The sequence below is a fragment of the Agrobacterium sp. GD03872 genome (genome assembly GCF_029840625.1).
GTDB lineage: Bacteria > Pseudomonadota > Alphaproteobacteria > Rhizobiales > Rhizobiaceae > Agrobacterium > Agrobacterium fabrum_A.
On record NZ_JAOCCY010000020.1, the window covers coordinates 1 to 56,091 of the forward strand.

The following is a 56,091-nucleotide window of genomic DNA, read 5'->3' on the forward strand; positions in this document are numbered from 1 at the left end:
TATAGGTGAAGTCGGCCACCCATTTCTGGTTCGGCCGCTCTGCCATGAACTGACGGTCCAGCACGTTCGGCATGATGACGGCACGGTCACCGGCATCTTTCGGCAAGCCACGCCGTCTCGGCCTCGCCCTGAGCGCATTCAAGCGCATCAGCCGCTCGATACGATGGAGACCACAGGATAATCCTTCTTCCGGCACGTCATGCCATACACGGCGAGCACCATAAGTGCGGTCGCTGGCTTTGAAGCTCTGCCTGATCTTGTCCAGCAGAACCTCATCATAGCGAGCGCGTTCACTCGCAGAACGATTGAACCAGGCATGGAAACCTGAACGAGAAACCCCTAGCGCTTCGCAGAGCCATGCCACCGGCCAGATCGAACGGTGCTTTGCAATGAACGCGAACCTCATATCGCGTCCCTGGCAAAGTAGGCTGCGGCCTTCCTAAGAAACACTCTCAGCATCGGGAATGGGATCAAGTTGATATCCCAAAGAGCGAGCACGGCGCTGCAGGTTTGCCAAGACTCGACCGCGATGGCGCTCGTCATATGCCGCCGCACCGGGATCACGATAAGCCATGCCGAACCGAAGGGCATTGAAGAAGAGAACCGCGATCTTACGTGCCGTCGCCGTCACGGCTTTCTGCTTTCCGATGCGCCTTGCCAAACGTCGATAAAATGCACCCAGTGCCGTGTCGCTTCGGCCAATCGTGGTGGCTGCCAACCGCAAGAGTGCGGCTGCCCGGTTCGATGATCGGCGCGTTCTCGAGGAGAGAAGTCTTCCGCCAGATATTTTGTTGCCGGGAGCCAGGCAGAGCCATGATGTGAAGTGCTTGGCGGTGGGCCATGCTCGTAGGTCAGTTCCGCATTCGCCGATGAGCTTGAGGGCGAGCGAGGAGCCGAGGCCGTGAATCTGTGTTAAGTCGGTGCCCGTAAGGCCGTATAGAGCGGCCCGGACATCAAAGGACGGTGCATTCGTCTGCTTGGTCTTTGTCCGGATTTTTGGCAGCGGCGCGAGCGGCACTTCGACTTCCACAGTCATCATGGCGATCGCCGTTTCCAGCTTGCGGTCGCATTCGAGCATCTTCAATTGATAGAAGTCGTAAAGCTCCAGTGATTGGGAAAGAGCAAACACGTGTTCATCACGATCGTTGCCGACCAGCGATGCTTTGATCGTTTCGATAGAAGAGTGGCAGCGAACGTCACGCAAAGAGGCCAGGGCGTCAGGATCGCGCTCGCCGGAAACGATTGCCCGGATAATCTTCATACCGGTCACGCCGGTGATGTCGGAGACAACATGATGGAGCTGCAGGTTCATTTCCATCAGAGCCTTCTGCATGTGCTGGATATGAGCTGCCGCATACTCGACCAGACGTTCTCGCTGGCGCAGATAAGCACGCAAAGTGGCAACCTGCGCATTGGGACGAAAGCTGCCGCGTAACAGACCATAGGAATGCAACTGGCGAAGCCATGCCGCATCATTGACGTCGGTCTTCCGCCCTGGGACGTTCTTCGCGTAACGCGCATTGACCAGGATTACCTCAAAGCCATGCTCCTCCAGAATCTCGAAAGACGGTATCCAGTAGACGCCGGTCGACTCCATAGCCACGCTCGTGACGCCGCAAGATCGGAACCAGGCAGCGAGATCATGCAGATCATGGGTGAAGGTGCCGAAAGCGCGGATTGGCATGTCATCGCTGTCCGGATTGACCGCCGCCATATGCATTGTGGACCCGATGTCGATCGCGGCTGCGCTCGGGTTCAGGCGGGTGAGGTTCTGCGGGGCAGATAATCTTGTCTTGGGCATGGCTTCTCCTCCTTCGGTTCGGGAGGGGCTGGGCCGCACAAGTTCGTCATTTTCCTAATCGGGATCGCTGCTGAAGCCGCGTCACCACTCTCAAGTTCGCAACAGCCCATGTGCCACGTTTTTTAACGGGGTCGAACGCCTCCAATAAGCAGTCGGCAACTCCCCTCCGGAGTGCAGCGTAGCACAGCCTGTTTCTACCGCGCACAGGCGGACCAAAGCCCGTGATCGTTTTTTAGGATGTCGCGCTCCGCCTTCAACTTGGCGACTTCACGACGGAGCCGATCAATCTCAAGCTGCTCTGGCTTCATCTGGCCTTTTCCAGGAAAGGACTGGCTGGGATCGTCGCCGTATTCGCGAACCCATTTGCGCAACACATTCTCGTGGACATCAAGGTCACGGGCCGCCTGGGCAACAGAGACCCCACGCTCCTTGACCAACTTCACCGCCTCAAGCTTGTACTCGCGGCTGAACTTCCTTCGTTGCATTCATGCTCTCCGGTTTCAGGAGGAACACCTTAACTCGGTGTCCATGAAACCGGCAGCAGGCCAGATCTCACATCACGTTCACACGATCCCCCTTTTCTCGAAGGCTAGTTCGCGCGGGCGCATGAGGGCGGGAACAATTTCAAGGGTGGAACATTCCCTGACAGCCGTGCGAGATTGTTCGCCGGACATAGGATATGTCCATGCTTCCACGAATTGCGATCATCGGCACGGGTCCAACCGGCCTCTACACGTTCAAACAACTGATCGGCTCGACCGTTCCCCTGTCGATCACCCTTTATGAAGCAGAGGGAGAGCCGGGCAAGGGTACGCCCTATCACCCCGATATGAATGACCCGGCGATGCTCTCCAACATTCCGAGCATCGAGCTTCCGGCTTTCACCGAGACCCTGGTCGAATGGCTGCGGCGGCAGGATGAGGACACGCTGATGCGCCACGGCATCCGCCGCGAGGCGATTGATGAGCGGGAATTCTATCCCCGCCTCGTGCTCGGCGACTACATGCAGGCGCAGTTTGCCCGGATGCAAAATCTGGCCGGCGAACGCGGCCACGAAATCCACGTGCTGGCCCGCCATAAGGTCACCGATATCGAGATACAGGCGGCCGCAGTGCGGCTGAGGGTATCCCGTCCCGACGCAGAGGAGGACGCAGTCTTCGACCACGTCGTGATGGCGACCGGCCACAATTGGCCCGACAGCACCGAAATACGACCCGGCTACTTCGTTTCGCCCTGGCCGGCCACTGTTTTGAAGTCGATCCGCAATGAACCCGTCGGCATTCTCGGCACCTCGCTGAGCGGGATCGACGCCCTGATGACCGTGGCGACGGCCCACGGCATGTTCTACAGCGATGCGGCGGGTGATCTGCAATATCAGCCGGCTGCCGGGACTGAGGATTTTCGCGCGACGCTGATGTCCCGCAAGGGCATCCTGCCGGAGGCCGACTTCTACTGCCCGCTGCCCTATGTGACGCCGCTCGTCTGCACGGAAGAGGCCATAGACGCGCTGATCGCGACAGGTCGTCACGACCTGCTCGATGAGGTCTTCGAGCTGTTCCGCGGAGAAATCGTCGCCCGCGACCCGGATTATGCCACCCGCATCGGCCTTTCGCAGCTGACCGTCGAGACCTTCGCAGCCGCCTACTATGCCGACCGAGCCGAAAGCGATCCGTTCGTCTGGGCCGCGAAGAACCTGGCCGAGGCCGAGGACAATAGGGTGAAGCGCTATACCGTGCCGTGGCGCTATGCGATCCTGATCACCCACGAGATTGTCGCGCGCGTCATTCCGCATCTGGACGAGAAAGACCTCAAGCGCTTCCACCGCCACTTCAAGGGCATCTTCATCGACGACTATGCAACCGTGCCGCTGATGTCGATCCGCCGTCTGCTCGCGCTGTCGCGTGTCGGCAAACTGTCCATCCTGCGGCTCGGCGAAGACTATACGATCCGCACGGCCGAGGTCGGTCTGGAGCGGGGCGCAGAGGTCGAGGTGTCAGGCACGGTGCATCGCTTCGGCGCCTTCATCGATGCGACCGGTCAGGAAACCCTCTCGGCGACGGATCTCCCCTTTCCGACGCTTGTCGATCAGGGAGGCGTGCGCGAAGCCGCGACGCCCAAGGTCGAGGCGATCATGTCGCTCGATCGCGATCCCGATATGGTGCGCACCGGCGGCATCGATGTCGATGAATTCTATCGCCCGCGTCTCGGCCTGATGTCGGAAGGCCGGCTCTATTGCGCGGCAATCGCCTTCCTCCTGCACAAGGAGCCCTTCGTTCAGGGCATCACCAGTGCCCGGGATATCGGCGAGACTGTCGGCCGGGCAATCCTCAAGGATATCTCGCAGGCGGAAACGCCGCTCTTTCAGATCTCGGCATAGACGGCATCGCCGACACTGATGGTCACGCCCTCGATGGGCGTGGCATAGACGCCGAGATTGCGCTTGTTGTGGCGCATGATCCCGCGCAGCACATCGGGCTCTTCCGCCATGCCGGGCTGTGCGACAAGCGTCATGCCACAGCGGCGCGACGCCTCGGTGACGCGGATATCCGTGTCTCCGATGCGTAACGTATGGTCAACCCACTCGTTTTCGATGAAACCTTCGCCTTCTTCCGTTTCGATCAGCACGGAGGGGCGGAACCGTCTTGCGTCGAGTGGCGGAAGGCCTGTTACCGCGGCAAGCGCCTCCGTCGAAGCGGTCGTCACAAGGTGAAGCGGCGCTGGCTTGTAACGATTGGAGACGACGGGGAAGCGGTAATCGCCAGACCCGACGAGCCCGACCGCGACCGGGAAGCCGAAATGCTCTGCCAGGCGGTCCGGCAATGCACCGTCGTCGAGCGCATGTTCGGCGCCGTCGGCAAAGCGCAGCACCGGCAGTCCGGAGGCCGGTTGCCAGGCGGTGATGAAGAGGGCAGGACGCCAGCGCGTTTCCTTCTCGGGGGCGGCGGCGAGGCCGGTTTCCGGATCGAACAGCGCGAACCGTCGGTCGCCTGCGATGCCCTCGGGCGACACGGTGATCGAGGCGAGCGTCTCCCCGCCAAGAGAACTCACCGGATAGCGCCAGACTTCCCGCACTCGACCGATTTTTCGCATAGTTGTTCCTTCATTCACCAATATTCAATATCCACCGAACACGGCTTGATGTTCCAGAAAACTGGGACCCGGGACTAGTTTGCAATCTTTTTGCGAAGATTGATGCAGCAACCTAACGCCTTTCTACAGATCTTGATTCGGACTGCCCAAACGGGGATTTTTGAAGGTTGGCTGACGCCAACTTGTTTGCCAGCGTTCCAAGCCGGTCCACGCGGTTTGGTAGGGCCGATTGTGAGATACCCATTTCAATTCTCGTCTAGCCACGATTGGCCAGAGAGAGTTCGCAGAGTTCCTAGCTGCGAAGCAGGCGCAGGCGCAGGCAGACAGTCTGCTCTTATTGGGCGAACTATTGAAGCGCGCGAAGCCTTCAGTGAGGACCTACATCCGGTCCCTGAACTCTTTCACACTCATTCCAACCCATGATTTGAAAGTCCTTTGGAAATACGCGCTATCCTGAAAGCCCAGCCTGCTGGCGATTTCGTCGATGGGCATTTCTCCTGCGGCCAAGAGCAATCGTGCCCTTTCCATTCGACGTCGGAGCACGTGCTGGTATGGGGTCTCTCCGGTGGACGCCTTGAAGGCCCTGCTGAAATGGAACCGACTTAGGCCCGCGAGTGCAGCAAGGCTCGATAGGCTGAGATCTGAGCCAAGGTTCTCCTCGATAAACTCGTCGATCAGAGCCAGAGGCGCTCTGCCAAGGGGCGGCGGCTGTCTCAATGCCGGCATTGTTGCTTTGTGGATCGCCAAGATCGTGATCAGGCCCAATGCTTCTTCGTATAGAGCATCAGAATGATCTCGCTTTAGCAGGCCGGCCCATTGGCGCAGGTATCCCGCGACTTCGTCGCTTCGGTAATAAACCTTTTCATCGACATGTTCGGCGAAGCGAGTGTCCAGCTCCTGCCGGATAGCTGCCGGATCTAAATAGATAGCTGCGAACGAGTTGTTCCGCCTTTGGAGTTCGGACCAGCCAGTGACGCGTGCACCCCGCGGGACATAAGTCAGCGTGTGGCGGAGGTCACGGCGGTTGTCCTCCAATCCATCCCCTGCACGTATGCCCCCATCTTCCAGGACAATGTCATGGTAATGGAGGTCGCTCGTCCAGTCGTAACTGAAAGCAGCACCCAACTCTGGTTGAAGGTACTCCACCGTGAAGCCGCTGAGCTTCCTTGCGTGACGTTGCGGCGAATGGGCCAACCCCTGAAGGGCAAGCAACTCATTTCGTTCCATTTTTAGCGTAATCTTGCTTTCCTCATAAAATTATTGCTACCTAGGACTCTATTCAAGTTGACGTGATCGGCGGGAGTGGATGGGACACAGCAACCACACGCTTTGCGACCCCGCTAGCCATTTCCCGCATCCGATGCCGTCACTCTTACGTGATAATATCATCTGACCGAGTTTTTAGAGACCTTCTGATGCACAGAAAAACATCCGCACTTACAGGCAACAGAATGCTCGGTCTGGAGCGAAATGCCCTCATCGGCGCAGCGACCGCGATCTTCTTTTTCGTCATCAGCACCGCGCTAACCGTTTACACAGTCCAGAACGTCAGAGACAGCAATGCGAGAGTGACGCAAACGCATGGTCTTGTGGTGGCGCTCGACCTGCTTTTGATCGACATACAAGATGCAGAAACGGGATTACGTGGCTTTCTCCTGACCTCTGAGGAGGCCTATCTTGCGCCATATCACCGTGCCCTCCCACAGGTTCAGAGCCGAATGGACACAATCAGCTCGGCTGCCACAGCCGAGATGCGCGAACGTGGGAGTGTCGAGGAACTCCGAGCGTTTGTCTCGTCCAAACTTGAAGTGATGGCGCTAACACTGGAGGTCTTCCAGACACGAGGGTCCGTCGAAGCGTTGACCCTTGTAAAATCAGACCGCGGCCGCAGCGACATGGACGGCATCCGCAACGTCATCTCCCAACTGCGTAACGAGGCTGGTGAAGAGCGGAGCCAGCGCCTTGAGGAGATGAATGCGTCATACATTATTGCCTGGGCGAGCGCGCTAGCTTCGGGGCTGCTTGGCATCGTCCTGACCCTCGCGATCTCCGCACTGGTGAGAAAATCCACTCTGGCGCAGAAGCGCGAACAGTGGTTGCGGGATGCACAATTGGGCTTGGCTGCATCCGTCAGCGGTGAGCAGCAAATCGCGAAACTTGGCGAAAACATCCTGGGCTTCCTCACCAACTATCTCGGTGCCGTTGCAGGTGCCATTTATGTCGAAAATGCCGGCCGCTTTCATCGCATGGCCGTCCACGGCGTACCTGCAGACGTGATCCTGCCTACGAGCTTTGGCCAAAACGACAGCTTGTTCGGCCATGTGTTGCGGGATCACCGTCCGATCGCGGTTGGCGAGGTTCCGGATGGCTATATCAACTTCGGCTCGGCTCTTGGACAGCAGAAGCCACGTTATCTCGCCTTGGCGCCTGCGATCGTTGAAGGGGACATAAGAGGCGTTTTCGAACTCGGCTTCCTGTCTCCCATCAGCGATCAGACGTTAGTTCTTCTTGAACAGGTCTCAGAGCTGATTGCTGTCGCCATCCGATCAGCGGAATTCAGAACCCGCCTCCAGGCTCTTTTGGAAGAGACCCAGCGGCAATCGGAAGAGCTGCAGGTGCAGGGCGAGGAGCTGCGCGTTTCCAACGAAGAGCTCGAAGAACAGGGGCGCGCGCTTCGCGAACAGCAAACCCGCCTGGAACAGCAGCAGGCGGAACTCGAACAGACCAACTCCCAGCTTGAAGAACAGGCGGAGGAACTGGAACGGCAGCGCGACAATCTGGAACGGTCAAAGGACGCAATCGAAGCCAAGGCAAAGGAAGTGGAACTTGCCAGCCGCTACAAATCGGACTTCCTGGCGAACATGTCGCATGAGCTGCGCACACCACTCAACTCTTCGCTCATCCTTGCCAAACTTCTGGCCGACAATTCCGAAGGCAATCTAACGGCACAGCAGATCCAGTTCGCCCAGACGATCCAGTCTTCGGGCAATGACCTCCTGAATCTGATCAATGACATTCTCGACCTCTCCAAGATCGAGGCGGGCCATGTCGAGATAAATCCGGAAGCGGTGTCCATCGAACGGACCGTCAACGGACTGCGCCACATGTTCGAACCGCTCGCAACCAACAAGGGCCTCCAGCTCAACGTCTCCGTGGAGGCCGGCGTGCCGGCCGTCATCCAGACCGATCCGCAGCGCCTGGAGCAGGTGTTGAAGAACCTTTTGGCGAATGCCCTGAAGTTTACGGAGAAGGGCAGTGTGTCGCTCGCGGTCAGCCGTCACGGCGACAATCAACTGGCCTTTGCGATCAAGGACAGCGGCATCGGGATTGCCGAAGAACAGCAGAAGCGGATCTTCGAGGCCTTCCATCAGGCAGACAGCACCATCAGCCGCAAGTTCGGTGGCACCGGGCTCGGGCTTTCGATCTCCCGCGAACTAGTGCGCCTGCTCGGCGGCCGCTTCCGGCTGGAGAGCAAGCTCGGCCAAGGCAGCACGTTTACCATCGTCATTCCGGCCGAGTTCGACAGTGCGCTGGTCCAGGCTCCGAAACAGGATTTTGCCCCGCCCGTCGCGTCCGCTGCAGAACCCGTCTTGCGCGCTGAAGCAGAGACCATTGCACAAAAGCCGAAGGCAGTCGCAATCGTCGATGACGACCGTGCAGCATCCGAGCCGACGGCCCGCAAGCTGCTGATTGTCGAGGACGATCAATCCTTTGCACTCATCCTGCGCGATCTCGCCCGTGAGCTGAAGTTCCAGGCGCTCGTAGCCGGAACCGCTCAAGAAGCCCTGGAACTCGCCCATCAGTATCTGCCGAACGCCATCCTGCTCGATGTCGGTCTTCCGGATCAATCCGGCCTCTCGGTGCTTGACCGCCTGAAGCGTGACGTGCGGACGCGCCATATTCCGATCCACATCCTCTCCGCCGAAGATTATTCCGACCGGGCTCTCTCATTGGGCGCCGTCGGCTACGCGCTGAAGCCCGTACAACGCGATCACCTGGTGTCGATGATCGAGTCCCTAGGCGCGAAAGCCGAACAAACGCTGCGGCGCGTGTTGATCGTTGAAGATAACGCCGTTCAACGGGACGCTCTGTCGAAACTCCTGTGGTCGCATGACGTCGAAACGGTGGGGGCCGGGACTGCGGCAGAGTGCATCTCGTTGCTGGCTGAACAGACCTTCGACTGCATGGTGCTGGATCTGTCGTTACCAGATACATCCGGCTTTGCGCTTCTGGAAACGTTGAGCGAAGCGGGCATGCATTCCTTCCCGCCTGTCATCGTCTACACCGGACGCGTTCTCTCGTCCGAAGAAGAACAGAGACTTCGCCGTTACTCGAAATCTATCATCATCAAGGGTGCAAAATCGCCGGAGCGTCTTCTCGACGAAGTTACCCTCTTCCTGCACCAGGTGGTCTCCGAGCTGCCGGACGAGCAGCAGCAAATGATCCGCAAAGCGCGCAATCGCGATGAACTGCTGGAAGGGCGCCGCATTCTGATCGTCGAGGACGACGTGCGCAACGTCTACGCCCTGACCAACATCCTCGAACCACGCGGGGTGATCGTCGATATCGCCAGAAACGGCGAGGAGGCGCTGGAAAAACTGGAGCAATCGATAACAAACCCAGACGGGCGGATCGATCTGGTTTTGATGGATGTAATGATGCCGGTCATGGATGGCCTCACCGCTACCCGCCACATCCGCAAGAACTCAGCATGGCAGAAGTTGCCGATCATCACCTTGACGGCAAAGGCCATGCCGGACGACCAGAAGCGCTGCATCGAAGCCGGCGCCAATGACTACATGGCAAAGCCGCTTGACGTCGAAAAGCTTCTGTCTCTCGTGCGCGTCTGGATGCCGCAATGACGGAGACGTTCGAAAAGGTGGAGGATATAGAGATCCGGCTGCTGCTGGAGGCGCTTTATCATCGCTACCACTATGACTTTCGCAGCTACGCCATGTCGTCGATCCGGCGGCGGTTGCGCCAGGCACGCGAACAGTTGGGCTTTGCGACCATCTCAGCCATGCAGGAGCGCGTCCTTCATCATCCCGAGATGCTTGACGACATGCTCCGCTTCCTTACGGTCCAGGTCAGCGAGATGTTTCGCGACCCGTCCTACTTCGCGGCGATCCGGGAGAAGGTCGTTCCGCATCTTCGCACTTACCCCTCCTTGAAGATCTGGATTGCCGGATGCAGTTCGGGCGAAGAGCTCTATTCCTTTGTCATCCTTTTTCGCGAGGAAGGGCTTGAGGAGCGAACCCTCTTTTATGCGACGGATATCAATCCAGAGGCCCTCGCCCAGGCGGAAGCCGGAATTTATGACATCGAACGGGTCAGATTGTTCACCGAGAACCATCGTGACTCCGGCGGCAAGGGATCTTTGTCTGACTATTACACGACGGGCTACAACCGGTGCATCCTGGACAAAAGCCTGCGGCGCAATGTCGTGTTCTCAGATCATAGTCTTGTGACGGACCAGGTCTTTGGTGAGATGCATCTGGTCTCCTGCCGGAACGTCATGATCTATTTCGACCGGGATCTCCAGGACAGGGCTGTCGGTCTTTTCCGGGATGCGCTGCCACGCAACGGCTTTCTCGGGCTGGGCTCGAAGGAAACACTGCGGTTTTCGGCACACGCCGATGGCTTCCGGGAGTTCGTCCGAGATGAGAAGATCTATCAGAGGATCGGCTCGTGAAGGACAATCCGAACGGTGCGATCATCATCGGCGCCTCCGCTGGGGCGCTGGAAGCGCTGTCCATGATATTGCCGCCACTGCCTGCGACTTATCCGTATCCTATCTTCGTCGTGGTGCACTTACCGCCAAACAAACGCAGTGTGCTGGCCGCGATTTTTGACCTCAAATGTCAGCTTCGCGCGATCGAGGCGGAAGACAAGGAGCCCGTGGAAGCCGGGTTCATCTACTTCGCGCCCCCTAATTATCATTTGTCGCTCGAGGGGCGAACGCATGTCGCTTTATCCAGCGAGGAAGAGGTTCTCTTCTCGCGGCCATCGATCGACGTGGCATTCGAGAGCGCGGCAGACGCCTGGGGCAGCCAACTGACAGCTATTGTCCTGACGGGCGCCAATCATGACGGTTCCCAAGGCCTTTCGGCCGTCGTTCGTTCTGGCGGAACGGCAATCGTTCAGGATCCGTCCGAGGCTTTCGCTCGGGCCATGCCCGAAGCTGCCATCCGCGCATGCCCAAGCGCTCAAGTTTTGACCTTGTCGAAGATTTCAACCTATTTGCAGAACATCGAAAATGAACACTGACGTCAAATTCCTCTTGGTTGACGACCTTCCAGAGAACCTGCTTTCTCTGGAAGCTCTGCTACAACGCGACGAGCTGATGCTATTGAAGGCGCGGTCCGGCGATGAGGCTCTCGAGCTTCTGCTCCAACATGATGTGGCACTGGCGCTGATTGACGTTCAGATGCCAGGACTGAACGGCTTCGAACTTGCCGAACTTATGCGAGGCAATGAGCGGACACGGCGGGTTCCGATCATTTTCGTGACTGCCGGTACCCATACAGCCGAGCGGCGGTTCCAGGGATATGAAGCGGGCGCCGTCGACTTTATTCAAAAACCGATCGAGCCGGATATTCTGCGCAGCAAGGCAGAGATTTTTGCAGAGCTCTATCGTCAGCGTAAAATGATTTCCGAACAGCGCGACCTTCTCGAGGCACAGACTCGCGCGCTTCAGCTCGCCGACAAGCGTAAGAACGAGTTCATCGGCGTTCTCGTCCATGAACTGCGCAACCCACTTGCCGCTCTCAATGGCGGGCTGAAGCTTCTTTCGAGAAAGCCGGATGCTGGCAAGGTGGAGCAGATCCATGGCCTCATGCACCAACAGATGGACCACATCATCAGGCTCGTTGACGACCTGCTCGATGTGTCACGGATAACGCAGGGCAAAATCAATCTCGTAAAGTCTGACTTTGACTTGAGAGATGCCATTCACTCCGCGCTGGATATGACAAAAGAGGCAATCGAGGAGCGAAACCATGCTTTGTCCATCAACGTTCCGGATCAGCCGTGCATGATGTTCGCTGACAAGGTTCGGCTGACGCAGTGCGTTTCAAACCTCGTGAACAATGCCGCAAAATACACGCCGATGGGCGGTCAGATTGAGGTAGCGCTGGAATTACTTCCGCGCACCTATCGCATCAGCGTCACTGACAATGGTCTCGGCCTCAGTGCCGAGGCCGCTGGCGCAATTTTCAGGATGTTCGAGCAAGTCGAAGAGCATCGGAATCATGCTCATGGGGGACTTGGGATCGGCCTCGCCCTCGTCAAACAACTCATGGAGTTACACGGCGGCGATGTTTCGGTATGGAGTGATGGTCCGGGGTTGGGCAGCGTTTTCACGCTTGAGCTACCGATACAGGCAGCGATAGCTCCATAGTGGAGAATGACTGCTTCCAGGATGTGTTCTGGCGCCCTCGAATGACGGAAATGACGGCGCGTAGCCGCCTGGCAGCTATCTGTGCCGGAATATATCCTTCGGGCCGGAAGGCGAATTTATTCAGCGCACTGAGAGGGGAGAAAGGCGCTCTGCCCTCTCTCCCCCACAAGCACTAAACCCGTCTCCCCATGCTTCGGCCTGCGGCCTGCAGCACCGGCCGCATTTCCATGAAATACGTCTCGGCCCTCCGGGTGGGTGATCCCCCTCCGGTTTAGCGCTTGTCCGGCATCACCGGAATACGCAGTCAGGGTACCGGGCTCAGCTTGAACGAGCGCTAACGCCGAGGTCAGGAAATCGGCGACATCGCTCTCCTTTCCGGGCCTGGCCTTCAATGGCACGTACAGCGCAAGTTTGGGCATGATCAACTCCTCAATGTAAACCAACAGATCCAGTCCTGCGTTTCGGCGAAGGCATATGCCGCAGAGCCAGCCAGTACCGGGATCGACAGCAATCCGGTTCCAACGATGCCGAGGCTGAACAGGACAAAGGCAAAATTGCCGGCGATCGGCTTCAGCGCTTCGGCGACATCAGCCGCCGACTTGATATCCGTCTTGCCATTAGCGTGCAGTGTCGCAGCCGCACACATCATGATCGCGACAGCGACGATGGTGGAAACGGCCATACCCGCGAGGGTATCAAGCTCGATCCGGTTGAGCTCTTTGGGAGCTTGACGCGGCGCCTCCTCAAGCGGCTTGGCTTCGTCCTGCGAACGATCTCTTCCACCTCCTGGCTCGACTGCCAGAAGAACAAGTACGGACTGATTGTCGTGCCGAGGATCGCAACGACCACGGTGAAACTGTCGGTGTTCAAGGGAAAGGTTGGCCAGACAAATCCTTTCAACGTCGCCATCCAGTCGATCTTTACCACAAACAGGACGGCGATGTAGGCGAACAGGACCAGCGTCAGCCACTTCAGGATGTTGGCATATCGCTCATAGGGAATGAACATCTGCAGCCCTAGTGACAAGAGGGCGAAGAAGATGGTGATCGGCAGGCTCGGCATTCCCGTCGCGAGCTCGACCGACGCACCCATCGCCGCGAGGTTCGCGCCAATATTGATGCAGTTGGCAACGAATAGCAGACAGACCAACCCGGTGACGAGCCATTTCGGCCAGATGGCACCCATGTTGACCGCCAGCCCCGATCCGGTCCCGCGGCCAATTCTGGCACTGACAAGCTGGATTGCCGACATCAGCGGATAAGACAGTAACATGGTCCAGACCATGTTGAAGCCGAACTAGGCGCCGGCCTGGGAGTAGGTTGCGATCCCACTTGGATCGTCGTCGGCGGCTCCAGTGATTAGGCCAGGGCCAAGCTTCTTCAGAACCGAGCCTGATGTCGGACGCGACGTGGCATGCCCGGAAGGGGGCGCGGGTAGCGGGCCGTCAATTGAGGTCTTCACATCAGTCGTCCCGATTAGCGGGTCGCGCCAAAGATCCAGGCGACCGCAGTTGTGAGGGCTACAGCAGTGAGCGGGTTTTCCTTGATTCAGCCGCGAACGCTACTTGTGAAATCCTCGCTTTGCTGGTTCTCAGGAGCGCTGGCTTTGACGCGCTCAGCCTCTTTCGGGTCGGTGCGGCCTGCCGGTACGGACGTTATCGTGTGAGAAACAGGATCCGACGCGGGAAAGGTATCTTCGAGGCCTTTATCGAGATCGCCCTTGTCCTCCTCTTGCCGCTGTCGTGCCTTCTCCAACTCCTAAGCCTGAACTGCGGAGATTTGGGATCGTCGGCATCAGCACCGTACCCTGTCGTACATTCTTCTTGTTGACGTCCCCCTCTACTTGTCGCTGTTTTGCTGAGCATTAGTTCATCGTGATGGAAAGATGACGACATTCCACAAAAACGAAACCGCGAGAAGAGCTCCTTGGCGGACAGGAAGCAACGCTTCGACGCAACGCATGCCAGCGCCATGGCGTCAATCAAGGCGGAGGCGGAGGAGCGGCGGCTGAAGACCGAGCGCTTGCGCAAGATGCGGCTTCAGTCGGGAAGTTGACGGAATTTACCCGCCTACACACTCTCGCTTGAGCGGCGAAACGTATCGTTGGGGGCAAGGCCTGACCTGACGCATCCGGAAACGCGCCTGAGAATGCAAATCTGACTTTGAGCGGACCAGACGCGTTCTGACATCGCGCTGTCATCTCCCTTCGCTATCTCATCTTCGAATGGAGAAGGTGATGGCAAGAGAACTGGCATCAGACATTGAGGATATCGCGCGGACGATCGCCGAACTCGCTCTCCCGGCAATGCGACCGAAGGATCTCGTAGACGCGGTCAGAAAGAAACACGCTGCTGCGTCTAAAAAAAGAAATATGTCGGGCCGCCTTCTACGCGGTTATTCTGGCCGCTGTCGAGGAGCCAGGCCGCGCCGAGGGGCTCCACGAGTTGGCGAGCGTCACACGAAACGAGCTCGACGAATAGAAGGGTCTCGCCGAGTAGTCGTCGTCAATGAAACGCAATAAACCGCTTAGGAGCGATACAGTCCCGCCCGGCGTGATGATCCGTTGCGAACTGGATCGTCTCGACCAATTCAAGGTCCATCACCGGCTTTGAGATCACCCCGAGGGCGCCATCGACGCCTGAGCCAAGCTGTTCCGGGTTGCCGGTCATGAAGACGACGGTGACGCCGTCTGCCGCCAGGCGTCGGCCGATTTCCGGTCCGGTCGCACCATCGATTAGATTGACGTCGACAAAGGCAACCTCTGCCTTGTCGGCAAGCTCATACGCTTCCTTTGCCGTGGTTAACGTCCCGATGGCCTCATGCCCGAGCGACAATACCGCCTCTTCGACCGCGCCAGGTAGCAGCCACTGGTCTTCGACGATCAGGATATTCATCATGCTTATCCAACCTTTCCTCGTGAGCCACAAAATCACTGCGTAACACTTTGTTCCGGCCTTGGGCGATTTTCGCTCAGCTGGTGACGTTTGACCTTTTTCAAGGAACCAAGGTGGACTCCGCTCGTTCAATGCTTGTCGCAACAATCTGGAATGCGGATGACCAAGCCTGACGAGAAACTCTCGCTGATCGAAGAACAGCTTGTCATCGACAAGCGCGCCGTGCGCGACGGCAGCGTCCGCGTCAGCACCAAAACCGAGTTTGTTACAGAAGCAGCGGAGGCACGCCTCGACAGCGAGAATGTCGAGGTCACGCGTGTGGCAATCGGACGTGAAGTGTCAGAAGCGCCGGCCGTTCGCACGGACGGTGACGTGACCATCGTGCCTGTGATGGAGGAGGTTCTCGTTGTCGAGAAGCGTCTGATGCTGGTCGAAGAGATCCACATCCGCCGCGTCGCCACCACCGAGGACGTTTCCATTCCGGTCGAACTGCGCAAGCAACGTGCCAGCATCGAGCGCGACGACCCCTGAGCTAATTATCAATCCGAGAAAAGGAGAAACTCATGACCTACAGCGAAACCACATCGTCATACGGCGCCTCTTCGTCTAACACCGTGACGGCCTTCTTCGAAAACCGCAGCGATGCGGATGCCGCCGTCGAACGCCTTGTCGAAGCCGGGATTGCCCGCGACGGCATTCGCGTCGTCGCCGGCAAGGAGTCTACAACCTCGACTGAAGTTGCCTCCGAGCACAAGGGCTTTTGGGAGAAGCTGGAAGACTTCTTCTTTCCCGACGAGGACCGCGCCGTCTATTCCGAAGGTCTTCGCCGCGGTGGCTATCTTGTGACGGTCAGCAACGTCACCGCCGCCTCTTATGACAAGGTGATCGATATCCTCGATGACGAGGGCAGCATCGATCTCGATCAGCGCGCAGAGAGCTGGCGCTCGGAAGGGTGGAACCAGCAGGAGACCGTGAGTTCGTATGGCGCCTCCGCCAATCGTGCCAGCGCAACCGGAACGGCAGCTCTGGAGGCCGGCCGTGAAGAGGTTATCCCGGTGGTCGAGGAAGAGCTTCGCGTCGGCAAGCGTGACCTCAATCATGGCCGCGTGCGTGTCCGTTCTTACGTGGTCGAAAATCCTGTCAGCGAACAGGTATCGCTGCGCGACGAAAACGTCAGCATCGAGCGCCGCGCCGTCGATCGCCCGGTGACTGGAACGGAAAACGCCTTCGTCGACCGCACGATTGAGGCAGAAGAGCACCATGAAGAGGCTGTCGTCTCGAAGGATGCGCGCGTTGTCGAAGAGATCGCGCTGCGCAAGACCGCCGAGCAGCGCGAGGAGACCATCAACGATAGCGTCCGCCATACCGAGGTGGAAGTCGAAGACGAGCGGTCCGATCGTATTGTCCGCAAGGACTAATCAAGGCTCTTCGTTTGATGTAACTGCAGCAGAGACCGGCGATCCCATCGCCGGTCTTTTTTGTATCCTGCTGGACGGGAACCGAACGGCGATTGCGGCGTTAGTATGGCACTCACATTCCCGTGATGAAGAGGATGCACCATGACCGAACCTGTCTCCGTCCACGTGTCGCGCGAAGCGGCCTATGTCGACCCCTCCCTTACGGCCACTTTGCATAAGGTGTCATGGGGTGCGATCTTCGCCGGCGTCGTTCTGGCACTTGCCGTCCAGTTTCTCCTCAATCTTCTAGGCGTGGGCATTGGCGCCGCCGTGATCGATCCGGCAACCTACGACAACCCGAATGCGAGCACCTTCTCCATTGCCGGTGGCGCGTGGTTCGTTGTGGCCGGTATCATTGCTTCCTTCGTCGGCGGTTATGCCGCCAGCCGCCTTTCCGGACGTCCGAGCCGCTCGACCGGCGGGTATCAGGGCGTAACCACCTGGGCTGTCACCACTCTTGTCATCCTCTACCTGCTGACCACGTCGGTCGGTGCCCTCATCGGCGGCGCGTTCAGCGGTCTGTCGAGCATTGTCGGCGGTGTCGGCCAAACGGCCGCGACCGCTGCCACGTCGGCAGCCCCTGCCCTTGCGACTTCTGCAAACCCGATGGCCGGGATCGAGCAACAGATCCGTGACGCGTCTGGCGGCAACGATCCGGCAGCCCTGCGTGATGCAGCCGTTTCGGCGGTCCAGGCCGCGGTGACCGGTGACCAGGCAAAGGCCGCAGATGCCCGCAATCGCGCCGCTGATGCGATCGCCAAGGCGCAGAACATCCCGGTAGATCAGGCCCGCACCCAGGTCGAGCAGTACGAGAAGACCTACCGCGATAACATCGCTGCCGCAAAGCAGCAGGCGCTCGATGCCGCCCAGACGGCCACCAAGGCAGTGTCGGCCGGCGCGATCCTTGGCTTCTTCGCCCTCCTGCTCGGGGCTGTGGCGGCCTGGTTCGGCGGTTCCTACGGCACGAAGAAGGCGTTGCTTCTGGCCGAAACCACCACTCGCCGCACGATTTGACAAGATGAAGGCCGCCGGAAACGGCGGCCTTCTTCCTTGCTTGACCTTTCTCCAATGAAGCCTCTCCATCCACCGGGTGGAGAGTCTCTCCCTAATTTATCGGTAGCCTCCATGCAGAATGCCTTTCGGTACTTTTCACTGACCGCCGCTCTAACGCTCTGTTCCCCAGCCTTTGCAGCGCCGATCGACGCACAAGCCGTCAATACCGCGGCGATCGCGTCCCTTCCGATCGAGGCGCCGGCGGAAAAACAGACCGAGCCCAATCCCGCCATCGTGCATCTGCAGGTCCTGCTCGACCGGGCTGGTTCATCGCCGGGCGTCATCGACGGGTATTTCGGCGACAACCTGACGAAAGCGATCGCCGGCTTCGAGGCGCTTCAACGTCTGCCAGTGGATGGGAAGCTCGATCCCGACGTATTGGGCCGCTTGACCGATGATGCCCCGGCCATCCAGGCCTATGCCATCATTCAGGAAGACAGCAAGGATATCGTCGAGAGCATTCCGAAAGACTATGCCGAACAGGCCAGGATGGAGCATCTCGGCTACACCAGCATTGCGGAGAAGCTGGCCGAGCGGTTCCACATGCATATCGCGCTGATCAAGGCCCTCAATCCGACGGCGGCCTTCAAGCCGGGCGAAACGATCGCTGTCGCCATTCCCGGCGCTGCCAGGACCGGATCGGTCAAGCGGATCGAGGTTCATCGCAAACTGGCGCAGGTTTTCGCTTTTGCCGACGACAGCTCGCTGCTCGCGGTCTATCCAGCGACGATCGGCAGCGAGGATTCACCCTCTCCAACCGGGACACACAAGGTCAAGGGCGTGTCGCGAATGCCGACGTACACCTACAATCCGAAGATCAATTTTCAGCAGGGCAACAACAAGAAAATCCTTGAGCTGCCGAGCGGGCCGAACGGTCCTGTGGGTACCGTGTGGATCGACCTGACGGAGCCGACCTACGGCATACACGGCACGCCTGAACCGGAACTGATAGGCAAGGTTGGATCGCATGGATGTGTTCGGCTGGCCAACTGGGACGTCGAGGAACTGGCCGGCATGGTCAAGCCGGGCGTCATGGTCGAATTTGTCGAGTAGGTCCAGCTCACCGCCATTAGAAGAGCGGAGCCCATTATCGATGGCCCGGCTGGTTAACCCGTATCAGCGAAGCAAGACTGGTTCGCTCGATGTCCCGAAAGGGTTGCTTCGCGCCTTCGGCGCGGCGAACCGCCAGGCTTGACCACATCGTCCATCATCTCGGACTTGCACTGGGTGGCAGGCCAGCGGCCACCTTTGCCAAAAGGCTGATGTTGCCGGTCAGCAACGATACGCTGCTGCGCGTCGTGCGGCGACGCGGCAGTCCGCGCTTTGTCCCACCCACCGTGATCGGTATCGACGACTGGGCGTGGCGACGAAATCAACGCTATGGGACCATCATCTGCGATCTGGAACGGCGCAAAACCATTGCTCTCCTGCCGGATCGGGAGCCGTCGACGGCCCAGGCCTGGCTCTCGGACCAACCTCAGATCAGCATCGTCGCTCGCGACCGCGGCGGCGGTTACGCGACGGCTGCAGCCAAGGCGTTGCCACACGCCACCCAGGTCGCTGACCGCTGGCACTTAATGGAGAACGCCAGCCGGGCATTCCTCGATGCGGTGCGCAAATCGATGCGCCAGATCCGAACTGCGATCGGAGCGGCCACGATCAACCCCGAACTGCTGACGGCCGCCGAGAGGATCCAGTACGAGGGATATCTTCGACGGGAAGACACCAACGCCGCAATTCTCGACATGGCCAAGTCCGGAGCAACAATCAAGGAGATCGTGCGCCGGACCGGATACAGTCGCGGCCTTGTCCGACGCGTACTGCGTGGTCAACGTTCGGATGTCTTCCGCGTCCGTGAGAACTCGCTTGAACTCTACCTGCCCTGGCTTGACGCTCAATGGATGGCCGGACACCGGAATGGAACGGAGCTATGGCGGCAACTCAAGAGCCAAGGGTTCCGCGGCTGTCTTCGAGTTGTCACCGAGTGGGCCACACGCCGTCGAAAAGCAGAGAAGGTCGATGCGGGCGCGTTGAGCCGAGCGCCTTCAGCCAGGACCATTGCACGTCTCATGACCATCGGCCGCGACGACCTTTCCAAATCTGAGACCGTGACGGTTGCGGCGATTGAGGGTGGCGTGCCGCTGCTGGTTGAGGCGCGGGAAGTCATCGCCGCCTTCCAGGCCATGATCCGCAAGAAATCTCTCGCTGATCTCGATCCGTGGTTGGAACGCGCTCGATCGGGCTTGGTCGCCTCCTTCGCCAACGGTGTCGTTAGAGACCGAGCAGCCGTCAGCGCAGCGATCTCTTCACCATGGTCCAACGGCCAGAGGAGGGGCAGATCACCAAGCTCAAACTTGTGAAACGCCAGATGTACGGCCGCGGAAAAATTGATCTCCTCCAAGCCCGCGTCATCGGCGCGGGATAAAATCCATCACCACCAAAACTGATGGTGTGGAACGGCCCTTCGCACCGGCATCAAGGATGCCTATCGTGGTGACGCCAATCGCCACAAGAGAGAAGGAACCGCTCCGTGAAGAAGATTATCACAATCGGACTGGATTTGGCCAAGTCGGTCTTCCAGGCCCACGCCATCGCCGAAGACGGGCACGTCGTCGTTCGACGTGCCCTGCGACGCTCCCAGGTGTTGGAGTTCTTTCGTCAGATCGAACCGTGCCTCGTCGGTATCGAGGCTTGCGGAAGTGCCCACTACTGGGCCAACGCCATCGGCGAATTCGGTCATACGGTGCGGTTAATGCCGCCAGCCTATGTGAAGCCCTACGTCAAACGGAACAAGACCGACGCGGCTGATGCGGAGGCGATCTGCGAGGCGGTCACGCGCCCTACGATGCGTTTTGTGCCTATCAAAACACCTGAGGAGCAGGCCGCAAGCATGGTCTTGAAGACCAGAGAGTTATTCGTGCGCCAGCGAAGCCAGACTGCAAACGCCATGCGCGGCCACATGGCTGAGCTTGGGATTATTGCTGCTACTGGGATGACGAGTATAGCCAAGCTCATTGCTGTTTTGCGTGATGATCGAGACGAACGTTTGCCGAACTCGGCCAGGGCTGCCCTTCTGGAAATGGCCGAACAAATAGAAAAGCTGACGGCCAAGATTGAGGCGCTCGACACCAAGATTGCCGCAGCTGTGAAAGCCGATGATGCGGCTCGTCGACTGACGACCATTCCTGGCGTCGGGCCAATCATTGCTGCAACCGTCCGGACCGCCGTCCAAAATCCCGCGGCCTTTCGAACGGGACGAGATTTGGCGGCTTGGATAGGCATCACCCCAAGGGCGAATTCCAGCGGAGGAAAGGAGAGGCTCGGCAAGATATCGAAGCAGGGCAACAAGCAGTTGCGAACTCTATTGATTGTCGGTGCGACTTCAATTCTTAAACAGGTGCGCCGAGGCGTTAAGTTGCCCGCCTGGGTGATCTCCCTGATCGCGCGCCGTCCCTACAAAGTCGCCGCGGTAGCGCTTGCAAACAAGATGGCGCGCACCATCTGGGCGCTGCTCGTCAAGGGCGGAACCTATCAACCACCGACGACATTGGTGACCGCTTAGAGACGAAATTCCCAGCGCCATAGCGTTGGGATAAAATGGCAAGGTGCCAAAGCAGGATGAACTTGAGGGACGATACCTCGACGCCGATCAGACCGTCTGACGCAGTGCGCTTTTGAGCGCGAGAAATTGATTAGGCAATCGGCATCGCGGAAATCATCGTGGCCAGCGGTCGATGACCGCGCTAACAGGCCGGACATATGACCGCACCGTCCAATGGAGATTCATGTAACAAAAACCTTGCTAACCGGGCCGTTCCACATATGCGTCAGAGCCCCGTTTCGATGCCGATTGACAATATCGACCTGCGTTCTGTTCCCAATCACCGCTTTTTCGGGAAGAACGACATTATCGAAAGACTGCGCCGTGCCGTCCCGTTCGACTACATCTTCATCTCTGGTCTTGACGTCGACCACTACCGCTTCGGAAACGGCTTCTCGATCGACACGGACCTTCCCCCTGGTTACGTGGAAGCCTATCACGCTGACCGCTTATACGCCGAGGACCCTTTTGTTGCGGCCGCCAAAGCGGCGAAATCGGTGGTGGTCGAGCACGAGGTCTATGCCGAGCACTCGCCGCCACAGCGCTTGCTGTATCTTCAGCGCACATTCGGCGTACACAATAGGACCCTTTTCCCAATCGCGCGCGAGAGCGTCACATACGGAGCGGTTGGCGTTACCAGGGCCACGCCGTTCGATGACGAGGAACTGACCTTCCTCTCGCTGGTTGCTGAAACGATCCACACCGTCGTCACGAAGCCGCTGATGGAAAAGTTCGCAGCCGAACACTTGCGCCTCTCCAAAGGCGAGATGGCGTGTCTGTCTCAGGCAAGTCTCGGCCGCTCGCGCGGGTCCGGTGCGCCATTGCCACGCGCGAATTCGTCGCCCCGGCCATGCGGCAAGGGAAATTGTTCGTCCCGCTCGCCCAGCCGGCCGAGATCGTCCGACAGGTCGAATAGCCGCTGCGCGACAAGGTGAACGACGTCCCCTTCCCGCTGGATTCTTCCGTTGATCGCCATCATCGAAGCGGAGGGCGTTGTCACGTAAACCTCCTGTGAGTGAGTGGTGGGTAGAGACGGTGGGATGAAGAAACCGGCCATCAGCTACAAGCGTCACCGTTTCCCGCAACAGATCATCGCCCATGCGGTCTGGCTGTACTTTCGGTTCCCGCTGAGCCTGCGCCTGGCCGAGGAGTTGCTGCTGGAGCGTGGCATCGTCGTCTCGTATGAAACGATCCGGCGATGGGGTCTGAAATTCGGACCGGCCTACGCAAAGCAGCTTCGTCGCCGGCGGTCTTCGCTTCAGGATGTCTGGCATCTGGATGAGGTGGTGATTTCCATCGCGGGCAGGAAGCACCGGCTTTGGCGTGCCGTTGATCAAGATGGCTACGTTCTCGATGAGATTGTTCAGAGCCGACGCGACACCAAGGCCGCGAAGCGATTGCTCATCAGGTTACTGAAGAAAACAGGCATGCCGCCAAGGCGGATCGTCACCGACAAGCTCCGCTCATATGGCGCAGCCAGGCGTGACATTATGCCAACGGTTGAACACCGGTCCCATAAAGGTCTCAACAACCGAGCGGAAAACTCTCACCTGCCGCTTCGAAAACGAGAGCGGACGATGCAGGGTTTCCGATCAGCCGGAGGCTTGCAGCGTTTCATCTCGATTTTCTCGGCGCTGCGAAATCTCTTTGTCACCCCACGTCATAACCGCTCCGCTCTCGCCACCCACATCCATCGCATCCGCGCAATTGCGCATTGGAAAGCTGTGACGGGCGCGGTTGCCTGATTTCCGAGAGCCGTCGGCAGAGCGCAATCACCGCTCGATAACGTGACATCGCCTCTCTGCCTCCTCATCCCGCTTGTTGTCGGGGACAATCAAGTAGATAGAGCGTCCAACAGCTTCCACCTCGGAATAGCCGAACATTCGCTCGGCGGCCTTATTCCAACTGACGATCGTGCCGGAGAGATCCTTGCTGGTGATCGCGTCGAACGACGACTCGACAATGGCCCCAAGGCGTTCTTCGGTATGTTTTTCCATGTCCGATGAGTTTCACTGTTGAGGCTGCTGCCGGGACATTTAGGTGCCGGTCTCAGAGATCAAGTCATCGGCGAAGACAATTTTTTATCGCATTGAGGCAAGTCGGCGTGCCACAAGCGCAAAGCGCCTTCATCGACAAGACAATTCAACTCCTGATTCCTGGCGCCCCGCTTATGGGACAGGCATAAGGCTTGGGAGCCTGTACCCCGGCCATAAACGGCCGCGGGCTCATTGCAACAAAAAGCCGGAATGCTGCGTGGCAGCTTCCGGCTCGTTTGAAACGGTTGATTGGCCCGGGACTATCGGACGATCTGCACCACGGTATGGGTGCGAGGGTCAATGATCACACGCTGGTCATTAACCACCGCGTATGCGTAATGCTCGTTGCTCGGAACAGGCGTCAACACGGCCAGCATGTCTTCGACCATCCGCAGGCTCAGAGGGAAGCGGAACTAGAGCCACACCGCGAGGGCAATGATTTCAGCGGGAAAGCGGTGGCGACGGTAGAGCGGATCACGGGTGGTCATGCCCCTTCATCGCCTATCAAACTCCAAGTTCCGTTAACCTTACGATGCCAGTTCTGTCTCATGGGCGCAGATGTCAAACATACTATGAACGTTTGGCTGGTGTGCACCGTCATACGGCTCTCCACATATCCCTGTTTATTTATTTTGATTCAAGTAAGCACTGAGCGTGGCATTGGTCAGTCAACTTTTTGTTACGTTCGTCGTTGTAAAGGCGCGAACGTGAGCGAAGCTGGATTGTTCCGGTAGCTCACTGGCCCTTCACCAAGGCCTAGTTGTAAGTGTATGTCTGCACGAGCCCCAGTGTGTTTTTTGAGAGTAGCCTGAGCCAGATAGCCAGCAGCGGCGGGACATTTGCTTTACCTCGGCTCATTGCCTCCACGACTGACAGATCGCATTGGAGTACTTCTGCCAAGTCTGGAAGTGACCACTGGAGATTGTACAGGCAACGGCGAAACTCTTCGGGCGCCATGGTCTTGCCACTTTACTTCGCTTCAAGCAAAGGAACCCACCATTCTCGGCGGGTTCCCTCACGATGCACTACCATACGTTGGAGCGCGGTCTTCTGGTCCCGCGCACGCTCATAGTGTGGCACTGCGGTTAATGATGGGTTAACGGCCAAAAAGAAATCTGCCGGAGCAGGTCTCATGCAAAGACACCATCAGACAAGGCCGCTTGAACCACCAGGCCAAAGCGGCGTCACGACACGAAAGTGTTGAATCTGTCCGACTTTTGAGAACGTATGGTGATCACGCTGCGAGGATGGATGTTTCGCGCCGTAGCGGCCTGAGATCGAGGCTTTCCGTCGAGGTCCAAATGTAATCGCCACTGAGCCTGATGTGTCGCCACCCGAGCGGGGTGATCTGTTTGACTAGGTCGGGCGATACCCTCCCGGTTGAGTTGGGCGAAGGCCGGTTGGAGATAGAGAGTGTTCCAGTAGACGATGGCATTGAACAGCAGGTTCAGCCCGGACGCCCGGTAGAACTGACTCTCGAAGGTCCTGTCTCGCAGTTCTCCGAGCCGGTTGAAGAACAGCGCACGGGCCAAGGTGTTCTGGGATTCGCTCTTGTTGAGGCCGGCCGTCGCGTTCCTGCGCATTTCGGGGTTCTGCCACCACTGAGGCAGACAGATGGACCGATTGATGCGACCGAGAGCGCGTAGCGCCAACGGCAGTCCGTTATGGCGTGGGAATGCGGACAGCTTTGCCAACAGGGTCGAAAGCCGAACCAGCCCGGAACGGATCGGCGCGACCAGCCGCAGGATGTCGTTCCAGTTTGCCTTGTTCCGCTCGAGGTCGATGGGGTCGCCAACGAGCGATGCAAGGTTTTCGGGAGGTGTGTCGCCCGGAAGAGATAGAGCTTGCGATCCTTGAAACCGCGCAGCCTGGGCACAATCTGGAAACCAACGAGATGGCAAAGGGCGAAGCTCATATCGCTTACCCCGCCGGTATAGACATAGTGGGTTTCGATGGGGAGATCGCTTCCATGATAGAGCAGTCCGTCGAGGACATAGATGGCTTCGCTCGCATTGGCATTCATGGCGATGATGTAGAAAACGCCGGACCGGTCAGAGGTGAACCGTAGAAGTTGGCGCCGGGGTTGGGACCATAGCAGGCGTTGAGGTCGCCGATCGCCTCGGCGTGTCCGCCCGCCGCAAAATACTGGCCATCGGAGGATGACGTTGTTCCATCGCCCCACAAGCTTGCCAGAGGCAATTGCCTCTTGGCGTTGACGAGAATGGCGTGCGCGGCCGTGTCCCCTTCCTCGCGAATATGCCAATCGTGCGCCCAGGCGAGTTGGCCGCGAACAGTGGTGCTTGAACTGCACCCCATTTTGACCGGGCAGTCGGCATAAGCAGAAAGGCTCAAGCACAGGCTTGAGGACATGTGTGACGCCTCCGGGGTCGCAAGAAGAATCTTTGTTTGACGGCGTCGAAGTTTGGTGCGGACATGTGTTCGGCTTCTTTTGCGGCGAAGCACCGCCGCCAGCCAGTATGGATTACGCGAGCTCGATCCACTTCAGGCTTACGTGCTGTCAGCACTTATCCTCAATCAGGTTCTCCGAGCCCCGTTCAAACTCTTCGGCCATTCAATCCTTAGACCTTCATTGCTGCGCGGGAATTCGTCAGGCTGGCTGCATGTAAGACCCTCCGTGCTTTAGAATTGCCCAGGCGATGCGAGCCATCTTGTTCGCTAGCGCTACGATCGCGAGCATCGGTGGCTTTCTGTGGAGGATGCTGGCAAGCCAAGCGCTTGGCCTGATCTTCCCACGCCTTACCCAAGAAACGACGGCACTGGCCCCCATGATCAGCAGACGTCTGAGCGTCCGTTCGCCCATCTTGGATATTCGTCCGAACCGCTGCTTTCCTCCGGTGGATCGCTCGAGCGGGGTTAAGCCAACCCATGCCGCGAAGTCACGTCCCTTCCGGAAAGTCGTCGGATCGGGAGCCAGGGCCGCGATTGCTGCCGCTGTCACAGGTCCGATCCCTGGCACAGAAGTCAATCGACTCGCATCAAGGTCGTCACGCGCCCGCTTTTGGATTTCCCTGTCGAACTCTGTTAGCTGAGCTTCACACGATGAGAGATGCTGCTATAGTGAACGCAGGATGCCTTGAGCTGCGGGCGGCAGATTATCATCACTCTCGATGATCTCCTGCATCTTTGCAGAAGCGGCGGCACCCTGAGGGAAGATGTAACCAAATTCCGCCAAATGGCTTCGTATCGCATTCAGAAGCTGGGTCTTCTGGCGTACCACCAGATCTCGTGCGCGAAAGACAATACTCGCGGCCTGCGATGCCTCACTCTTCACATGAACGAAGCGCATGTCCGGCCGCTGCGCCGCCTCCGCGATGGCCTCGGCGTCAGCAGCACCGTTCTTCTGCCTCTTCACAAACGGCTTGACGTAATCCGGAGGTATCAGAAGCACTTCATGCCCCAACTCTCGCAGCTGCCGCCCCCAATAATGCGCGGTGCCGCAAGCCTCCATCGCTACCCGGCAGTGGGGAAGTGACATCAGCAGCATGATGAGTTGTGCTCGCCGGACCTGTCGGCGGAAAACGACATGTCCGTCTGCAGCTACGGCATGCAGTTGGAAAACATGCTTGGCGACATCCAAGCCGATGAGAACGATCTGGGTCATTGCGTCAACCTCCTGGTGCTGGACATCCTCGATACTGCCACAAGGTGGCGAAGAAGGCGTCCACTCCATCAGGCTTATGTCTAACGAGTATCGACATGTTGAATTGCTGACGGGTGATGTGCGCCGCAGGCGGTGGACAACCGAGCAAAAGCTGACGATCATTGAGCAGAGTTTCGAACCAGGCGAGACGGTATCGTCCACCGCTCGCCGCCATGGCGTCGCGCCCAATCTGCTTTACCGGTGGCGCAGGCTCTTGAGCGAGGGAGGTGCTGCAGCTGTGGATTCTGACGAGCCGGTGGTCGGCAATTCGGAAGTGAAGAAGCTGGACGATCGCGTCCGCGAGCTGGAGCGCATGCTTGGCCGCAAGACGATGGAGGTCGAAATCCTCCACGAAGCTCTTTCCAAAGCGGACTCAAAAAAACGGATATCGCGGCCGATCTTGTTGCCGAAGGACGGTTCGCGATGAAGGCCGTCGCAGATACGCTGGGAGTGTCCCGTTCCAACCTCATCGAGCGGCGGAAAGGCCGATCGAAGCCGCGCGGCTCCTATCACAAGGCCGAGGATGCAGAGCTTACCCATCATTCGCAGGCTGGTAGATCAAAGGCCAACCTATGGCTATCGGCGGATCGCCGCGCTCCTCAATCGCGAAAGGCGAGCCGCCGATAAGCCTGTCGTCAACGCAAAACGGGTTCACCGCATTATGGGCAACCACGCCATGTTGCTGGAGAAGCATACGGCCGTTCGCAAGGGCCGCATCCATGACGGCAAGGTCATGTCATGCGCTCGAACTGCGCTGGTGCTCGGATGGGCTGGAGTTCACTTGCTGGAACGGCGAGGTGATCCGTCTCGCCTTCATCATCGACGCTTTCCACCGGGAGATCATCGCATGGACGGCGGTTGCCAATGCAGGCATTTCCGGCTCGGACGTGCGTGACATGATGCTGGAGGCGGTCGAGAAACGCTTCCATGCAACCCGAGCCCCGCACGCTATCGAGCATCTCTCTGACAATGGCTCTGCTTACACCGCGAGGGACACGAGGCTGTTTGCACAAGCACTCAATCTCACACCTTGCTTCACGCCGGTCGCCAGCCCTCAATCGAACGGCATGTCGGAGGCATTCGTCAAAACCCTGAAACGGGATTAAGTGCGCATATCACCTCTGCCGGACGCCGAAACAGCGCTCCGGCTCATCGACGGATGGATCGCGGATTATAATGAAATCCATCCCCATTCTGCCCTCAAGATGGCTTCCCCTCGGCAGTTCATCAGGGCTAAATCAACCTAGCCGACTTGTCCGGTCAAACGGGGTGCACTCCATCACCCGATTCGAGACAATCAGCGATGAATGCCTCAAGTTCAGGTGTCAGCGATACGTTTCGGGTCAATCGATTGGCCATTGTCAAGATGTGCCCCAGGTCGAGCACTGTGTCAAAGTGTGGCCATATACCCCCCCTGCGGGGCGGGAAAGAACAAAGTGAAACGGCTTTTACCGACTGCATGGCAATGGCGGCAGACGCCGGTGTCCCAGGTTGAAGGCACAGAATTGGCCAGGCATGAAACCTGGAGAGGTCCTCGGGCGATAAGGTTTTCGCCTGACGATCAACCGCTTGGGCGCCACCCTATACCGGCATGGAGTGTATAGCTTGCCCGAATTGAAACGTTGGAACTCCGCCTACGCGCCTAAAACTGGCGGCTCCAATAGCAACCCCTCTTGCTCGTCGATAGCGACCGTGCTCGCTGTTAACACGAAATATGTCATGCCGACCCTGATGCAAATCGGTCTATTGTTGGGAAGCGCCGCAAGCAGCGCGACTAGATCTGCTGCCATCACAGGTGTTTCAGGCCTTCTGCGGTTATACCAGTGAATGATCCGATTCATCGTCCTAAGGCACTCCAACCCACGTGAACTTCTGGGACGCGGCCCCTCGAAATCGCACCGCTCGCTATTGTCTCGCGGGAGCGGAAATCGTCTCCGCCTCGCCAAATAAGGGTCATCTGCCCAAAACATCTCGCTTTAGGCGTCCCTCATCGTCTGACATCAAATCCTCGCCAGTCCCTGCAGCCGCCAACGACGTCCTGATGGCATCTTCAATCGGCTGTGGCCGGCCGAAAAGGTAGCCCTGACCGAGATCACAGCCAAGCTGCTGAAGGTATTGCAGTTGGCTTTGCTCCTCGATTCCTTCGGCGGTGACCTCAACGCCCAAACCATGACCAAGCGCGATCATGGCGCGGACGACCTTATCCTGCCTTTCGCTTGCCTCGAATGTCTGAACGAAACTCCTGTCAATCTTGATCTTCTGGAACTGGTAATTCGACAGCTGCGAAAGGCTCGAATAGCCGGTCCCAAAGTCGTCCAGAGCAATCCGGATACCCGCCTTGGTAAGATCCTCCAGAACTTCCTTGGCCGCAACTGCGTCCTTGATCAGCGCACTTTCCGTGATCTCGATTTCCAGGCGCTGAACCGGCAGGCCGCTTTCGCCCATGATTTTCAGCAGTCGCAGCCCGAGCAGCCGATCGCACAATTGCGTCGGTGAGACATTGAAAGACAAAATGTGTCGACCGGCCAGGACATTGCATCCTTGCAGGCTCGCCTGAACAATTGTTCTGTTAGCTCGACAATGAGCCCGGCATCTTCGGCGATCGGGATGAAATCAGACGGGGGAATAAAGGTGCCATCAGCTGTTTTCCACCGGGCAAGTGCTTCAAACCCCGCCAGCTTCCGGGTGCTGAGTTCTACAAAAGGCTGGTAATAGGGCTCGATTACACCCTCTCTCATGGCTTGGCGCAAACGAGCCTCAAGTTGTATGCGATTGTTGAGCTCATCAAGCATTGCCGGAGTAAAGGCCGAGGCATTGTTGCGGCCCATTTTTTTCGAAGCATACATGGCGCAGTCCGATTGGTGGATTGCATCTGCGAGCGTTCCGCCGTTAATGCCTGCAACGGTATATCCAACGCTTGCGCCAAGATCGACCGTCGCGCCTTTGATTGTCAGTGGCTTGGATATCGCACGTACGATTCGGGCCGACAGCGCTTTGAGATCGACCTGCCCCCTAAGCTTCGCCAGCACGACAAACTCGTCACCCCCTAGCCGATAGATATGCTCGTCTGGGAAAACCTCCGCCAGCCGTTCGGACGTAATTTTGAGAGCAGCATCGCCGCTATCATGCCCAAGCAGATCGTTGACCTTTTTAAACCCATCCAGATCGATGCTGAACACCCCATAGCGGTCACCGGAAAGGAAATCTTCCCGGGCGGCCACGGCATCAAGAAGACGGCGATTTGGCAGCTTTGTCAGTGGGTCATGGAAAGCAATCCAGTCGACGTCACGCTCGGCGAGAATGCGGCGAGAGATTTCGTGAGACATATCCTTGATACGGAGGACAGAGTAGGCCAGTCCCAGGAAACCACCGATGTTAAGAGCGGTAAACACCTCATCGAGATTGTAACTCTCATGATCTCGGAAATAATGGTCCAGAACCTCATGGGCATTAAAATACGAGGCAAGGCCGTAGAGCAAAACGAATGCACCGATCCAGATAAAGATCTCGACGTTGGCGCGATTATGACGGAAGTTTGGCATGGAACCTCTGTGCGCGGCCTTGATAGTAGTTCAAGCGCGTGCGGTGGAAACTACTTTCGATTTTACTCAAATCCATTGTTTTTCGGTTAAAAGCGCGCGGCGGTCTTTGCTTTGAGCTCGTTTGTCACAGCGTTTTTTAATAGGATGCCGAACTCGGCCCGCTGGGTTAAATTAGCGCCATGGATAATCATAAATTAATCAGTTCGTTAGATAGTGAAGGCCTAATTCTTCAAGGCGGAGGCTTTCGTGAACCTGAACACCATCCTGGCCGGCAGTCTCTATTCTGTCATGCAGGCTTTCGAACGATCGCAAGCCATTATCTCGTTCAAAACCGACGGCACGATCCTCGACGCCAATGAGAACTTCTGCAAGGCGGTCGGTTATAGTCGTGACGAGATTATCGGCAAAAGCCATCGGATGTTTGTCAAGCCGGATGATGCCCAGTCTGCAGAATACACAGCATTCTGGAAACGTCTTAGTTCCGGTGAGTTCGACCGCGGCCAATATAAGAGGATCGGCAAGAATGGTCGGGAAATTTGGCTGGAAGCTTCCTATAATCCCGTTATCCGTGGCGGCAAGGTCATCAAGGTCGTGAAGATCGCAACCGACATCACAGACATCAAACGCGAGAGCCTGGAAAGCAAGGGCAAGCTGGATGCCCTCTCCCGTGCCCAGGCCGTGATCGAATTTACACCTGATGGCAAGATTCTGACGGCCAACAAGAACTTCCTCGACACACTTGGCTATTCCCTTGACGAGATTGTCGGCAAGCACCACCAGATTTTCTGTGAGGCGGATTATCTTGCATCAAAGGAGTATGCCGACTTCTGGCCACGCCTCGCGAGAGGCGAGTTCTTCAACGACGAATTCAAGCGCTTGAGGAAGGACGGAAGTTCCGTCTATATTCAGGCAACCTACAATCCGATCATGGACGACGAAGGCAAAGTCTTCAAGGTTGTCAAATTCGCCACCGATGTCTCGGGCCGAGTGACCGCACTGCAGCAGATCGGAGCAGGCCTTGAACGTCTCTCGGATAACAATATACGCATCACGATTGACGAGCCGTTTGTCGATGAGTTTGAGCACCTCAGACACGATTTCAATGAGTCGCTAGCGAAGTTCCAGGGAACGCTGGAAGAGGTCCTCAGCCAAACGTCAATGTTAACGGAAAAAAGCGGGGACATGAGTTCCAGCGCCAACGGAATTGCTCATCGTTCAGAACAGCAGGCGGCGGCTCTTGAAGAAACATCCGCCGCTCTGGAACAGATCACGGTCACAGTGCGGCAGTCGGCCGAACGGACTGCCGAAGCCCATAGACTGGTTACCGAAGCCAACACGGTCGCAGCAAACTCTGTTCAAGTTGTCACGGCTACCGTCGATGCCATCGGACGCATCGAATCCGCTTCAAAGGAGATCACCAGCATCATCAGCGTGATTGACGAAATTGCCTTTCAGACAAACCTCCTCGCACTCAACGCAGGCGTTGAGGCGGCGCGTGCCGGCGAAGCGGGTAAAGGCTTCGCCGTTGTCGCACAGGAAGTCCGCGAGCTCGCACAACGCTCGGCCAGTGCTGCGAAACAGATTTCCGGTCTTATTGCCAATTCTTCGGCTGAGGTAAAGGAAGGTGTTCGGCTCGTTGGTGAAACAGGTCAAGCCCTGAAACATATTGAAGAGTATGTGAAGTCGATCAATGCTAACATCGAAAGCATTTCCGTCGGCGCGCGAGAACAATCGACCAGTCTGAACGAAATCAATGCCGCGGTGAACTCGCTGGACCAAATGACGCAGCAAAACGCTGGCATGGTCAGCAGCATGGGTGCCATTGCCGAATCCGTCTCTGCCGCCGCAAGCGAGCTGGAAACCCTGGTGAAACGCTTCAAGCTCAACCGGCGCAAGTGGATTCGCGAGCCCGGCTCTGAAGCGTCCAAACTCGGCCCAGAGGCAAGGGGATACGGCAAGAAGACGATCTACCAAAATAGAGCGAACGGTGCAGCTCCGCAAATCGGCGGCGAGAAGAACCAACGATCAGCGGCTTAGACGAAGTCGTGTTTTGGTGGTTCCGCATGGAAGATCAGTTCACTTGAATTGGTCATCGTCGGAAACGCATCAGCTCCAAGGTCTAGCTGGAGGTCTGCGCCGCTCCTAGATTGATGGTTTCGGTCTCGTCCGGGATCAGACGGTGGAAAGACGCCAATGGATCGAGATACTCGATAACGGCGTGTTCGCTGCATCAGCGGACGCATAGCAGGGAATAGCGAGATTGAAAGGGCGGTTTTCCACTTGTCTGCTCCGTTGTCGCCGTCGGAAGCTGAGTGGTGTAACAATGCCCCACACCAAACGTGCTAGCGATATGAGATTCGATTAGTATATTCGAACAGACTGATTCGAAATTGTCCTCCCGATGCAAAACGGATAGTCAAGATGGTTGTGGTCAAAAATACTTTCAAACTTCAGGTGGAAGCTTCCCCACGCCTACTTTCCATCATGTCTAATCCGAGGGCAAGATCGAGCCCAGGTTTCACGCGACTTCGCGCCCTATCATCGCCGAGCGGGAAGCGACGCATCGGGCGATCTCGCTTGCCGAACTTTCAGATGTTCCCCTGATGGTCGTCCACGTTTCGAACAGAGAAGCGATGGAAGAAATCCGGCGAGCCCGCCAGCGAGGTTTGAAAATCTTCGGCGAGACCTGCCCGCAATATCTCGTGCTGACCGAAAACAATCTGGAAGGGCTGAACATGGAAGGCGCGAAATACGTATGCTCGCCTCCGCCGCGCGACGCGGACAGCCAGGAGGCATGCTGGCAAGGGCTCCAGCAGGAGGTCTTCTCGGTTTTTTCGTCCGATCATTGCCCGTTCCGATACGACGATCCGCAGGGAAAGCTGACGCCGAAGGGCAGTACCAGCTTCCGCTGGGTTCCGAACGGTATTCCGGGCGTTGGCGCACGATTGCCGATCCTGTTTTCCGAAGGTGTCATGAAGGGCCGGATCGACATCAACAGGTTCGTCGCCCTGACATCGACCAATCATGCCAAGACCTATGGGCTTTATCCGCGCAAGGGCACGATCGCCGTCAGCGCAGACGCCGATATTGCCATCTGGGATCCTCATCGGCGGCAAACACTGACCCACGCGATGCTGGGCGACGGATCCGATTACACGCCATATGAAGGCCTGGAAATCACCGGATGGCCGGAGACCACAATGGTACGCGGTAAGGTGATTGTGCGGGACGGCTCCTTGGAAGGTGCCAAGGGATCGGGAACGTATCTACCCCGAGATATCAGCTCCTACGCGTGAGCCAGTTCAATAATGCGACTCTTGACGGGATTCGAACCGACGTCACCTTAGTCTGAGTCAGATATTTTGCGGCAATCTCAGCATCTTAGGAAGGACCGCGCGAGTTTATTGGCTTCAAGCTTGTTCCAGCTGACGATCGTGCCTGAAAGATCCTTGCTGATGATCGCGTCGAAGGAGACTCGACAATGGCTGCGAGGCGCTCCGCGCTGTGTTCAGCCATGCCCGATACCTCTGCTATTAGGGGTCGGAACAAGATCTGCTCCAAATCGTACGCTAAGGCCGAACGGAACGTGAACCTTCGTCGCGGATCCGCATGATGGTCTGTCGACTTGTTGCGAACTTCCTTGCGACGGCTGAAACGCTCAGCCCGGCGGCGAGCTCGACACGTGCATCCTGTTTCTGCTTTTCGCTTAGAATTGACGGTCGTCCGAGAGTTCGCCCCTCTGCCTTGGCACGTTTGAGGCCCGATTGCGTCCGCTCGATAAGAAGATCTCGCTCGAACTGTGCGACGGCATTGAGCACGTTCATGGTCATGGTACCGGCCGAGCTGGCGAGATCGACGCCACCGAGCGCGAGACAGTGAACCCGCACGCCGATTTCAGCCATTGCCTTTACCGTTGAGCTGACATCGATGGCATCGCGCCCGAGACGGTCGAGTTTGGTCACGATCAGAACATCACCGGATTCCAGCCGCTCCATGAGTTTGATGAACCCCCGCCTTCGGGCGATGGCCGTGCTTCCGGAAATCGTCTCAGTGATGATCCGCCTTGGCTCGACGTAGAAACCTGCGGCCTGGATCTCCAGAATCTGGTTCTCGGTGGTTTGTCCCGTTGTCGAGACGCGGACATAGGCGAAGGTGCGTGGCATGGGGTCAATTTCGTCCAAATAGGCTGTCCGAAATATCTCTCCTGTTCGTTAGTATGTCAATCTAATTTGTGGACAGGGCGTTTTCCCCCTGTACGAAACCGACCGTTTCCGGACAGAGGCTGCGCCACTGGCGCATAATCGTAAGGAGTAAAAGATGGCCCGACGGACGCTTCTCAAGGTTCAGGATCGACGGGAGCTTTTCGACATCCCGACTGATGAGGAAAGCCTGATCCGTCATTACACCCTATCGCCAGCCGACCGCCTCGAAATTGAACTTCGTCGCCGCAAGCATAACCAGCTCGGCTTTGCGGTGCAGCTCTGCCTGATGCGCTATCCGGGCCGTCCACTCCTGCCGAATGAAACCCCTCCGAAGGCTGAAGTCAAGGGCTGCTGGTTTGTGAGAGACGTAGAAAAGGAGTTTGTTTACAAAGGTTTGCGGGAGTTACCGTTGAGGCTTCCACCCTACAGGTTTTCCGCGTAAGCACTGCGTAAGCAACAGGCACCCATAGCTCAGCTGGATAGAGCGCTACCCTCCGAAGGTAGAGGTCTCAGGTTCGAATCCTGATGGGTGCGCCACCCCTCTCTTTGGGGATGGCGCTACAAGCGCTCGCCGAGCACTCAATAAGATGACACTGTTGCGGTATGTGAGCGTGCCGGCGATTGGCGCCCAGTCGAGTTGCGCGGCACTGACCGTGCCCTCTTAAACCGACCGTAACGAGATCGCCTCGGCGTTAGGCCCATCGGAGTGGCGGTGATCGTAAGATGGTTCAGTAGGAACACTCTCGGGAAGGCGTATGGGCATTTGCATCCCGGACGTCATTATCGCGTCGAACGCGACTTCCGTGATCATGACGGACGCCTCCATCGCCAGGGGCAACAATGGCGCTACCGCACATACACATTTCTTCCCTATGAAGATGGCCTGTCGCTTTTCTTTCTCACCAAGGACGGCGACGATCTGGAGATTCGCCTTCAGGATCGAACCGGTGCCGAAGCAGCGATTATTGCAGCCCTGAGTGATGTCCTCCCGCAATGCGAGCCGTTTTATCGAAGCGTGTTTGCTGGCCTGCTAGCCGTCGATGGCGACAAGCTGGTTTCCTTCGACGGCGTCGATCGAGTGGCCTTCGGTTGGCAGGACGTTACTACGGTCGCCGCTTTCTATGGGCAGCAGCACTACGACGAGACGCGTTGCCTCACGATCAGCCATCGCCGTGGAACCGCAATCTTCCTGGCAGAGACTCATAGCGTGTGGCACCCCTTCCTCGACGGCTTGGAAACGAGGTTAGAGCGGGTCGTGCCTCGCCAGAGATGGCTGAAAACCTTGGACGAGGATCGATCCCGATCCATCCCAGTGTTCAAGCGTTCACGTCTTTAGATGCGTCCGTGAATCCTGCTGGCCATCGTTTTAAAAAAAATAGGAAGCAGCGCGGACGGCGGCTTCTCAGAAAAGGTACCATCGATCTTTCGCTCGAAGTTGTTGGCAGTTCGGTCGTTCTGACAGATGCCGATACAGCCGTGGCTACTCGGGAAGCGCGTTCTCCGAAAAATGCTTGCGGATGAAGTCGAGCTTGGGATCGATGTATCGACGACAAAAGGGTCTGTTTGGGTCGGTGCGATAATAGTTCTGGTATCTCTCGTCCGAAGCCTTGAAGCCCACGAACGGCAGGATGAGGGTGTGGACCGGCTTGCCGGCCTCCTCAGCGAGTCCGCGTATCGCCTCTTCGGCTTCGACCCGCTGACTCTCGTCGAAGATATAGATCGCGCTTCGGTATTTGTTTTCAACCGAGCGGGCACGTGTAGCGGAGTGTGTGCGCAGGTGCACCTCGGACAGTGTCCCCAGCCCGATAACGGAGGGTTCGAACGTCACGACCACCCCCTCAGCCCAGGTGTTCGCCGGGGCGGCCGATTGTAGGAAACCCTGCTCGACCTGCGTGACGCCACGCAACGCTTGGAAAACGCCCTCGGTGCACCAGTGGCAACCTCCTCCAAAGCCAACCTTTGCCATACTTAACTCCTGCGCAAAGGCACAACGGCCGGGCCAGACTTATCGAGCTGGCGGACGAACGCGATGATCCGCTGTCCGACATCGTTCGCCATTTCGACATGAGGGTAGTGTCCAGCGCCCTCGACAATCATGGTTTCGGCATGGAGCCTCGAAGCCAAGCTCCGGGCTTCTTCGACAGGGTCCGTGAAGTCGGGATCCTTTGTGCCCATGACGATGAGGCTCGGCACAGAGATCTCGTCCAAGATCGCTGCGGTGTCGGACTTCGACAATGAGAGCATCGTCAAGAGAGCCTGCATGCGCTTTGGCTCCCTGAGGTTTGCAGCAATCGCCGCTTTTACCTCAGCATGATCCGGCGCCGGTTTCGTCGGGAATAGGCTGCTCCAGTAAGTGGTCCAGAACCAGGTTCGCCATGGCCCCGCGAATCCGAGCCCAAGGACAAGTTTCTGGATCGTCGTGAGGGGAAGATCGCGAACGATCGGACCGAGCAGCACCACCCCGTTGACGTGACTAGGAGCTTCCTTGGCAGCCCAAAGCGCGGAGCCGGCTGCGAACGAGTTGCCCATGATCACGGCTGGCCCGTCAGCCAACTGTCGGAGGATGGCGACGGCGTCACGGCCGACCGCTCGCGCGGAGTAATCCGACCACTCCGGCGACGATTGGCCGAATCCGCGGACGTCCATCGTCACCACTCGGCATCCCGCATGCTGCAGCATGGGCTTGATGAGCCGATACTCGGAGCGCAGGTCTCCCATTCCTGGGATGCCTACGACGAGAGGTCCGGTTCCACCCGTATCGTCGAAGGCTATCCTACCGCCCTCTGTCTGAAGGAACTGGGTCTGCACATCGTTAGGCGCCATGAAACGATCCGATCCGTTGAGCAGCAGACCTATCGGCTGACTTCGAAAAGGAACCACGCTCGGCGTTCCGCTTCGTCGGTCCAGGTATCGATCAGGCCGGAGGTCGCGTTGTCCTTCGCCTCGTCGGCGACTTCCTTTGCGCGGCGCAGCGACTCGACCATGTGAAGATTATCGGCGCGCAGCTCCGCCAGCATGTCCTGCGGCGTGACGAACTCAGCGTCGTTGTCCTTGATCGTCTGGTGGCGGGCGATATCGCCGATCGATCGTATGGTCGTATTTCCGGTCTTCCGGGCGCGCTCCGCCATCGCATCGGTCGCTGCGAGGATTTCCGCAGCTTGCTCATCGAGAAGGAGATGGTAGTCCCTGAAGTACGGGCCCGAGACATGCCAGTGAAAGTTCTTTGTCTTGAGGTAGACCGCATAGCTGTTCGCCAATATTATCTTCAGCGCGTCGGCAACCGTCATGGTCGCGTTCTCGTCGAGGTCAGATGGTGAAGGCACGGTTGCAGCACTGGAGTTTGTCATCGCGTGAACTTCCTCGATGATGGCTTGCGCAAAAGATCAGCGCCGATTCTCTGGCACGCTGAGGTATAGAGGATGAATTTACCTCAGATCGAAGTCCAATGGCTTGTGTCTATAGTTTCGATAGTTCTGGCGACCAGAAGGGCGCTTGGAGCGGCACGGGAACATGGGAAGGCAGCGAACCCCACATGCTCATCAGGCATTCGGCTGATAGCCCAATACGAAAGCGATAACCTTCTCCGAGGACATCTCGCACGGCTTCAGCGACGCACTGCCCGAAGCAACGCGATACAGATTGAAGCTGACGATGTCGTTCCCGGCTAGTTCTCGAGCAAAAAGGCTGTTCCTCCGTCCATCCTCCGACCGACGAACCGTCACGCCGAAACGCCTGCCTTCGTAAGCGCCTTCGCTATACCCCTCAGGCAGACGCTCGAAAGCCGTATCGAATTCTGGATGGTCCATTCTGCATCACCGCCAATCGGCCTTCGCCCTGCGAACGTGAGTGCCGCGCCATGCGATTGGAGTCATCGCGTCAGTCTGACGTTGCGGCCCCAAAGAAACCCCGCGTCATTAGCGCTAGCGAAGTCCGGGTCTACGTAGATGAAAACACGCTTGATAAGCGCGCCGTCGAACTCGAATACGTTGGCGAAACGGCCTTCGGATCGGCCTTCAACCGGCCACGCCGTGCCGTCAGCCATAACGCCACCTTCAAAGCCTTCCACGATCACGTGGTCGCGGGCTACGTGGAAGGTCATGCGATCGAAATCGTGCTCGATCCGCTGAAGCGACCCCAACAGACCCTTGGCGACTTCCATGAATTCGGCTTTGCCATATCCAACTCCGAACTTCGGGAAGTACGTCACGACATCGTCAGTCAGAATGTCGAGAATGGTGGGATCGCCACTGTCGATTTTCCGGAAATAGTCGGTGGCGACGGCGATGCGCTCTTGGGTCAGCTCTGCATTCGGCACTCTATGAACTCCTGAAATGCGGAAGCATTATCCGCTGTGGCTTCGAGAATAATGGGCCCTGCAGGATCAGCCGATCTGCTGCCCGGAATTCAACGGAGCGCTGAGGCGCGGAAGCGATCGTCCTTCAGTTATCCGCGTGACACGCCCGTCGCGCATCGATTCAGACCAGGACGCCCCCTGACACATCTATCACCGCGCCAGCTGTGTAGCTTGCAGCGGGACTAACGAGGTAACTGACGGCGCCCGCCACTTCTTCAATCGTGGCGATCCGACGGATGGGATGCATATCGATGACGGCCTGCGGAAAATTCTCAGCGACTTCCCCGGTCATGTCGGTCGGCATGATGCCAGGTTGGACGACGTTGACGGTAATGTTGCGTGGGCCAAGATCACGTTGCACCCCGCGGGCATATCCTGCGATTGCTGCCTTGGTTCCTGCGTAGTCGGCAATTCCCGGCACGATCGCTCGGGTGCCCAGGCCGGAACCGATGAAGACAATGCGGCCACCGTCAGAGATTTTCTGCGCCGCCGCACGCGTGATCGCCACGGTCCCAAGCACATTTACCATCCACTGCCTGTCGAACGCAGCGGAATCGAGCGTCGGATCGTCGACCAATTTTCCTTGGACGGCGATTGCGGCGTTGTTGATCAAGATGTCGAGCTTGCCGAGTTCAGCTACGACCTGCTCGACCATGGGCTGGGCGGCGGACGTATCCGCTTGATCGCATCGGATCGCGAGAGCGCGAACGCCTTTGGCCCTCACCACCTCGGCGACGGACTCGGCTTTATCGGCCGAAGCAGCGTAGGTGATAGCAATATCGGCTCCCTGATCGGCGAGCGTCGCCGCCAGCACGGCGCCAAGGCCCCGAGAGCCACCCGTGATGATAGCGACTTTGCCGTCCAAAACTTTCGACATCGGCGGTTCCTTTCTGAAGTCTAATGGCGGGCTGACGGCTAAGCGACGTTGACGCCTTTCCAGAAGGCGATGTGATCCTTGATGGAGTGCGCCGCCGGAGAAGGGTCGGCGTAGGTCCAGGCGGCGTTTGCATTGCGCCGGTCGCCGACCTGGAGATGAAAGTATTGCGCCGTCCCCTTCACGGGACAGACAGACGTGTGCTCGCTCGGTGCCAGATACTGCCGGTCAACCGATTGAGGCGGGAAATAATGGTTTCCATCCACGACCATAGTCTCGTCGCTGACCGCGAGGGTGGCATCGTTCCAAACTGCTGAGACCAAACCGGACTCCTCTTTTAATTTTCAGCCACTTGCATCGACCAGTGGCCCTATCTGGCGGGACAAATCAGTTTGCCGGAGTTTGTCCGGCAAGCAGCTTGTCGAGCGAGCCATCTGCATCGAGCGCAGCGAGATCGTCGGAGCCGCCGACATGCGTCTCGTTGATGAAGATCTGCGGCACGGTGCTTCGCCCCGACGACTCGATCATCGCCTTCCGGTGTGCAGGATCGGCTTCGATATCAAGCTCGGTGAATGCCACGCCCTTCTCTTGAAGGAGCGCCTTCGCGCGGCGGCAGAACGGGCACCAACTCGTGGTGTAGATGAGAACCTCAGGCTTCATGTTGTGTCTCCAATCGTTGAGGGATGACGGGCCGGCCGGATTCGCGGGGGTCATCCGAAGGTGAAGGCAAAGGCTTGCGCCCCCGGGTAGAGAAGCTCGATTTCGAAGGTGCACTCGTGGACCTCACCGCTCTGGCGTCCGAGTTGTTTGAGGCGCTGGCCATCACGCCGCCATCTTCCGGACCGTGTCCAAAACCCGGTCTTGCCGGTATGGCTTGGCGAAGAACACAACGTCCGCTGGAACGACGGCCTCGACCGGCCAAGGCCTCCCGGACGTGATGATGATCTGGATGGTCGGCCACCGCCGGCGGATGCAAATGGCGAGCATGATGCCATCGATCCCGCCGGGCATGTTCACGTCCGTGAACACGACGCGCACATCCAGTCGTTCCTCCAAGGTCATAAGCGCGGCGGATGCATTCGGCGCCTGCAAGACTTCGAAACCTGCCTCCTCGATCATGTCCGTCGCAAACAGACGGAGAAGTGGTTCGTCTTCGACGACGAGCACCACGGGTTTCACCATTCCACCCATACTCCCATCAACCTTGAACCAGGTGACGCATGGAGGCGTGCAGATCGGCCGTTAACCCGGCGGGCTCGTAGCGAACATCGACGCCCCCGGTGCCGACCAGGCCGATGTTGATCAGCTTCGATCCAAAGCCTCGGCGAGTTGGCGGCACAACCGGAGGCCCACCCCGTTCTCGCCATTTCACGCGGAGAAGGTCGTCGTCCAGGCCGACCTCGACTTCCCACGACAGCGAGACGTGGCCATCGTCACTGGTCAGCGCGCCGTATTTGCAGGCGTTGGTCAGTAACTCGTGGACGATGAGGGAGAACGAGAGCGCCGCTCGTGGCCCCAGCGCCACCGCCGGCCCACTCATGTCGACCCGATCTGAGAACCCGATCGCGTCGATCACTGTCGCTGCGACAGCTTGTAGATCAGCTTGTGTCCAACTCTTTTGAAGCAAGGCGTCGTGCGCCGCGCTCAGAGCCATCAGCCGACGCTCGAAGGCGTAGACCGCTTCGCGATCGGTGACGCTTCGCAGCGTTTGGCTGGCGATGGCCTGAACCATGGTGAGCATGTTCTTCAGGCGGTGAGCAATTTCGCCGTTCACTATGAGTTGCTGCTGCTCGGTACGATGCCTCGCGACGCCTGCCTCAAGCCGGTCCGCCGCACTTCGCAGGAACGAGATTTCCTCTGCGGGCCAAGGTCGGGGATGCGCCGAATGAACGAAGAAGACGGCGATGGTTTTGCCACGATCTCGAACCGGCATATCGACCAACGACCGAACGCCGACCCGCATTGCGCTCTCGAGATTGTGCAGAGTGCGATCGTCGGTCAGGGCGTCCCAAACGACGAGCGGGTCGCCAACGACGAGCGGCTCGCGCAAGCTCCCATACTCGTCGAGACGGTGGCGCCCGGCAATGCTCACGGCCCCCGGCGCCGTCCAATCGGTTTCGACGTCAATCGTATCGACGTCCTCGTTGACGGATCCGAACCCGGCTCGGTCTGCGGAGAGCGCTCGGCCGACGATGGCGGCGGTCGCCGAAGCCATCCCTGCGGTATCGTGGCTGCTCCGAATGGTTTCGCCGATTTCGACCAGGGCGGTCTGCAAGGCTGTGAGGCGCTCGCTCGCCGTTGCGATCCGGCGGAGTTCGAGATTTTCGCTGGCGAGACGGGCGAGCGCCTGCAGCATCGCCTTTTCCATCTCGCTGAGCCCTTCAGGCCGCGGAACGGTATCGATGACGCACAGGCGACCTACGATCGCTCCGGATCGCAGGACGAGCGGTGCGCCAGCGTAGGCGCGAAAGTGCCGGGCGCCTGTGACGAGCGGATTGCGCTTGGTCCGCGCATCATTTGTGAGATCGACGATCTCGAGAAGATCGCCCTGATCGATCTCGATCCGACAGACCGAGTGTTCGATCTCCGTCTCGCATACCTCAAGCCCGTACTTGGCTTTGAACCATTGCCGGTCAGTATCCAGCAGGGTGATGAGCGCGATGGGAACGTCACAGGCCTTTGCGGCGACAAAAACGAGATCGTCGAAGGCTTGCTCATCCGGTGTGTCGAGCACCATGAGGTCTGCAAGCGCCCGCACCCGCTGTGCCGCCCCGAAATCGGTTCTGTCAGCGCTCAGGCTCACCGCAGTTCTCCTGGATGATGCCTCGAAGGTCGAGCGTGGCCGATCATCGGCGTTTCCCGCGTCATGTCAGTGCCCCCTCATGCGGGGCGGCCACTGCGATGACGGCACGCCCGCTTGGCCGCTCTGATCGGCGATGGGGTTACCGACGGCGAGGACGATCTTGCCCTGGATATGGCCTGCCTCTGCGCGTTCGTGAGCGGCGGCCGCTTCGGAAAGGGGGTATGTGCTGTCGACGGCGACGCGAACCGCGCCGCTGTCGAGCAAGCGAGCTAGCTGGGCCAACTGGTCGCCACTGGAACGCACCTGCGTCGCCGAAACGGTCACTCCCCGGTCGGCAGCTTCATCATGTCCGGCAAAGCCAAGGGGAAAAATCGGGAACAGCGCTCCGCCCCGACGTATGGTCCGAAGGAAGCGGCCGGAGGTCGGACCGCCGACGGCATCGACGACAAGATCGATGTCTCGCACATCGTCTTCGGGTTTGGTCTTCGTGTAGTCGATGAACTCGTCGGCACCCAGTTCGCGGAGGAACGCTTCGTGCCGGGTTGAAGCGACAGCGATGACACGCGCGCCTTCGTGCTTTGCCAACTGCAATGCCAGATGACCGACACCCCCTGCAGCGCCGTTGATCATAACGCTCTTCCCAGCCAACGGGACCGGGCTGTGGCGCTCGGACTGCAGCGGGTTCTGCTCGTTATGGCCTAGCTCGATCAGGAACTGCCAAGCGGTCAGCCCCGACATGGGAACGGCGGCTGCATGAATGTGGTCCAGGTGTCGGGGCTTGGCCGCAAGGTCGGAAGCAGGCGCGGAAACATACTCGGCGTATCCCAGGCTCTCGCCGAAGCTGGGAAAGCGGATCATTCCGAAAACTTCATCGCCCGGCGAGAACGCGGTCACATCGTCGGCGACCTTCTCGACGATCCCGGACACATCCGAGCCCGGTATGGCGGGGAATGTCACCGACGGCCGCCACTCGGGCGGCAGAGCCTTGTATCCCTCGCGGAGATACCAGTCGGGCGGGTTGAGGCCTGCCGCTTGTACACGGACGAGCACCTCTCCCGGCTTTATCACAGGTGTCAGCGCGTCCTCATAGCGAAGAACATCGGGAGCGCCGAACTCATGGAAGCGGATCGCCTTCATTTTTTTGTCCTCCGATCAGATGCGTTCGAGGAGGGCGACAGTGCCTTGACCACCATCGGCGCAGATGCTGACGATCCCTCGAGATCCGACCGGCATGGCCCACAGCTCTTTCACAGCTTGGCTGAGATCACGCGCGCCGGTCGCGCCGAAGGGATGTCCGATGGCTACCGAGCCGCCGTTCGGATTGACGCGATCCCAATCGAAGTTGCCCATCTCAGCCGAAACACGGGCCTTCTCTCGGACCCAGTTCGGATCGGTGATGGCCGCGACGTTGGCCAGCACCTGTGCCGCGAAGGCCTCGTGGATTTCCCAAAGTGCGATGTCGGCGAAGCCAAGGTGATGGCGCGCGAGAAGTCGTGGAACGGCATATGACGGCGCCATCAGCAGCCCCTCCGTGCGCAGGTCGACCGCCGAGACTTCGTAGTCGATTATCCGCGCATAGGGCGTGCCATCGGGCAGCCTCTTCAGACCCTCCTCGTTGGACACCCAACAGCCGGCCGCCCCATCCGTGATGGGGGAGCTGTTGCCGGCTGTCAGGCTACCCATTCCGCTCTCACGATCGAAGGCGGGCTTCAAACCGGATAGACGTTCGGCGGATGTGTCCGCGCGCGGGTTCGCATCGCGGGAAAGCTCCGGCAACGAGATCACGAGGTCATCGAAGAAGCCGCCGTTCCAGCCGGCGACGGCGCGCTGGTGGCTTTTTAGAGCCCAGTCATCCTGAGCCTCACGCGAGATGCGCCACGCCTTGGCGGTCTCCTCCATGTGATCGCCCATCGTCCTGCCCGTAAGGCGGTTGGCCCAGCCCTTCGTGGGGAGCACATAGTCTTGAGGGGTCAACGCCCCCAGGGCGGCAAGTGCTGCGGCCGGATCCTGCGCGAAGAGATCGGTGAGTCGTTTAGATGCCTCAGCGGTGAGAGCGAGCGATGGTCGGCTCATGACCTCAGACCCGCCGACCAGTATCAGGTTGAGCCCGCCGCCGAGCATCCCGGCTGCGGCGAAGCTCGCGGTCATGCTGGTCGAGCACGCTAGGACTACGGAGAATGCTGGAACGTTGGGGTTGAGCTTCGCGTCCAGCCAGATTTCGCGAGCGATATTGCTCCAGCCCAGGTTCGGGATGACGGTTCCCCAGATCGTCAGATCGGGCTCCGCAAGCTTCGCCATTTCTTGGACGACTGGCACTGACAATGAGGCCGCGTCATAATTTGCCAGCGCTCCTCCGCCACGGCCGAATGGTGTCCGCAAGCCTGCGGCTATGAAAACTGGTTCAGCGAAGCGGCTCACGGTGATCTCCCAAAGCAAAAGATTCTAATTAGACGAGGTGGCGTGGTGCGGTCCGCTGACGGCAGGCGCCGCCCGTCAGGGCGTCTCCCCATCCCTGAGGTCGATAACCATCTTTCCGATGTTTTTTCCGGCGAAGAGATCGAGGAACGCCGACGGGGTTCTCTCGAGGCCGTGAACAACCGTCTCCTGCCATTTGACCTTCCCATCGGCGATCCACCGGGTGACGTCGCGCTGGAAATCCTCCCAAACCGACATGTTGTGGATGGTGACGAAGCCTTGCAGCAGGAGGCTCTTCTCAATAACCGCATAGATATTGCGGGGACCGACCGGCTCGCTGTTGTATTGCTCGATCATTCCGCACAGAGCGAAGCGTGCGAAGTCATTGGCCGCCTCAAGCGCCGCTTCCAGGTGCGTGCCACCGACGTTGTCGAAATAGATGTCGACACCCTTAGGCGCAGCTTCGCGAAGTGCTGCGACCATGTCGTCCGTATTCTTGTAGTTTATCGTGGCATCAGCGCCTGCTTCCTCGCGCAGCCAACGCAATTTGTCCTCGCCGCCCGCGGACGCAACGACTCGGCATTCCTTGATCTTTGCGATTTGGACAGCGAGCGATCCGACAGAACCCGCTGCTGCTGACACGAACACAGTTTCGCCAGCTCGCGGCTTTCCGATCTGGAGCATGCCGATGTAGGCGGCGAAGCCTGGGAAACCGAGCGGGCCCAGATACGCCTGCTCTGGAATCGTCGTATCGATCCTAGTAGCGGATGCGGCGTCGATGATCGCGCGGTCGCGCCAGCCGGCAAAGTGGCTCACGACCTCGCCAGGGCTGAACCGTTCATCCTTGCTTTCGACTATGACGCCGATCGCGGCGCCATCCAGAGGCTCGCCAACTTGGAAGGGCGGCATATAGCTTTCTCGACCGGTCATGCGGCCGCGCATGTAAGGGTCAACGGAGAGCCACCGGTTGGCGACGAGCAGTTGTCCTCGCTCTGGCGCGGGGAGATCCTGCTCGACGAGTTCGAAGTTGTTGGCCTGCGGTAGCCCTTCGGGACGACTTTTAAGGTGAAATTGACGGGCCATGATGGTCATGGGCGAAGCCTTTCCCGGACAGAGCTTGAGCTGGGCGCTCCCGCGTGATGGGATGCGATCATCTGGCCGCCCCTACCCACCGTAGCGCTCGGTCTTGATGATCGAGACGCCCAGCCCTGCCGACAATGCGCCGTCCGTCGCGATGTTGACGAAACCGTTCGACCCGCAAACGAACACGTGGCCCGGGTCGCGACCGAGACGTGCGATTGTCGCCTGGACCATCCCATCGTCGATCCGTCGGCCATAGTCCGAGGCGCGCTTTGGCGCTTCTCGCGTAATCGCGAGCGTCAAGATGAACGTGGGATCGCTCATCTCGATTGAGTGGAGTTCGCTGGAGAAGAGCACGTCCTCAGCGGTTCGCGCCGACAAGAGCAGAGCGACTGGAACGGCCTGTGCCGATGCCCGACGCTGCCGGATCATCGCCATCAGCGGCACCACGCCTGAACCTGCGCCGATCAGCAGCACCGGCTTGTCGGTAGGCTCGGGCCAAAGAAAGTGGCCTCCAAGCGGTCCCCTGAGTTCGATCTCGTCGCCGGCTGCGGCGACGTCGTGGAAGAATGGCGAAACTTCGCCATTCGGCAGGCGCTCGATGGCGAGTTCCAGGATCGGTGAAGAGCCCGCCGACGATGCGATCGAATAACTGCGCATCGCCTGATAGCCGTCTGGGGCGGTCAGCCGGACGTCGACGTGCTGGCCTGCTGTATGGACGAATGGTTCCTGCAATCGCAGGAAAAAGCTCTTGATACTCGGTGTCTGTTGGACGATTTCGTCGATCACGCCTGACTGCCACGACGCGGGTTGCGCATCGAACTCAGTCATGGGTGTACCGTTGCTCGCGCCACGGATCACCGTAGATGTGATAACCGCGCAACTCCCAGAACCCGGCCTCGTCGCGAGTGGTGAACTGCAGCGCATTCACCCACTTGGCGGACTTCCAGAAGTAGAGATGCGGAACAAGAAGGCGCGCCGGTCCGCCATGGTCGCGGGGAAGCGGCTGGCCCGCGTAGCTCAGCGCGACCATAGCTTTGCCGGACAACATGTCCGCGAGCGGAACATTCGTCGAATAGCCATCGTAGCAGTGCGCGAGAACGAAGTCTGTTGGCTGTTTAACTTCAGCGTCAGCGAGGATGTCCTCGATCAGCACGCCTTCCCACTTCGTGTCGAGCTTGGACCAGGACGTGACGCAGTGAATGTCTTTGGTCACTTTGGTCTTTGGAAGGGCGTTGAATTCACTCCAACTCCAGACCTTCACGGGTCTCGGACCGATCTTGACCGTGAACTTCCAGTCGGACGTCTCGATACGAGGCGTTGGCCCAGCGGTAAGAACGGGAAAGTTCTCCACGAGATGTTGACCTGGCGGAATACGGCCCTCGTGGTCGCCGCCTGAACCGCGGCCGGTGAAACCTCTGGTGACCATGCCGAACCCCCTTGCTCGTCACGACAGACCGACCGACTTCATCTCAGGCTAATGCGTAGATGACCCTCGCAAAGGAAAGATATCGAGCGGATCGCAAAGCTGATGTTCAGACAACCGGGTGTTAAATCAGTAGAGACACGCAATTCATCACTATGACTCGCGATAATCCCGCCTCGACTATAGCTTTATATCAGACTGCTTTCCCAATGCCCTGTCGCTATAGTTTCGATAGCTTTGAATCGGTGTTGCGTGAGCGTTATGGCTCGTGGGACAGAGAAGCTTCGCGAGGTGAGGTCGCCAGCATGCGACTGCGGCGTGCCCAGGAGGTCGTCATTCCCATCCAAGACGAGATTATCGCAGCGCTCGGCGTTTCGGCGTCGTTCGATGCCCGACGCGAGGCGGCAGAACGCGCCGCCTTCCTCCGCGACTATCTGAGGTCGTCGGGGCAGCGAGCGTATGTGCTTGGAATCAGCGGCGGCGTCGATTCCCTGACGGCGGGCCTAATCGCGCAATCGGCCGTGAAGGATCTGCGTCAGATCGGGTACGAATGCGAGTTTGTAGCGGTGCGGCTGCCCTATGGCGAACAGATGGACGAGCGCGATGCTCAGCTTGCCTTGTCAGCCATCAGGCCCGACCGCGTTGCGGTGATCAATATAAAGCCCGCGACCGACGCGCTGTGGAGCGAGATGACAGGCTCCAATTACGAGTCCGCCGACCCCGGCCTGCGCAGTACGGTGCTCGGGAACATCAAGGCACGCCAACGGATGGTCGCCCAGTTTGCTCTCGCGGGGACCCTGGGCGGCCTTGTGATTGGCACGGACCATGCAGCCGAAGCGGTGATGGGTTTCTTCACAAAGTTCGGCGATGGCGCGGCCGATGTTCTCCCTCTCGCCGGTCTCAATAAGCGGCGCGTTCGCGCGATCGCGTCTCATCTGGGCGCCCCGGCGGAACTGATCAGTAAGGTTCCCACGGCAGATTTGGATGACGCGATGCCGTTACACCCCGACGAAGACGCCTACGGCGTGACCTATGATGAGATAGACGATTACCTCGAAGGAAGGGGTGTGGCCCAGGCGGCGGTCGAGACGATCCAAAGAGCGTACCGAGCCACCGCGCATAAGCGCGCGCTGCCTGTGGCCTCCAACGTGCAGCTTCTGGCGCCGCAAGGGTCGAACGGACGCTAAATTTGCTCCCGCCTAGGACATAGAAACTATGTCACGCCGCTATTGGAAAAGACCGGCGTTGGAATTCATAGTCATCCACGTAAACTCGTGGCCTCGTCGGGTATAGTCGAGACAAGATTTTGGTCTTATCGACTATTTGACGCTCGGGCCGTGGGGCGGTGAAGTATAGCAGTTCCCCTGCGCTCGCGAGTTTTCGCTGCACGTCGGGCACATGCTTCGTGTTCGGAGAGAGGGATGAGCGCGGCCGATCGTCAAGCGCCAGAGCTTCGCATTCATCGGTGGATCGCCGTGGATGGAAGCGACCTCCAGACGCCGATCAAGCTATCGGATCTTGGCGTAGGGCCGAAGATCCTTTTCGCGTTTCAGCACTGGTGCAGGGGCTGCCATCTGCATGGGTTTCCCACACTGCAGAAATTGCATGGTGCGCTGGAGTCCAGAGGCGTCGGATTCGCAGTGATCCAGACGGTCTTCGAAGGAGCGCACGAAAATACATTCGACAAGTTGCGCATCAATCAGGTGGAGTACCGTCTCCCCGTCGCCTTCGGGCACGACGAACCGCCGCCTGGTGCTGCGTTTCCAACGTTCATGGAGGATTACCGGACACGGGGAACGCCGTGGTTCACGGTCATCAATGCCGACGGTCGCATCGTCTTTTCGGATTTCCACCTGGACGCGGATCGTTTGGTGGCAAATTTGGAGAGCTCGTGAAACATGCCACGGTGGCTTATTCTAGCCTGCACCCACTTCGTCGTTGGCATCACAGGCTTTGCTGCCGGCATCTACACGCTGCCTATCCTCACCGCGCCGGCGTCGCCCACTGAAGCTGCGTTGAGGAGTTCGACGCCTGAGGCGCTCTATTCGGGAAAGCTTTCTCGTGATCTAGCCGGCAGCGACCTGCTGCACTGGGGTGAAGGCGAAGTGCAGATCCTGCCTCACCGGATCGCACACATCGGCCGTCTCTCTCCCGGGCCGGACTACAAGCTTTATCTCGCCCCGCACTTCGTCGAGACCGAGGAAGCGTTCCTCGCGATCAAGGACGCGTCGGCCCGGGTCGGCGATGTGAGGACGTTCAACGGCTTCATTATGGAGGTGCCCGCCGACATCGACGTTCGCGACTACAGCGCCGTTGTCATCTGGTGCGAAGCCTTTGATCAGTTCATCAGTTCTGCGGCGTATCAGCCTCCGCGCCAGGCTCGGAAATGAGTCAGGCGATGAACAGCGTGAAGGCGGCCTGCGCGCGGGGGCTCGTTTTGGCGCCGGTCGCAGCGCTATTGTTGAGCGTCGCCACGTTGCTCTTGGGCAATGGTCTACTGGGTACGCTCCTGATCGTGAGGGCTGGGGAGGAAGGCTTTTCAGCTCAAACGATCAGCGCGATGATGTCCCTATACTTTGCGGGCTTCACCATTGGCGCTCTCACGCTGCCCAAGATGATCGTGTCCGTGGGCCATGTGAGGACTTTCGCTGGCTTCGCCGCGATGGCTTCAATGACGGCTCTTCTTCATGTCGCATTCGTGGAGGCAAACGTATGGATGCCGCTTCGCCTTGTGACCGGCTTCGCCTATGCAGGCATGATCCTAGCGACTGAGAGTTGGCTCAACGCGCACGCGATTCAATCCACGCGCGGTCAGCTTTTGTCGATCTTCGGCGTTGTTTCGATGGGTTCATGGGCCCTTGGTCAAGCGCTGCTCAACATCGCGCCGCCTACAGACGTGACGCTATTCCTGTTCGTCTCGCTGCTGATATCTGCGGCCGTCGTCCCCGTCACGCTACTGCCCAGTCATCCCCCGGCCGAGGTTCAACAGGAGCCCGTCGCCTTTCGCGATCTCGTTGCAATTTCGCCCCTTCCGTCGGTCGGCGTTTTCCTAGCCGGCCTGGCCATCGGCGGCTTCTGGGGACTAGGCCCCAATTTTGCGCAGAGGATTGGCCTCGATGTGGGCGGCATTTCTGCGTTCATGGCTGCGGTCCTTGGTGGAACGCTCGTGCTGCAGTGGCCATTGGGATGGCTATCGGACCGCGTGTCGCGGACACTCGTCATTGCCGGCGCCGCCCTGGCTTCCGCGGCGGCTGCGATCGGCGTAGCGCTGGCTGCGGAGGCGCCTCTGCCTGTGCTACTTGCGGCGGGCGCGCTGTTCGGCGGCTTCGGTATTCCCATCTATTCGCTATGCCTTGCCGTTGCGAATGACGACCTTCCTGCGGGTCGGCTGCTGGGGACCGCTCGCGGACTTCTCCTACTCAACGGGATCGGAACCGCCGCCGGGCCGCTCATCGGAGGCCTGGTGATGGACCTCCTCGGCCCTGGCGGCCTGTTCCTCTACGCAGCGGCACTGCTGACTGCCCTGGCGGTCTTGGCCGGTGTCCGCAGGCACTCAGACCGCTCGGTCAAGACGAGAGCAACACGCTGCCCGAGCACGGCGATGATCACCGGGTCGCTCGACGCGATGATACGAACCCCGGCGGATCAGCGCCGCTGAGACGCCTATGCCGACGACCGAAGGATTGCCAGTCGGCTGTTAGAGGAGCCTGGCTGAGAACAAGGCGGAACGTGTCATGGATGAGAGCGTGAACGCTCTAGCCGCGAGAAACGCATACGAGGCTAAACGGGGGGCGATCGCCATCCTCCCGTTGGCCTTGGGGGCCAGCGTGTACGGCTTGGCCTTTGGTTTCCTGGCCGTACAGGTAGGTTTCCCGTGGTGGGGCGTCGCGATCATGAGCGCCTCTACCCATGCGGGCTCTTCGCAAATCATCGCGGTTGAGCAGTTCGCTTCCACAGGTGTCGTGTTGGGCGCGGTTCTGGCCGGTGCGTCGCTCAACCTGCGCTATGTCGGCATCATCGCCTCTTTATCCGAGGTGTTGGCCGGCTTGTCGCTGAGGAAGAAGCTCTTCGCCATCCACATTACTGGCGACGAGAACTGGGCTTTGACGATGTCCGAGCGGGCGAAGTCCCCCGATGTCGGAGCACCATTCCTCATAGGCTCAGGGCTGGTGAACATCTCCATGTGGACAGCCTCCACGACGCTCGGGGCCTTGCTTGGCGCCGCGCTGCCCGATCTCGGACGCTTTGGCCTGAGCTTCGCGTTCACGGCGGCCTTCATTGCGATGGCGCGAGGTCTGTGGCGGGGACGTTCCCAAGTTCTGCCATGGACCATGGCCGCGGCAGCGACCATGGCCGTCATCTCGCTCGGCATGCCCAAAGCTTACGGGATCATCGTCGGCGCATTCTTCGGCTTGGTGGTGACCTTCTTGAAGCGCAGGATCGAGGCGGCAGCCCGATGAGCGCTTCGCACTGGGTTGTTGTCAGTTTGCTCGTTGTGGCTGCGTTTGCGATCCGGGTCGCCGGATTGATTGCCGGTGAACGAATTAGGGTTTCCAGGCAGGCTTGGGTTCTGGACGAGTTGCCTGGGCTGATCGTGGTCAGCTTGGTCGCGTCGTCGTTGATCGGTCAGCCACCTCCAACCTGGATCGCGGCCGGTGTCGCGCTGGGTGCAGCGATCGCCACGAACCAGGTCATCGTGGCGATGGTATTGGGAATGCTCGCCTACGCAGGTCTGGGGTGGCTTAGCTCGTAAGTGCCGATCATCTGAGAGAAGCGGCAATGGGGAGGCCGGAGGTCGTCCAGTAAGGCTGCGAACGTCGATGGCCCGCACTCACGATCCGAGGACCGCGGGTCCCGCCTACGCAACAGCCTCCACGGTCAAATCGCGGCCATTGAACTGCACCGTTTCCCCGGCTCGCGCGCCTTCGATCGCCTCGTAGATCGGGGCCATCGTCGAGATGCCCATCAGTTCCTGCCCATGACAAATGAACCTGCCAGTCGAGACCGAAATGACGAAGTGCTTACCGGACAGCTTGACGACGGCGCCTTCCGAGACTTCTGACTTTGGTCCAAAATCGATTGTCCGGAGTTTGTCGAGCTTATCAACATAGTCATCGAGAGTGTCATCGAGCGCCTCAGCAAAGTCGCTCGCCACCTCGGCTTGCGCCTGCTCGTCGTTCTCGATCGGCTCGCTGCGATCGAGGCGCGCGGTGGAGACGTAATCCAGATACTTCTTGCGAGCGCTTTGCAGCGCCGCGGTTTCAAGCGACAGCATTGTCTCGCGAATATGGTCCTTGTTCCAGTCCATCTCTGCCTCGTTATTTTTGACCTTAAGGGGCATCCCATCCATCGTTGGGGTCTGGGTTTTCCCGCGCTCCGCCGACATCATTCGTCGGTAATAACGTCTTCGCCCTGGTAGGGAATCCTGATCAGCCGGGGATCCCGAATAATGCTCGTCACGAGCCAGACGTATGATTGTTCTGCTGTATCGAAGCCGAGGATGCTGAAGGCTCCCCCGAACGGGCATGCCGGAAAGTCAGGGAAGCCTTCCCGCAAAACGTAACGCTCAGGGTCGCGATCAAACTCGCTTTTGTAGACTTTGCGCAGCCCATGCTTGCTCGGCACGTCGGCGTCACCGGCCGGAGCTGTTTCACGATGCTCAAGAAGCCGTTCGGACAGGTCACGGTGACATATCTCGTCGAACACATCGAAGGCATCGATAAGCAGACCTTTATGCTCGGTCGCCGGATCTGTGATGGCGTAGATGTTCGAAGCGTCTTCGGCTCCATCGCCGCTCTCAAGGCGTAATGCGGCATCGACACGAATGCTGCACGCGTCGAGGGTCGATCCGAGTTCGAGATCGACAAGAGCGCCGTCCTTCACACGGTACTCTCGGTCATAGCCCTTAGCCACGAAGGACTGTACGGCGTCCAGAACGTCTCTCACTTGAGTTGTCATCAATGCACCTCGAGTTCGGATTGTAGGGGTTGCGCGCCGACCGAAGGCGCGCTTTGGCTCCGCGACCGACCAGCACTGAAGATGCGGAGCACCATCATAGCCACTTGGCTCGCTTGAAGCGGACGAACAGGAAAAGACAGAACGTCAGCATTAGGCCGAGCACGACGAAATAGCCGTAAGCTGTGTCCAGCTCCGGCATGTTCCTGAAGTTCATTCCATATATGCCCGCGATGGCCGTAGGGACCGCGAGGATCGCCGCCCAGGCAGCGAGCTGGCGCGTGATGACGCCTGTCCTCTGCGCCTCAAGAAGGCTGCTGAATTCGAAGACCGTGGACAGCACCTGGAGGAGGCCATCGACCATGGACTGGACCCGATCGACATGGTCGGCGACATCGTTGAAGTACGGCCGCACCTCAGCGCTGATGCACGGGAAATGTCCGCGAACGAGCTTGCGCACCAGTTCCGCCATAGCGCCAAGGGTTCGCTGGAAACGCGTCAATTCGCATCGCAAGCCGAAGATGCGCGCGACCTCCGCCCGCCCCAGGAAGTCGTCGAGCGATCGCCTCTCCATCGCGAGCACGTCGTCCTCGATCATTTCGAAGATCGGCAGATACTGATCGACGATGCGGTGAAGGATGGCATGCAGGACGTAGTCGACACCCTTACCAAACTGAGCAGGCGAACCCTCAAGCTGCTCGCGAAGATTGCCAAGCGCTCCGGCGTTGCCGTGACGCACGGTGATCAGATGGTTGTGACCAGTGAAGATCGCGGTCTTGCCGTAGCGTATGCGGTCCCCAACCAGCTCGGCCGTCTGAGCGACGACGTAAAGCTCGCCGTTATAGACTTCGAGCTTCGGCGGGCACATCGGATGCATCGCGTTATCAATCGCCAATGGATGCAGATTGTAGGTCGACTGAAGCGCCCTGAGTTCGCTTTCCGAAGGCTCGCTGAGCCCAATCCAGCAGAAGCCAGATCGGTTCTTGTCGAGCTCAACCCGCTCGTCGATAGCGACTTCGCGGATGCGGCGACCCTCGTTGTAATAGTAAGCGGCGATGACGCTCATGCGGGCCTCGCAGGGATGACCAGGCCCCGCTGCACGGCTGGTCGAGCGAGGCCGCGATCCAACCAACCCCGGACGTTCCGGTGTTCGGCGATGCGCAACAGGTCGCCGGCGTCATAGGTGCTGACCAGGGCATTGACCCAGCCGAGCGTCGCGATGTCGGCGATGGAATAGTCGTCGACGATCCACTCGCGCCCATCCAGCTGGCGATCCAAGATCCCCAGCAGGCGCTTGGACTCGTCGGCGAACCGTTGCTGAGGCCGCTTGTCCTCGTAGTCCTTTCCGCCCCAACGCAGAAAGAAGCCCAGCTGACCGAACATCGGGCCGATCGCCGACATCTGGAAGAATACCCAACTCAGCACCTCATAACGCCTGGCTTGTCCCGGTGGAATCAATCGGCCCGTCTTCTCGGCGAGGTAAACGAGGATCGCACCGGACTCCCAAACGCCGAGCGGCTCACCATCGGGGCCTGACGGATCGATGATCGCAGGGATCCGCCCGTTTGGGTTCAGCGACACGAAAGCGGGGTCTTTGGCCTCGTTTGTGCTGATGTCGATAAAGTGGGGCTCGTATGGCAGGCCGGTCTCCTCGAGCATGATGGAGACCTTGACGCCGTTGGGCGTGGGCGCTGCATAGAACTGCAGGAGATCGGGATTGGAGGCAGGCCAGCGCTTGGTGATCGGATATGACGAAAGGTCTGGCATGCTGGGGCAATCCTACCAAATCGATGGCCGGCAAGCGGCATGACCGCTTGAGGGGCCGTACGAGGACCGCATCGTTCGCCGATGCGGTCCCATTGCTTGCGATGCAGAGCGCTATGTCGCGATAGGCGCTGCAGCTATTCTGCTGCCGCTCCGGTGGTAGGCTGGGTAGCATCAGCGTCTTGACGCTTGGGGAGCACCCAATTCGCGCGCGGGAAATGGCACGTGTAACCGCCCGGGCGCTTCTCGAGATAGTCTTGGTGCTCCGGCTCCGCTTCCCAGAAATCGCCGACAGGCTCGACTTCGGTGACGACTTTGCCGTCCCACAGTCCGGAGGCGTCGACGTCGGCGATCGTCTCCTCGGCGACCCGTTTCTGCTCATCGTCCACATAGTAGATGCCGGATCGATAGGAGAGGCCGCGATCGTTGCCTTGCCGATCTTTCGTCGTCGGGTCGTGGATCTGGAAGAAGTATTCCAGGATGTTACGGTAACTTGTCGCTGCCGGGTCGAAAATGATCTCGATCCCTTCAGCGTGAGTACCGTGATTGCGATAGGTGGCGTTCGGGACGTCGCCACCGGTGTATCCGACGCGGGTCGACACGATGCCGGGCTGCTTGCGGATCAGATCCTGCATGCCCCAAAAACATCCGCCTGCGAGAACAGCGCGCTGATGCATGTTACGCC

General features: G+C 58.8%; 51 protein-coding genes, 1 tRNA gene and 15 pseudogenes (1 of these 67 only partly in view). 26 read left to right on the forward strand and 41 right to left on the reverse strand.

What is annotated here, in order from left to right:
• The 3 genes and pseudogenes from N5D22_RS24120 to N5D22_RS24130 form a co-directional block, all read right to left on the reverse strand.
• Positions 1–439, reverse strand: a pseudogene (locus tag N5D22_RS24120) (IS3 family transposase); the annotation flags it as partial.
• Positions 440–1,801, reverse strand: a complete 1,362-nt coding sequence (locus tag N5D22_RS24125; RefSeq protein WP_072492891.1) for an IS110 family transposase — start codon at positions 1,799–1,801, stop codon at positions 440–442.
• A 230-nt stretch (positions 1,802–2,031) separates the two neighbouring features.
• A pseudogene (locus N5D22_RS24130) lies at positions 2,032–2,286 on the reverse strand (transposase); the annotation flags it as partial.
• 200 nt (positions 2,287–2,486) lie between these two features.
• On the opposite strand from N5D22_RS24130, the gene N5D22_RS24135 reads away from it, so the two are divergent.
• Positions 2,487–4,178 (forward strand): FAD/NAD(P)-binding protein, encoded by a 1,692-nt coding sequence (locus N5D22_RS24135; RefSeq protein ID WP_072492908.1) that lies wholly within the window; start codon positions 2,487–2,489, stop codon positions 4,176–4,178.
• Here the strand turns inward: N5D22_RS24135 and N5D22_RS24140 are convergent.
• Together N5D22_RS24140 and N5D22_RS24145 are read right to left on the reverse strand one after the other, a co-directional pair.
• Complete coding sequence (locus N5D22_RS24140; protein ID WP_072492893.1) at positions 4,163–4,891, reverse strand: MOSC domain-containing protein; 729 nt, start codon at positions 4,889–4,891, stop codon at positions 4,163–4,165. The two genes, N5D22_RS24135 and N5D22_RS24140, sit on opposite strands and share 16 nt — an antisense overlap.
• Positions 4,892–5,269: 378 nt before the next feature.
• Complete coding sequence (locus tag N5D22_RS24145) at positions 5,270–6,118, reverse strand: helix-turn-helix transcriptional regulator (RefSeq protein ID WP_072492894.1); 849 nt, start codon at positions 6,116–6,118, stop codon at positions 5,270–5,272.
• A gap of 224 nt (positions 6,119–6,342) precedes the next feature.
• On the opposite strand from N5D22_RS24145, the gene N5D22_RS24150 reads away from it, so the two are divergent.
• Genes N5D22_RS24150 through N5D22_RS24165 form a run of 4 tightly spaced genes read left to right on the forward strand, consistent with a single transcriptional unit; the run spans position 6,343 to position 12,290 of the window.
• Positions 6,343–9,753, forward strand: a complete 3,411-nt coding sequence (locus tag N5D22_RS24150) for a response regulator (RefSeq protein ID WP_279659180.1) — start codon at positions 6,343–6,345, stop codon at positions 9,751–9,753.
• Positions 9,750–10,583, forward strand: a complete 834-nt coding sequence (locus N5D22_RS24155) for a CheR family methyltransferase (RefSeq protein ID WP_072492896.1) — start codon at positions 9,750–9,752, stop codon at positions 10,581–10,583. Before N5D22_RS24150 ends, N5D22_RS24155 begins: the two co-directional genes overlap by 4 nt.
• Positions 10,580–11,158, forward strand: coding sequence for a chemotaxis protein CheB (locus N5D22_RS24160; protein WP_072492897.1), 579 nt, complete (start codon positions 10,580–10,582; stop codon positions 11,156–11,158). Before N5D22_RS24155 ends, N5D22_RS24160 begins: the two co-directional genes overlap by 4 nt.
• Positions 11,148–12,290 carry a hybrid sensor histidine kinase/response regulator gene (locus N5D22_RS24165; protein WP_072492898.1) on the forward strand — a complete coding sequence of 381 codons (1,143 nt, stop codon included), beginning with the start codon at positions 11,148–11,150 and terminating at the stop codon, positions 12,288–12,290. Before N5D22_RS24160 ends, N5D22_RS24165 begins: the two co-directional genes overlap by 11 nt.
• Before the next feature lie 293 nt (positions 12,291–12,583).
• Here N5D22_RS24165 and N5D22_RS24170 read toward each other — a convergent pair.
• The 3 genes and pseudogenes from N5D22_RS24170 to N5D22_RS24180 all read right to left on the reverse strand — a co-directional run.
• Positions 12,584–12,709, reverse strand: a pseudogene (locus tag N5D22_RS24170) (antibiotic biosynthesis monooxygenase); the annotation flags it as partial.
• Positions 12,710–12,711: 2 nt separating this feature from the next.
• Positions 12,712–12,972 (reverse strand): divalent metal cation transporter, encoded by a 261-nt coding sequence (locus N5D22_RS24175; protein WP_269747858.1) that lies wholly within the window; start codon positions 12,970–12,972, stop codon positions 12,712–12,714.
• Positions 12,936–13,574 carry a divalent metal cation transporter gene (locus N5D22_RS24180; protein WP_279658430.1) on the reverse strand — a complete coding sequence of 213 codons (639 nt, stop codon included), beginning with the start codon at positions 13,572–13,574 and terminating at the stop codon, positions 12,936–12,938. Before N5D22_RS24180 ends, N5D22_RS24175 begins: the two co-directional genes overlap by 37 nt.
• Before the next feature lie 641 nt (positions 13,575–14,215).
• On the opposite strand from N5D22_RS24180, the gene N5D22_RS24185 reads away from it, so the two are divergent.
• Entirely contained in the window at positions 14,216–14,344 is a 129-nt protein-coding gene (locus N5D22_RS24185) for a hypothetical protein (protein WP_263635088.1), read from the forward strand.
• A 449-nt stretch (positions 14,345–14,793) separates the two neighbouring features.
• Here the strand turns inward: N5D22_RS24185 and N5D22_RS24190 are convergent, their stop codons facing one another.
• The gene (locus N5D22_RS24190) at positions 14,794–15,183 is read right to left on the reverse strand and encodes a response regulator (RefSeq protein WP_172891042.1); all 390 of its coding nucleotides are present in this window, start codon (positions 15,181–15,183) and stop codon (positions 14,794–14,796) included.
• A gap of 159 nt (positions 15,184–15,342) precedes the next feature.
• On the opposite strand from N5D22_RS24190, the gene N5D22_RS24195 reads away from it, so the two are divergent.
• From N5D22_RS24195 to N5D22_RS24225, 7 genes and pseudogenes are all read left to right on the forward strand, one after another.
• Positions 15,343–15,714 (forward strand): YsnF/AvaK domain-containing protein, encoded by a 372-nt coding sequence (locus N5D22_RS24195; protein ID WP_080843310.1) that lies wholly within the window; start codon positions 15,343–15,345, stop codon positions 15,712–15,714.
• A gap of 32 nt (positions 15,715–15,746) precedes the next feature.
• Positions 15,747–16,601 (forward strand): DUF2382 domain-containing protein, encoded by an 855-nt coding sequence (locus tag N5D22_RS24200; RefSeq protein WP_052821155.1) that lies wholly within the window; start codon positions 15,747–15,749, stop codon positions 16,599–16,601.
• Positions 16,602–16,742: 141 nt separating this feature from the next.
• Positions 16,743–17,654, forward strand: coding sequence for a hypothetical protein (locus N5D22_RS24205; protein WP_052821156.1), 912 nt, complete (start codon positions 16,743–16,745; stop codon positions 17,652–17,654).
• A 111-nt stretch (positions 17,655–17,765) separates the two neighbouring features.
• Positions 17,766–18,746, forward strand: coding sequence for a L,D-transpeptidase (locus tag N5D22_RS24210; RefSeq protein ID WP_052821158.1), 981 nt, complete (start codon positions 17,766–17,768; stop codon positions 18,744–18,746).
• Between the two features lie 26 nt (positions 18,747–18,772).
• Positions 18,773–20,118, forward strand: a pseudogene (locus N5D22_RS24215) (ISL3 family transposase); the annotation flags it as partial.
• A gap of 105 nt (positions 20,119–20,223) precedes the next feature.
• Positions 20,224–21,255 carry an IS110 family transposase gene (locus tag N5D22_RS24220; RefSeq protein ID WP_279658429.1) on the forward strand — a complete coding sequence of 344 codons (1,032 nt, stop codon included), beginning with the start codon at positions 20,224–20,226 and terminating at the stop codon, positions 21,253–21,255.
• 281 nt (positions 21,256–21,536) lie between these two features.
• Positions 21,537–21,986, forward strand: a pseudogene (locus N5D22_RS24225) (autoinducer binding domain-containing protein); the annotation flags it as partial.
• Between the two features lie 89 nt (positions 21,987–22,075).
• On the opposite strand, the pseudogene N5D22_RS24230 reads toward N5D22_RS24225, so the two are convergent.
• Positions 22,076–22,279, reverse strand: a pseudogene (locus tag N5D22_RS24230) (DNA polymerase III subunit alpha); the annotation flags it as partial.
• Positions 22,280–22,334: 55 nt separating this feature from the next.
• Between N5D22_RS24230 and N5D22_RS24235 the strand changes: the two are divergent.
• Complete coding sequence (locus N5D22_RS24235) at positions 22,335–23,039, forward strand: IS6 family transposase (RefSeq protein WP_072492843.1); 705 nt, start codon at positions 22,335–22,337, stop codon at positions 23,037–23,039.
• Positions 23,040–23,066: 27 nt separating this feature from the next.
• On the opposite strand, the gene N5D22_RS24240 is transcribed toward N5D22_RS24235, so the two are convergent.
• The 7 genes and pseudogenes from N5D22_RS24240 to N5D22_RS24270 form a co-directional block, all read right to left on the reverse strand.
• On the reverse strand, positions 23,067–23,291 hold the full coding sequence (locus N5D22_RS24240) for a PAS domain S-box protein (protein ID WP_052821468.1): 225 nt from the start codon (positions 23,289–23,291) through the stop codon (positions 23,067–23,069).
• A 299-nt stretch (positions 23,292–23,590) separates the two neighbouring features.
• Positions 23,591–23,695 (reverse strand): annotated as a pseudogene (locus tag N5D22_RS24245) (DUF1236 domain-containing protein); the annotation flags it as partial.
• Positions 23,696–23,746: 51 nt separating this feature from the next.
• Positions 23,747–23,818: pseudogene (locus N5D22_RS24250) on the reverse strand (IS6 family transposase); the annotation flags it as partial.
• Between the two features lie 696 nt (positions 23,819–24,514).
• Complete coding sequence (locus tag N5D22_RS24255; RefSeq protein WP_080843315.1) at positions 24,515–25,231, reverse strand: Tn3 family transposase; 717 nt, start codon at positions 25,229–25,231, stop codon at positions 24,515–24,517.
• Positions 25,186–25,353, reverse strand: a pseudogene (locus tag N5D22_RS24260) (Tn3 family transposase); the annotation flags it as partial. The pseudogene N5D22_RS24260 and the gene N5D22_RS24255, both read right to left, overlap by 46 nt.
• Positions 25,350–25,700, reverse strand: a complete 351-nt coding sequence (locus N5D22_RS24265; RefSeq protein WP_072528557.1) for a Tn3 family transposase — start codon at positions 25,698–25,700, stop codon at positions 25,350–25,352. The gene N5D22_RS24265 and the pseudogene N5D22_RS24260, both read right to left, overlap by 4 nt.
• Before the next feature lie 238 nt (positions 25,701–25,938).
• Positions 25,939–26,952, reverse strand: a pseudogene (locus tag N5D22_RS24270) (IS110 family transposase).
• 76 nt (positions 26,953–27,028) lie between these two features.
• Between N5D22_RS24270 and N5D22_RS24275 the strand changes: the two are divergent.
• Positions 27,029–28,238 (forward strand): annotated as a pseudogene (locus tag N5D22_RS24275) (IS3 family transposase).
• 706 nt (positions 28,239–28,944) lie between these two features.
• On the opposite strand, the pseudogene N5D22_RS24280 reads toward N5D22_RS24275, so the two are convergent.
• Positions 28,945–30,533: pseudogene (locus tag N5D22_RS24280) on the reverse strand (EAL domain-containing protein).
• Between the two features lie 288 nt (positions 30,534–30,821).
• Here N5D22_RS24280 and N5D22_RS24285 point away from each other — a divergent pair.
• Positions 30,822–32,570: a PAS domain-containing methyl-accepting chemotaxis protein gene (locus N5D22_RS24285; protein WP_142171839.1), complete on the forward strand. Its 1,749-nt coding sequence runs from the start codon at positions 30,822–30,824 to the stop codon at positions 32,568–32,570.
• A 458-nt stretch (positions 32,571–33,028) separates the two neighbouring features.
• Positions 33,029–33,829, forward strand: a pseudogene (locus tag N5D22_RS24290) (amidohydrolase family protein); the annotation flags it as partial.
• A gap of 273 nt (positions 33,830–34,102) precedes the next feature.
• Here the strand turns inward: N5D22_RS24290 and N5D22_RS24295 are convergent.
• A complete protein-coding gene (locus N5D22_RS24295) occupies positions 34,103–34,696 on the reverse strand; it encodes a recombinase family protein (RefSeq protein WP_072492900.1) in 594 nt (197 codons plus the stop codon).
• A 154-nt stretch (positions 34,697–34,850) separates the two neighbouring features.
• Between N5D22_RS24295 and N5D22_RS24300 the strand changes: the two are divergent.
• From N5D22_RS24300 to N5D22_RS24310, 3 genes and pseudogenes are all read left to right on the forward strand, one after another.
• A pseudogene (locus N5D22_RS24300) lies at positions 34,851–35,066 on the forward strand (DUF4158 domain-containing protein); the annotation flags it as partial.
• A gap of 129 nt (positions 35,067–35,195) precedes the next feature.
• Positions 35,196–35,272: transfer RNA gene (locus N5D22_RS24305), tRNA-Arg, on the forward strand.
• A gap of 226 nt (positions 35,273–35,498) precedes the next feature.
• Complete coding sequence (locus N5D22_RS24310) at positions 35,499–36,071, forward strand: DUF3601 domain-containing protein (protein ID WP_161632267.1); 573 nt, start codon at positions 35,499–35,501, stop codon at positions 36,069–36,071.
• A 144-nt stretch (positions 36,072–36,215) separates the two neighbouring features.
• Here N5D22_RS24310 and N5D22_RS24315 read toward each other — a convergent pair whose 3' ends face one another.
• The 16 genes and pseudogenes from N5D22_RS24315 to N5D22_RS24390 all read right to left on the reverse strand — a co-directional run bounded on the left by N5D22_RS24315 (position 36,216) and on the right by N5D22_RS24390 (position 47,690).
• On the reverse strand, positions 36,216–36,701 hold the full coding sequence (locus N5D22_RS24315; protein WP_024350780.1) for a peptide-methionine (S)-S-oxide reductase: 486 nt from the start codon (positions 36,699–36,701) through the stop codon (positions 36,216–36,218).
• Between the two features lie 2 nt (positions 36,702–36,703).
• The gene (locus tag N5D22_RS24320) at positions 36,704–37,558 is read right to left on the reverse strand and encodes an alpha/beta hydrolase (protein WP_024350781.1); all 855 of its coding nucleotides are present in this window, start codon (positions 37,556–37,558) and stop codon (positions 36,704–36,706) included.
• 29 nt (positions 37,559–37,587) lie between these two features.
• Positions 37,588–38,082, reverse strand: a complete 495-nt coding sequence (locus N5D22_RS24325) for a DNA starvation/stationary phase protection protein (RefSeq protein WP_024350782.1) — start codon at positions 38,080–38,082, stop codon at positions 37,588–37,590.
• 192 nt (positions 38,083–38,274) lie between these two features.
• Complete coding sequence (locus N5D22_RS24330) at positions 38,275–38,541, reverse strand: hypothetical protein (protein ID WP_024588016.1); 267 nt, start codon at positions 38,539–38,541, stop codon at positions 38,275–38,277.
• A gap of 62 nt (positions 38,542–38,603) precedes the next feature.
• Positions 38,604–39,050: a nuclear transport factor 2 family protein gene (locus tag N5D22_RS24335; RefSeq protein WP_201767728.1), complete on the reverse strand. Its 447-nt coding sequence runs from the start codon at positions 39,048–39,050 to the stop codon at positions 38,604–38,606.
• Positions 39,051–39,210: 160 nt separating this feature from the next.
• Positions 39,211–39,966 (reverse strand): SDR family oxidoreductase, encoded by a 756-nt coding sequence (locus N5D22_RS24340; RefSeq protein ID WP_024350784.1) that lies wholly within the window; start codon positions 39,964–39,966, stop codon positions 39,211–39,213.
• A gap of 38 nt (positions 39,967–40,004) precedes the next feature.
• A complete protein-coding gene (locus tag N5D22_RS24345) occupies positions 40,005–40,286 on the reverse strand; it encodes a DUF427 domain-containing protein (protein WP_024350785.1) in 282 nt (93 codons plus the stop codon).
• Positions 40,287–40,350: 64 nt separating this feature from the next.
• Positions 40,351–40,623, reverse strand: coding sequence for a glutaredoxin 3 (grxC, locus tag N5D22_RS24350; protein ID WP_024350786.1), 273 nt, complete (start codon positions 40,621–40,623; stop codon positions 40,351–40,353).
• A 50-nt stretch (positions 40,624–40,673) separates the two neighbouring features.
• Positions 40,674–40,781 (reverse strand): annotated as a pseudogene (locus N5D22_RS24355) (hypothetical protein); the annotation flags it as partial.
• 4 nt (positions 40,782–40,785) lie between these two features.
• Positions 40,786–41,145 (reverse strand): response regulator, encoded by a 360-nt coding sequence (locus N5D22_RS24360; RefSeq protein WP_035449975.1) that lies wholly within the window; start codon positions 41,143–41,145, stop codon positions 40,786–40,788.
• Positions 41,146–41,161: 16 nt separating this feature from the next.
• Positions 41,162–42,766: a GAF domain-containing protein gene (locus N5D22_RS24365; RefSeq protein WP_051375908.1), complete on the reverse strand. Its 1,605-nt coding sequence runs from the start codon at positions 42,764–42,766 to the stop codon at positions 41,162–41,164.
• A gap of 66 nt (positions 42,767–42,832) precedes the next feature.
• A complete protein-coding gene (locus tag N5D22_RS24370; protein WP_024350788.1) occupies positions 42,833–43,903 on the reverse strand; it encodes an NADP-dependent oxidoreductase in 1,071 nt (356 codons plus the stop codon).
• A 15-nt stretch (positions 43,904–43,918) separates the two neighbouring features.
• Positions 43,919–45,184 carry a thiolase family protein gene (locus N5D22_RS24375; RefSeq protein WP_024350789.1) on the reverse strand — a complete coding sequence of 422 codons (1,266 nt, stop codon included), beginning with the start codon at positions 45,182–45,184 and terminating at the stop codon, positions 43,919–43,921.
• Positions 45,185–45,259: 75 nt separating this feature from the next.
• Entirely contained in the window at positions 45,260–46,273 is a 1,014-nt protein-coding gene (locus N5D22_RS24380) for an NADP-dependent oxidoreductase (protein ID WP_024350790.1), read from the reverse strand.
• A 72-nt stretch (positions 46,274–46,345) separates the two neighbouring features.
• Positions 46,346–47,092: a ferredoxin reductase gene (locus N5D22_RS24385; RefSeq protein WP_024350791.1), complete on the reverse strand. Its 747-nt coding sequence runs from the start codon at positions 47,090–47,092 to the stop codon at positions 46,346–46,348.
• Entirely contained in the window at positions 47,085–47,690 is a 606-nt protein-coding gene (locus N5D22_RS24390) for a sulfite oxidase-like oxidoreductase (RefSeq protein ID WP_024350792.1), read from the reverse strand. The genes N5D22_RS24385 and N5D22_RS24390 overlap by 8 nt, the downstream gene beginning before the upstream one ends.
• Before the next feature lie 302 nt (positions 47,691–47,992).
• Between N5D22_RS24390 and nadE the strand changes: the two genes are divergently transcribed.
• The 6 genes from nadE to N5D22_RS24420 all read left to right on the forward strand — a co-directional run bounded on the left by nadE (position 47,993) and on the right by N5D22_RS24420 (position 52,440).
• Entirely contained in the window at positions 47,993–48,874 is an 882-nt protein-coding gene (nadE, locus tag N5D22_RS24395) for an ammonia-dependent NAD(+) synthetase (protein ID WP_051141593.1), read from the forward strand.
• A gap of 234 nt (positions 48,875–49,108) precedes the next feature.
• A complete protein-coding gene (locus tag N5D22_RS24400; RefSeq protein WP_024350794.1) occupies positions 49,109–49,582 on the forward strand; it encodes a redoxin domain-containing protein in 474 nt (157 codons plus the stop codon).
• Positions 49,583–49,585: 3 nt separating this feature from the next.
• Positions 49,586–50,077: a DM13 domain-containing protein gene (locus N5D22_RS24405; RefSeq protein WP_024350795.1), complete on the forward strand. Its 492-nt coding sequence runs from the start codon at positions 49,586–49,588 to the stop codon at positions 50,075–50,077.
• A gap of 8 nt (positions 50,078–50,085) precedes the next feature.
• The gene (locus tag N5D22_RS24410) at positions 50,086–51,345 is read left to right on the forward strand and encodes an MFS transporter (RefSeq protein ID WP_024350796.1); all 1,260 of its coding nucleotides are present in this window, start codon (positions 50,086–50,088) and stop codon (positions 51,343–51,345) included.
• Between the two features lie 76 nt (positions 51,346–51,421).
• The gene (locus N5D22_RS24415; RefSeq protein ID WP_024350797.1) at positions 51,422–52,147 is read left to right on the forward strand and encodes an AzlC family ABC transporter permease; all 726 of its coding nucleotides are present in this window, start codon (positions 51,422–51,424) and stop codon (positions 52,145–52,147) included.
• Entirely contained in the window at positions 52,144–52,440 is a 297-nt protein-coding gene (locus tag N5D22_RS24420; protein ID WP_024350798.1) for an AzlD domain-containing protein, read from the forward strand. The genes N5D22_RS24415 and N5D22_RS24420 overlap by 4 nt, the downstream gene beginning before the upstream one ends.
• Before the next feature lie 105 nt (positions 52,441–52,545).
• On the opposite strand, the gene N5D22_RS24425 is transcribed toward N5D22_RS24420, so the two are convergent.
• The 6 genes from N5D22_RS24425 to msrB form a co-directional block, all read right to left on the reverse strand.
• On the reverse strand, positions 52,546–52,995 hold the full coding sequence (locus N5D22_RS24425) for a hypothetical protein (protein WP_024350799.1): 450 nt from the start codon (positions 52,993–52,995) through the stop codon (positions 52,546–52,548).
• Positions 52,996–53,072: 77 nt separating this feature from the next.
• Positions 53,073–53,645, reverse strand: a complete 573-nt coding sequence (locus tag N5D22_RS24430) for a hypothetical protein (protein ID WP_024350800.1) — start codon at positions 53,643–53,645, stop codon at positions 53,073–53,075.
• 94 nt (positions 53,646–53,739) lie between these two features.
• A complete protein-coding gene (locus tag N5D22_RS24435) occupies positions 53,740–54,708 on the reverse strand; it encodes a magnesium and cobalt transport protein CorA (RefSeq protein ID WP_024350801.1) in 969 nt (322 codons plus the stop codon).
• Positions 54,705–55,409, reverse strand: coding sequence for a glutathione S-transferase N-terminal domain-containing protein (locus N5D22_RS24440; RefSeq protein ID WP_024350802.1), 705 nt, complete (start codon positions 55,407–55,409; stop codon positions 54,705–54,707). The genes N5D22_RS24435 and N5D22_RS24440 overlap by 4 nt, the downstream gene beginning before the upstream one ends.
• A 134-nt stretch (positions 55,410–55,543) precedes the next feature.
• A complete protein-coding gene (msrA, locus tag N5D22_RS24445) occupies positions 55,544–56,083 on the reverse strand; it encodes a peptide-methionine (S)-S-oxide reductase MsrA (protein WP_024350803.1) in 540 nt (179 codons plus the stop codon).
• Between the two features lies 1 nt (position 56,084).
• Positions 56,085–56,091: the 3' end of a peptide-methionine (R)-S-oxide reductase MsrB gene (gene msrB / locus N5D22_RS24450; protein WP_024350804.1), read on the reverse strand. 437 nt of this gene lie beyond the right edge of the window; only the last 7 of its 444 coding nucleotides appear in the window; the start codon falls outside the window, past its right edge — the gene reads right to left on this strand; it ends in the stop codon at positions 56,085–56,087.

Excerpts from the sequence above, each read along its gene's own strand:
- N5D22_RS24125 (WP_072492891.1), bottom strand. The coding sequence starts at position 1,801 with ATGCCCAAGACAAGATTATCTGCCCCGCAGAACCTCACCCGCCTGAAC.
- N5D22_RS24135 (WP_072492908.1), top strand. The coding sequence starts at position 2,487 with ATGCTTCCACGAATTGCGATCATCGGCACGGGTCCAACCGGCCTCTAC.
- N5D22_RS24140 (WP_072492893.1), bottom strand. The coding sequence starts at position 4,891 with ATGCGAAAAATCGGTCGAGTGCGGGAAGTCTGGCGCTATCCGGTGAGT.
- N5D22_RS24145 (WP_072492894.1), bottom strand. The coding sequence starts at position 6,118 with ATGGAACGAAATGAGTTGCTTGCCCTTCAGGGGTTGGCCCATTCGCCG.
- N5D22_RS24150 (WP_279659180.1), top strand. The coding sequence starts at position 6,343 with ATGCTCGGTCTGGAGCGAAATGCCCTCATCGGCGCAGCGACCGCGATC.
- N5D22_RS24155 (WP_072492896.1), top strand. The coding sequence starts at position 9,750 with ATGACGGAGACGTTCGAAAAGGTGGAGGATATAGAGATCCGGCTGCTG.
- N5D22_RS24165 (WP_072492898.1), top strand. The coding sequence starts at position 11,148 with ATGAACACTGACGTCAAATTCCTCTTGGTTGACGACCTTCCAGAGAAC.
- N5D22_RS24175 (WP_269747858.1), bottom strand. The coding sequence starts at position 12,972 with ATGGCCGTTTCCACCATCGTCGCTGTCGCGATCATGATGTGTGCGGCT.
- N5D22_RS24180 (WP_279658430.1), bottom strand. The coding sequence starts at position 13,574 with ATGGTCTGGACCATGTTACTGTCTTATCCGCTGATGTCGGCAATCCAG.
- N5D22_RS24190 (WP_172891042.1), bottom strand. The coding sequence starts at position 15,183 with ATGAATATCCTGATCGTCGAAGACCAGTGGCTGCTACCTGGCGCGGTC.
- N5D22_RS24195 (WP_080843310.1), top strand. The coding sequence starts at position 15,343 with ATGACCAAGCCTGACGAGAAACTCTCGCTGATCGAAGAACAGCTTGTC.
- N5D22_RS24200 (WP_052821155.1), top strand. The coding sequence starts at position 15,747 with ATGACCTACAGCGAAACCACATCGTCATACGGCGCCTCTTCGTCTAAC.
- N5D22_RS24205 (WP_052821156.1), top strand. The coding sequence starts at position 16,743 with ATGACCGAACCTGTCTCCGTCCACGTGTCGCGCGAAGCGGCCTATGTC.
- N5D22_RS24210 (WP_052821158.1), top strand. The coding sequence starts at position 17,766 with ATGCAGAATGCCTTTCGGTACTTTTCACTGACCGCCGCTCTAACGCTC.
- N5D22_RS24235 (WP_072492843.1), top strand. The coding sequence starts at position 22,335 with ATGAAGAAACCGGCCATCAGCTACAAGCGTCACCGTTTCCCGCAACAG.
- N5D22_RS24240 (WP_052821468.1), bottom strand. The coding sequence starts at position 23,291 with ATGGAAAAACATACCGAAGAACGCCTTGGGGCCATTGTCGAGTCGTCG.
- N5D22_RS24265 (WP_072528557.1), bottom strand. The coding sequence starts at position 25,700 with ATGTCCTCAAGCCTGTGCTTGAGCCTTTCTGCTTATGCCGACTGCCCG.
- N5D22_RS24285 (WP_142171839.1), top strand. The coding sequence starts at position 30,822 with ATGCAGGCTTTCGAACGATCGCAAGCCATTATCTCGTTCAAAACCGAC.
- N5D22_RS24295 (WP_072492900.1), bottom strand. The coding sequence starts at position 34,696 with ATGCCACGCACCTTCGCCTATGTCCGCGTCTCGACAACGGGACAAACC.
- N5D22_RS24315 (WP_024350780.1), bottom strand. The coding sequence starts at position 36,701 with ATGGCAAAGGTTGGCTTTGGAGGAGGTTGCCACTGGTGCACCGAGGGC.
- N5D22_RS24320 (WP_024350781.1), bottom strand. The coding sequence starts at position 37,558 with ATGGCGCCTAACGATGTGCAGACCCAGTTCCTTCAGACAGAGGGCGGT.
- N5D22_RS24325 (WP_024350782.1), bottom strand. The coding sequence starts at position 38,082 with ATGACAAACTCCAGTGCTGCAACCGTGCCTTCACCATCTGACCTCGAC.
- N5D22_RS24330 (WP_024588016.1), bottom strand. The coding sequence starts at position 38,541 with ATGGACCATCCAGAATTCGATACGGCTTTCGAGCGTCTGCCTGAGGGG.
- N5D22_RS24340 (WP_024350784.1), bottom strand. The coding sequence starts at position 39,966 with ATGTCGAAAGTTTTGGACGGCAAAGTCGCTATCATCACGGGTGGCTCT.
- grxC (WP_024350786.1), bottom strand. The coding sequence starts at position 40,623 with ATGAAGCCTGAGGTTCTCATCTACACCACGAGTTGGTGCCCGTTCTGC.
- N5D22_RS24360 (WP_035449975.1), bottom strand. The coding sequence starts at position 41,145 with ATGGTGAAACCCGTGGTGCTCGTCGTCGAAGACGAACCACTTCTCCGT.
- N5D22_RS24370 (WP_024350788.1), bottom strand. The coding sequence starts at position 43,903 with ATGAAGGCGATCCGCTTCCATGAGTTCGGCGCTCCCGATGTTCTTCGC.
- N5D22_RS24380 (WP_024350790.1), bottom strand. The coding sequence starts at position 46,273 with ATGACCATCATGGCCCGTCAATTTCACCTTAAAAGTCGTCCCGAAGGG.
- N5D22_RS24385 (WP_024350791.1), bottom strand. The coding sequence starts at position 47,092 with ATGACTGAGTTCGATGCGCAACCCGCGTCGTGGCAGTCAGGCGTGATC.
- N5D22_RS24390 (WP_024350792.1), bottom strand. The coding sequence starts at position 47,690 with ATGGTCACCAGAGGTTTCACCGGCCGCGGTTCAGGCGGCGACCACGAG.
- nadE (WP_051141593.1), top strand. The coding sequence starts at position 47,993 with ATGCGACTGCGGCGTGCCCAGGAGGTCGTCATTCCCATCCAAGACGAG.
- N5D22_RS24400 (WP_024350794.1), top strand. The coding sequence starts at position 49,109 with ATGAGCGCGGCCGATCGTCAAGCGCCAGAGCTTCGCATTCATCGGTGG.
- N5D22_RS24405 (WP_024350795.1), top strand. The coding sequence starts at position 49,586 with ATGCCACGGTGGCTTATTCTAGCCTGCACCCACTTCGTCGTTGGCATC.
- N5D22_RS24410 (WP_024350796.1), top strand. The coding sequence starts at position 50,086 with ATGAACAGCGTGAAGGCGGCCTGCGCGCGGGGGCTCGTTTTGGCGCCG.
- N5D22_RS24415 (WP_024350797.1), top strand. The coding sequence starts at position 51,422 with ATGGATGAGAGCGTGAACGCTCTAGCCGCGAGAAACGCATACGAGGCT.
- N5D22_RS24420 (WP_024350798.1), top strand. The coding sequence starts at position 52,144 with ATGAGCGCTTCGCACTGGGTTGTTGTCAGTTTGCTCGTTGTGGCTGCG.
- N5D22_RS24425 (WP_024350799.1), bottom strand. The coding sequence starts at position 52,995 with ATGGACTGGAACAAGGACCATATTCGCGAGACAATGCTGTCGCTTGAA.
- N5D22_RS24430 (WP_024350800.1), bottom strand. The coding sequence starts at position 53,645 with ATGACAACTCAAGTGAGAGACGTTCTGGACGCCGTACAGTCCTTCGTG.
- N5D22_RS24435 (WP_024350801.1), bottom strand. The coding sequence starts at position 54,708 with ATGAGCGTCATCGCCGCTTACTATTACAACGAGGGTCGCCGCATCCGC.
- N5D22_RS24440 (WP_024350802.1), bottom strand. The coding sequence starts at position 55,409 with ATGCCAGACCTTTCGTCATATCCGATCACCAAGCGCTGGCCTGCCTCC.
- msrA (WP_024350803.1), bottom strand. The coding sequence starts at position 56,083 with ATGCATCAGCGCGCTGTTCTCGCAGGCGGATGTTTTTGGGGCATGCAG.